Origin of the sequence: Azonexus caeni (assembly GCF_048146105.1) — a bacterium.
In the GTDB taxonomy this organism is placed as follows: Bacteria; Pseudomonadota; Gammaproteobacteria; order Burkholderiales; family Rhodocyclaceae; genus Azonexus; species Azonexus aromaticus_B.
This window is the reverse complement of the sequence record NZ_JBKJAD010000008.1, coordinates 56315-109441: the sequence shown is the minus strand read 5'-3', so window position 1 is coordinate 109441 and position 53127 is coordinate 56315. Positions and strand designations below refer to the sequence as shown.

Sequence of the window (53127 nt, the reverse complement as noted above, 5' to 3'; positions counted from 1 at the left end):
CGGCCGATTCGATCACGTCCGGATAGATGGTGCCCTGGGCCAGCCACTTGGCGGAGGTCAGCTTCTTCGACTCGGCCTGGAAGACCTCGACGAATTCCTTGCCGATGATCTTGCGCTTCTGCTCCGGGTCGGAGACGCCGGCCAGCTTGCCCATGAAGTCGTCGACCGCATCGACGCGAATGACCTTGACGCCAAGGTTGCGCGCGAACATGTCCATGACCATGTCGCCTTCGTTCAGGCGCAGCAGGCCGTGATCGACGAAGACGCAGGTCAGCTGGTCGCCGATGGCGCGGTGGATGAGCGCCGCGGCAACGCTCGAATCGACGCCGCCGGACAGGCCGAGGATGACGTCGTCGCTGCCAACCTGGGCGCGGATCGCCGCGACAGCTTCGGCGATGTAGTCGCCCATCACCCAGTCGGTACCGCAGCCGCAGATGCCATGCACGAAGCGTTCGAGGATGGCCCGCCCCTGCAGCGTATGGGTGACTTCCGGATGGAACTGGACGGCGTAGAAACCACGATCTTCGTCGGCCATCGCCGCGATCGGGCAGGACGGCGTCGAGGCCATGGTCTTGAAGCCGGGCGGCAGTTCCATCACGGAATCGCCGTGGCTCATCCACACCTTGAGCATGCCGTGGCCTTCGGCCGTGGTGAAATCGGCGATGTCCTTCAGCAGCGCCGTATGGCCGTGCGCCCGCACTTCCGAATAACCGAACTCGCGCGCCTTGCCGGCCGCTTCGGCGGTCATCACCTGGCCACCCAGTTGCTGGGCCATGGTCTGCATGCCGTAGCAAATACCGAGCACCGGGATGCCCAGTTCGAAAACGATCTTCGGCGCGCGCGGCGTATCGCCCTCGGTGACCGAACTCGGGCCGCCCGACAGGATGATGCCCTTGGCGCCGTAGTTGCGGATGAAGTCATCCGAGACGTCGTAGGGATGGATCTCGCAGAAGACCTTGGCTTCACGCACGCGACGGGCGATCAGCTGGGTGACCTGGGAACCGAAATCGAGGATGAGGATTTTCTGGTGGGACATGTTCACAACCTTGAATGAAAAAGGCGGCTGAATTAGCCGCCCTTCTGGACACTGGAACGATCAGTCGAGGTGATAGTTCGGCGCTTCCTTGGTGATCTGCACGTCGTGCACGTGCGACTCGCGGATGCCGGCCGAGGTGATCTCGACGAAACAGGCTTTCTCGTGCATGTCGGCGATGGTCGGCGTGCCCAGGTAGCCCATCGACGAGCGCAGGCCGCCCATCAACTGATGGATCACGGCCAGCACCGAGCCCTTGTACGGGACGCGGCCTTCGATGCCTTCCGGGACGAACTTGTCGACGTTGCCGGTGTTCTCCTGGAAGTAGCGATCCGAGGAGCCGGCCTGCATCGCGCCGAGCGAACCCATGCCGCGGTAGGACTTGTAGGAGCGGCCCTGGAACAGTTCGACCTCGCCCGGGGCTTCCTCGGTGCCGGCAAACAGGCCGCCGAGCATGACGGTGTCGGCACCGGCGGCAATCGCCTTGGCGATGTCGCCGGAGTAGCGGATGCCGCCGTCGGCGATCATCGGCACACCGGTGCCCTTGAGGGCTTCGGAAACGTTCTGGATGGCGGTGATCTGCGGCACGCCAACACCGGCGACGATACGCGTGGTGCAGATCGAGCCGGGGCCGATGCCGACCTTGACGCCGTCGGCGCCGGCATCGACCAGCGCCAGCGCAGCGTCGGCGGTGGCGATGTTGCCGCCGATGACCTGAATCTGCGGGAAATTCTGCTTCACCCAGCGCACGCGATCGAGCACGCCCTGCGAGTGACCGTGGGCGGTATCGACGACGACGACATCGACGCCGGCCTCGGCCAGCAGTTCAACGCGTTCTTCTGTCCCGGCACCGACGCCGACCGCAGCACCGGCGCGCAGACGGCCGCTGGCGTCCTTGTTGGCGAGCGGATGTTCGGTGGACTTGAGGATGTCCTTGACGGTAATCAGGCCGCGCAGCTCGAAGGCGTCATTGACCACCAGCACTCGCTCCAGGCGATGCGTGCGGATCAGTTCCTTGGCTTCCTCGACGCTGGCATCCTCGCCGACGGTGACCAGACGCTTGCGCGGCGTCATGATCGACTTCACCGGCTGGTCGAGATTGGTCTCGAAGCGCAGGTCGCGATTGGTGACGATACCGACCACCTTGCCCGACTTGTCGATCACCGGCAGGCCGGAAATGCGGTGCTGACGGGTGATCTCGATGACATCGCGGACCGTCATGTTCGGCGTGACAGTAAACGGGTCGCGCAGGATACCCGACTCGAAACGCTTGACCTTGGCCACTTCGGCGGCCTGGGCGCGGGACGAGAGATTCTTGTGGATGATGCCGATACCGCCTTCCTGGGCCATGGCGATGGCCAGGCGACCTTCCGTCACGGTATCCATGGCGGCGGAAAGCAGCGGCAGATTCAGGGTGATGTCGCGGGTCAGGCGGGTGGACAGACTGACGTCACGGGGAAGAACTTGAGAATGGGCGGGGACGAGCAGGACGTCGTCGAAAGTGAGGGCTTTTTGCAGAAGTCGCATGGCCTTTGATCCAAGGTCACAAAATCGTATTATACAGAAATCCGAGCCACGCCTTCACGAGCCAATCATGAACAAAGCCCTGTTTGCCGCACTATTGGTCGCTCCCGTCGTCATGCTCAGCGCTGCCCACGGGCAAACCTACCAATGGAAGGACAGCAGCGGCAAGACGGTGATTTCCGACTCACCGCCCCCCGGTTCGGCCAAAGCCAGCCGCTCGATCGGCGCCAAGCAGCCGGCGGTAGTCACCGGCAGCGCTGAAACCGAATCCGAAAAGGGCAAGACGGAAAAGGCGGCAGCGAGCGCCCCGCAAACCATCGCCGAAAAGGAACTGGAATTCCGCAAGCGCCAGCAGGAATCCCGGGAAAAGGCGGAAAAGGAAGAAAAGGAAGCCGCCGCCGCCCGTGAGAAACGCGACACCTGCGAACGTGCCCGCAACAATTATCGGTTGCTGCAATCCGACACACCACTTTCCCAACCGAATGGTCAAGGGAGGCTGCAGACCATGGATGCCGCAAAACGCAGCCAGGAACTCGAACGCACCCGCCGTATCATGCAGGAAGCCTGCAAGTAGGAGACGGCAAGTTCAGCGCAATCAGGCGTCGGTTTCCCCGGCGCCTTTTTTCATGGCCTTGCCTTCAGCGGCGCGCTGCTTGCGCACCTCCTTCGGATCGGCAATCAACGGCCGATAGATTTCCACGCGATCGAAGTCGCGAAGCGCAGCGTCGAGCTTCGAAAGCTTGTTCCAGATGCCGAACTTGTTTTTCTGGAGATCGATTTCCGGATACTTCGCCAACAACCCGGAAGCCTCGACAGCCTGCTGCAACGTCGCCCCCGGCGCCAGACGCAGACGGATCACTTCCTGGCGCGTCGGCAGCGGATAACAGACTTCGACATTGATCATTTCATCAGCCATGACTGGCTCCATAAACCTGTGCGGCACGGCGCACGAAGGCATCGACAAAAGTGTTGGCAATATGGCTGAAGACTGGGCCGATCACCTTCTCGAACAGCTTGCTGGAAAACTCGTAGTGGAGGTGAAATTCGATCTTGCAGGCATGCTCGGCGAGCGGCCGGAAATGCCAGGCCCCTTCGAGCCGACGAAAAGGTCCGTCAACCAGACGAATCTTCATCAAGGTCGGGATTTCCTTGTCGTTTTCGGTGGTGAAACTCGACTTCACGGCATGGTAGTTGATGTGCAGGGTGGCAACCGTTTTCCGCTCGTCGCGGTGCTTCAGTTCGGTGCGACCACACCACGGCAGGAAAGCGGGATAGTCCTCGCAACGATCGACCAGTTCGAACATCTGCAAGGCGGAGTATTCGATCAAGACGGTTTTTTGGACCTGGGCCATGCTGCAGCGGTATTCCTGTAATCCTGTAGAATCGCGGATTTTAATGGAACGCGCGGCGGCATGAGCATCACGGTCAATAAAAAAGCCTTTCACGACTACTTCATCGAAGAGAAGTACGAGGCCGGCATCGTGCTCGAAGGCTGGGAAGTCAAAGCGATCCGCGCCGCCCGGATGAACATCAAGGAATCCTACGTGATCATCCGCCACGGCGAGTTGTTCCTGATCGGCATGCACATCACGCCGCTATCCACCGCCTCCACGCACAATCGGCACGACCCGGTGCGCACCCGCAAGCTCCTCCTGCACGCCCGCGAAATCGGCAAACTGATCGGCAAGGTCGAGCGCGCCGGCTACGCCTTGGTCCCTCTTGACCTGCACTTCGTCCGCGGCCGCATCAAGCTCGAAATCGGCCTCGCCAAGGGCAAAAAGCAACACGACAAACGTGCCGACCAACAGGAGAAGGAAGGCAAACGCGAGGCCCAACGGGCGATGAAGGAAAAACTGCGCTGAGCGCAATGAGCATGGATACCCTGCTCTACTGGGTCGGCATGGCGGCAGTTGCCGTCTATGCGCTGACCGGCGTGCTCGACTCGGCGCGCAAGCGGATGGACCTGATCGGCGCCCTGCTGGTCGCCGTTGCCACCGCACTGGGCGGCGGCACCGTGCGCGACCTCCTGCTCGACCGCCAAGTATTCTGGGTGGTTGACCAGACCTATCTGATGGCCGCCTTGAGTACCGGCATCCTTGCCTTCATCCTCGTCCGCCACCGCCGCCTGCCAGCCAGCCTGTTCCTGATCCCGGATGCCATCGGTCTCGCGCTGTTTACCATCGTTGGTACCCAGGTCGCGTTGCAGTGGCATACCCCATGGTTGACCGCCAGCCTGATGGGCGTCATTACCGGCGTTGTCGGCGGGGTGTTGCGCGACATCCTGTGCAACGATGTCCCCAGCGTATTCCTCAAAGGCGAGCTGTATGCGACAGCGGCGTGGCTCGGGGCCTTGTCGCTGATCGCCCTGCAAGCCCTGGGCATGGCGCCGGTTGAAGCGACCTGGGTGGCGATGGGTGTCGTCCTTCTGCTGCGCCTGCTGGCACTGCGTTTCAAATTGACACTGCCGGCTCTGGGCTAGAATCGACAGGTCGCGCAAAGCCGGCAACACAAAAGCATTGCTTTCGCCTATGCTGTTCATGAAATGAAAAGCGTCCGTATCGTACTCGCCGATGATCAATTGCTGGTTCGCGCCGGCATCCGGGCCTTGCTGGAAAGCCTGCCCGGCTACGCCGTCGTTGCCGAATGCGCCAGCGGCGCCGAGGTGCCGGCGGCGATTGCAGCGAAACAGCCGGATGTCCTGCTGCTCGACATTGCCATGCCAGGCCCCTCGGGGATCGAGGTCGCAAAGATGCTGCGCAGCCACGACGGCGAGTTGCGCATCCTCGTCCTGTCGAGCATCGAGCGCCGGGAGATTGTCGAGCGGGCGCTGAACGCTGGCGTCAACGGCTACCTGCTCAAGGATTTCCTGCTCGACGAACTGCAACTGGCGTTGACTACGGTACTCGCCGGCCGCCCTTTCCTGTCGCCCAAGATTCGCGATCTGATCAAACTCCCTGGCGGCAATGAAAACGATCGCGGCGAACGATTGACCACGCGGCAGATCGAAATCCTGCGCCTGGTGGCGGGTGGCAGCACGACCAAGGAAATCGCCCGGCAACTCGAAATCAGCCCGAAGACCGTGGAATTTCATCGCGCCCGCCTGATGCAGCGCATCGGCGTACACGACGTGACCGGGCTAACGCGCTTCGCCGTCCAGAACGGCTTGATCTACTGAACGTTCAGGGCGCCGCCGCAGCGCCTCCTTCGCCGAGATAGCTCAGCAATTCGGCGCGAACTCCGGACAGCGAATCGCGCAAGCGGGTGCTGCGGGCCAGCCAATCGACCTGTACGCCATCGCGGCGATGACAATAAAGCATGTATTCCAGTTCGCGCGCCAGCGCCACCGTCTGGTGGGCGGAAAACAGGACGCAACTGCTGCGGATGTCATGCGCGGCATCCTGCATCGCCAGAATGTCATGATCGGCGGCAGCCCGTTCCAGACGGGCGACCAGTTGAGGATAATTTTCCAGAAAAATGCGGATAAGCCGTTCCGCTGCAGCTCGATTGCGTCCCAGATTGACCAGCAAGTAATCCAGGTTGCACGCCTGCCCGTCTTTGTTCTCGTCGATTGCATCCGACATGGACGAACACCTTCTTGTTCTTCGTGTTGTTCGTCATAGCTTAGAAACAAAGGTCGGATCGGGGAACCGGGTATTACCCTAGGGGAACAGGCGCCTGGCGAACAGCAGGTCTTCCCAGGCCTTGGCCTTGTCGTGCTGACTGCGCAACAGGTAGGCCGGATGATAGGTCACGGCGACCGGAATGCCGGCGTATTCGAAACGCTTGCCGCGCATGCCCGCCAATGCACCGTCGTTGCCAAGTATGGTGTGGGCGGCCGCCTTGCCAAGGAGAACGATGACTTTCGGCTTGAGCAGTGCGATCTGCCGTTCCAGCCAGGGGCGACAGGCGGCCATCTCGGCTGCCTCCGGAGTACGGTTGTTGGGCGGCCGGCACTTGACGGCGTTGGCGATATACACCTTGTTGCCGCGCGTCATGCCCAGCGCATCCAGCATGGCGTCGAGCAGTCTGCCGGCCTGCCCGACGAAAGGCTCGCCGCGCGCATCTTCCTCGGCCCCCGGCCCTTCGCCGATGAACAGCCAGTCCGGGCTGTGATCGCCGACTCCTGGCACCACCTGGCGACGCTGCTTGCAAAGCTCGCAGGCCCGGCAGTCGCGAATCCCCGCCAGCAGCTCCGGCCAGTCAAACTCGGCCACCGTACTTGCCGGTTCTGTTTCTGTCCGCGCCAGGTTTTCCGTTACCGGAGCCGCCGACTGCGGCGGTGTTTCGATCACCGTCGGCGCGACCGCGCCAGGCGACTCTGAAGTGTTGTCGGGAATCGGCTCGCGCAAAACCCACAGCGGCGAAATCCCCATTTCGACCAGCATCTGTTCACGGCTCAGCGGCATGCCGGCAACTCCTTCTGGAAAACCAGCGCATCCTCGCGCCCCTGGCGCGCCGGATAGTAGTCCTTGCGCCGACCGATCTCGTGGAAACCGAAATGCCGATACAGCGCCACGGCGCGTGCATTACCTGGACGAACCTCGAGAAACATCCAGTGCGCCCCGTTCTGCGCGGCGTTCGTCATCGCCTGGCGCAGCAGTCGTGCACCGAAACCGCGGCCCTGATGTTGCGATGCGATCCCGATATTGAGCAGATGCGCTTCGTCGAGCACCTGCATGACTACCGAAAAACCGATCACCTCGCCGCCAATGCTGGCGATCCAGGCGCTGTAACCGGCATGCAGCGAGTCAGCGAAGTTGCCCCGCGTCCAGGGAAAGTCCTGCAACGAGGCTTCGACCGCGGTGACTGCCTCGAGGTCGGCAACGGCCATCGGGAAAAATTCCACGGCAAGTGCCGCGACGCCGTTCACGCCCGACCGCCTTCGCGCAGGCGCTCGGCGACGGTTTTTGCCACCTTGTCGCGGACATAGAGTGGCGCCGCCAGTGCCGGATCGATGACCTCCCCTGCCAGCAGGCGTGGCACCGCCAGCCTGGCAACCCAGGCGGCTTGCGGCAGTACGTCCGCCTGCAGCGCAAAGCCGGCGGACAGCAAGCGTTCGGCCACCGCCGGATAGGCTGCCAGGGCATTGCCGCAAGCCAGCCAGCCGGCGCCGCTCTCCTGCCAAACCAGTTCGGCAGGCGGAATGACGCGAATCTCGTCAATCAGGACAGGCGAAGTATCAGCATTCCGGTAGGCAGCCGCATAAACCTCACCCATGCGTGCATCGAGCAAGCTGAGCACCTGGCTGCCGCCACTGGCTGCCGCCATGCATTCCAGGCTGGTCACCGGCAGCAGCGGAAGATCGGCCGCCAGCGCCAGTCCCTGGGCGGCGCCGCAGGCGACGCGCAAGCCGGTGAAAGCCCCCGGGCCGACGCCGAAGGCGATGCCGTCGAGCGCGTTGACCGTCGTTCCGGCCCGGGCGAGTAATTCGCGCACCAGCGGCAACAGGGTTTCGGAGTGCGAGCGCCCGTCCGGGCAAGCGCTTTCGAGCACGACGCCATCGCGCCATAGCGCGCAGCCACCGTGCTCGGTCGAAGTTTCAAGGGCCAGGATCTGCATGGGCCGACATTCTACCGGAGGCGGCCGAAGTTCAGTCGCGGCGATGTCTCCGCTCGTGACGCCAGTCCCGGTCCTGCCTTTCGTGCTGCTGGCGCATCTCGTCGCGCAAGCGCTGCCGCTCTTCCCGCGGCCACTCCTGCCAGCGCTGCCCGGGATCGTCGCGCTGCTGCCGACGATCATAAGCATCCTGGCGCCAGTTCTCGCGCATCTGCCGACGCAACTCCCGGCGATCGTCAGAGGGAAAATCATAACGATGGTCGCCGGCAGCCACTGGCCCTGCCGGCAACAGCAGCAACATGGCGAGAAGCGGAACGATCAGGCGGACTTTCATCTTGCGCAGCATTTTATAGCGTTTTCCAGACGCAACCATTGTCCGACTTGGGCCGCCCAAAGGATCGATCGAGTTGTAATCGAATGTTTCCTGCGCCCGGCCGGGATATCCTTTGTTACCATTTCCCGCATTGCCAGCCGGCGCACCCATTATCCTTGCCGCATGAACGAAAACAACCAGCACATTCTCGTCGTCGATGACGACGCCCGCCTGCGTGACCTGCTGACCCGTTACCTCGGCGAACAGGGTTTCGTCGTCAAGGCGGTCGGCGACGCCCAGCAGATGGAAAAGACGCGCAGCCGCGAGCATTACCACCTGATCGTCCTCGACCTCATGCTGCCCGGCGAGGACGGCCTGTCGATCTGCCGCCGCCTGCGCGGCCAGGGCGACCGGACGCCGATCATCATGCTCACTGCCAAGGGCGACGAGGTCGATCGTATCGTCGGCCTCGAAATGGGCGCCGACGACTACCTGCCCAAGCCTTTCAATCCGCGCGAACTGCTCGCCCGCATCCACGCCGTGATGCGCCGCCAGGGTAACGTGCCGCCGGGCGCGCCGGAAGAAGCGCTGGAAGCCGTCCGCTTCGGCAACATCGAAGTCGATTTCTCGGCCCGCACGCTGAAGCGCGGCGATGAAGTCCTGCCGCTGACCACCGGCGAGTTCGCCGTCCTCAAGGTGTTGCTGCAGCATCCGCGGCAGCCGCTGTCGCGCGACAAGCTGATGACCCTGGCCCGCGGCCGCGAACAGGGGCCGTTCGACCGCGCCATCGACGTCCAGGTGTCGCGCCTGCGCAAGCTGATCGAGAACGATCCTTCGCAACCGCGTTACCTGCAGACGGTCTGGGGCTTCGGCTACGTCTTCATGCCGGACGGCGCCGCCCGGGAAAGCTGATGCCGCGCTCGTTGCTGGCGCGCACCTTCTTCTTGCTCGCCTTGCTGGTGCTATCGAGCACCGCCGGCTGGCTGGCGCTGTTCAGTCACATCGACGTCGAACCGCGGGCCCGCGAATCGGCGGCGATGGCGACCTCGGCGGTCAACCTGATCCGCGCCTCGATCTTCGCCGCCGCGCCGGACAAACGTCCGCGCCTGTTCGCCGAATTCGCCTCGACCGAAGGCATCCGCCTGCTCCCCGCCGAAGAGCAGGACCAACTGGTGCCGATGCCGGAATCGCGCTTCCACGAGTTGATGCGGGACACGATCGTCTCCCGCCTCGGTCCGACGACGCGGATCGCCGCCGAGGTCAATGGCGAACCCGGTTTCTGGGTCAGCTTCCGCCTCGACCCGAAGGACGACGACGAGTTCTGGCTGGTCCTGCCGCGTGAGCGGGTAACGCGCGATTTCGCGACACGCTGGCTGAGTTGGGCGGCGCTGGCGGTAAGTCTGGCACTAGTCGTCGCCTGGCTGATCGCCTCGCGCCTGAGCCGGCCGCTGAAGGCGCTGGCGCGCTCGGCGCGGGCGGTCGGTCGCGGCCAGACACCGACGCCGGTAGCCGAAGACGGCGCCGAGGAAATGCGCGCGCTGGCCGTCGCCTTCAACACCATGGCCAGCGACCTCGCCCGCCACGAGAAAGATCGCTCGGAAGTGCTCGCCGGCATCTCGCACGACCTGCGCACGCCGCTTACCCGCCTGCGCCTGGAAGCGGAATTGAGCGTCAGCGACGAAACGGCGCGCCAGGGCATCGTCGCCGACATCGAGCAGATGGAGTCGGTGATCTCGCAGTTCATGGATTACGCCCGCGCCGAATCGGGCGAAGTACCCGAAGCCACCGACCTCGCCGCACTGCTGGCGGCGATCGGCGAACGCCAGGCAGCCATTGGTCGGCCGCTCGACGTCGACCTCGACGGCGTGAGCAGCGCCAAAATCCGCCCCAAAGCGGTCAGCCGGGCGGTGATCAACCTGATCGACAATGCCTGGAAATACGGCGGCGGCGCGGTCAGCCTGACGGCCAAAGCGATCAACGACGAAATCCGCATCGAAGTCGCCGACTGCGGACCGGGCATCCCGGAAAGCCAACTGGAGCGTCTAAAGCGCCCCTTCACCCGGCTCGAAGTGGCACGTACCGATGTCACCGGCACCGGCCTCGGCCTCGCCATCGTCGAGCGCATCGCCCGCTTGCACGGCGGACGGCTGGAACTGCTGGCCAATCCGGGCGGCGGCCTGCTCGCCCGGCTAGTCCTGAAGTCAGCCTAAGGCCAGACGACGCGATAAAGCGATCCGCTCGCCGACGGTTGCGAACGGACCAGAACGAAGCCCTGGCACGACCAGCCGCGCGGCTCCAGTACCTCACTCGGCGGTGCCTGGGTGGCCTTGCGCAGCAATGTGACGTGCGGGAAAAATCCCGTTTTTCCCCGATCGACCGCAAAGCCCGCCGCCATCACCTGCTCGCGCAGGGTCGCCGCCAGTTCGCCCAGCCCGGCCGGCGGCGCGCTGCAACCGGCCCAGACGATGCGGTTGTGCGGCCAGTAGCCGAGGCGATCGAGCGTCAACTCGAATGGCGGAAGTACCAGCCCTTGTGCTGCGGCGGCGAGTTCCGGCAAGCGTGATGCGTCAATGTCGCCGACGAAGGCCAGCGTCAGATGCACGGTGTCGGCGCGTGTCGGTTTGCCGCCGCAGGTTTGCGCCAATTGCCCTGCGAAATCCGCGAGATCGTCGGCCAGCGCGGCCGGTGGCCAGAGGGCGAAGAAAACGCGGGCGGTGGCTTCAGTCGCCACAGACGACGAGAACGACCGCCTGCGCCTCGATCGCTTCCTCGCGGCCGAGGTAGCCGAGCTTCTCGTTGGTCTTGCCCTTGAGGTTGACGCAATCGACGCCGATGCCGAGGTCGGCGGCGATGTTGGCGACCATCGCCGGTGCGTGCGGCGCCAGCTTCGGCTTCTGGGCGATCAATGTCGCGTCGACGTTCACCGGCCGCCAACCCTTCTCGGCGAGCAGCGCGACGGTGGCGCGCAGCAGGACACGGCTGTCGGCACCGGCATAGCGCGGGTCGGTATCGGGAAAATGGCGGCCGATGTCGCCGAGCGCGACGGCACCAAGCAGCGCGTCGGTGATCGCATGGAGCAGCGCGTCGGCGTCGGAATGGCCGAGCAGCCCGGTCGGATGCTCGATCTCGACGCCGCCGAGGATCAGCTTGCGGCCTTCGACCAGCTTGTGCACGTCGTAGCCCTGCCCGACCCGGATGTTCATTTGCGTCCTCTCAGGATCATCGCGGCCAGCGCCAGGTCGGCCGGAAAAGTGACTTTCAGGTTGGTCGAATCGCCGCGCACCAGTTTCGGTTTCAGACCGAGCGCCTCGATGGCGCCGGCTTCGTCGGTGACGGCATTATGTTTGCTCAGCGCCTCGACCAGTCGACCGTAGCGGAACATCTGCGGGGTCTGCGCCTGCCACAGGCCGTCGCGCGGCTCGGTAGCAGCGACGCGCTGGTTGGCGTCAGCGCGTTTCAGCGTATCGGCAACCGGCACCGCGAGGAGACCGCCGACCGGATCGTCGGCCAGTTCGTCGCACAGCGCGTCGAGCATCGGCCGGCTGAGGCAGGGGCGCGCCGCGTCATGGACCAGGATCCAGTCGTCGTCGGCTGCCGCCATCGCCGCCGCCTGCAGTCCGTTGCCGACGCTTTCGGCGCGCGTGGCGCCGCCGCAACGCACGGTTTCCAGCTTGGGCCCGAGTTCCGACCAATCGTGGCGTGGCCACCACGGGTCGTCCGGCGCCAGCACCACCCAGACGCGTTCGATCGCGGGGTGCGCGGTCAACGCCGCCAAAGTGTGGAAAATCAGCGGCCGGCCGAGCAGGTCGAGGTACTGTTTCGGCTTCTCGGCGCCGAAGCGCGCGCCGCTGCCGGCAGCGGGAACGATTGCGTAATGTCTGGGCATGGCTTAATTTTAACGAAGAACAAGGAAAAGAGAGGCAAGCCATGAGTTTCGTCGTTCCCGAACTGGCCGCACCGGTCGAGGCATTCGCCACCGCCCTCGGCATCGGCCTGCTCATCGGCATGGAGCGCGAACGGCGGCCGGACTCCGCCGCTGGCTTGCGCACCTTCTCGCTGGTTGCCATGCTCGGCTGCCTGTTCGCCATGCTCGGCGAGAAAAGCGGCGGACCGTGGCTGCTGGCAGTCGGCCTCGTTGTCGTCGCGGCATCGATGGTCGCCTCCAACTTTTCGTCGCAACAGGAGGAGCAATACCGCGGCTTCACCTCGGAAGCGGCGATCATCGTCACCTACGGCCTGGGTGCCGCGGTCTGGTACGGTTACGCGACGCTGGCGGTGATGCTGGCGATCACGACGACGGTGCTGCTCTACTTCAAGGCCGAGCTGAAACAGTTCAGCGAACGGACGACGCCGAAAGATCTCAATTCCATCCTGCAGTTCGCGGTGCTGTCGCTGGTCATCCTGCCCATCCTGCCGAATTCGAGCTTCGGCCCCTACGCGGCGATCAACCCGCGCCAGGTATGGTGGATGGTGGTGCTGATCTCCGGCCTGGCGCTCGCCGGCTACCTCGCCCTGCGCATCATCGGCGCCCGCCACGGTGCCGCGGTGCTCGGCATCTTCGGCGGCCTCGCCTCGTCGACGGCGACAACCATGATGTTCTCCCGCCACGCCGCCGAGCACGGTCACCTGGTCCGCATGTCGGCGATCGTCATCCTGATCGCCAACGTCATGGTCATGATCCGCCTCGGCATCATCGCCAGCATCGTCGCGCCCGGGCTGATCGGGCCGGTTGCCACCGTTTTCGCCTGCGGCATCGTCCCCGGCGTGATCATGTCGCTGTACGGCTGGAAGATCCTCAACGAGGCCGGCGAGCTGCCGATGCCGGAAGTGAAGAACCCGACCGAACTGAAAACCGCCGTTTCCTTCGGCCTCCTCTACGCCGTCGTCCTGCTCGCCGCCGCCTGGTTGCAGGACATCGCCGGCAACAGCGGCCTCTATATCGTCGCCCTGGTTTCCGGCCTGACCGACGCCGACGCCAGCGTGTTGTCCACGCTGCGCATGTTCAACCTGGAACGCGTGCTCGGCGCCGACGCGGTGATCGCCGTGACGCTGGCGCTGGTCGCCAACCTGGTGTTCAAGATCGGCCTGGTGGTCAGCATCGGCGGCCGGGTGCTGGCCCGCCACGCCTTGCCCGGTCTGCTGGCAATCGGCGCCGGCATGGGCGTCGGCCTGTTGCTGGTGTGAAGGAGGGATGATGAACGCGATCCGCCCGCCGGCCGTCGCCGGAATGTTCTACCCGGCCTCGCCAGCGACCCTGCGCGCCGATGTCGACCGCCTGCTCGCCACCGCGCCGGCATCGACGATGGCGCAACCCAAGGCGCTGATCGTGCCGCACGCCGGCTATATCTATTCCGGGCCGACCGCCGCCCGCGCCTACGCGGCGCTGGCACCGTGGCGGGCGACGATCCGCCGCGTCGTGCTGCTCGGGCCGACGCACCGGGTTGCCGTGCGCGGCCTCGCGCTGCCGGCCAGCGAAGCCTTTGCCACGCCGCTCGGCAAGGTACGCGTCGACGCCGCCGCCCGCGCCGCAATCGCCGGTCTGCCGCAGGTCGTCGTCAGCGAGACGGCGCACGCCCGGGAACACTCGCTGGAGGTCCATCTGCCCTTCCTGCAGCGCGCCCTCGACGACTTCAGCCTGCTGCCGCTGGCCGTCGGCCAGGCGTCGCCGGAAGCCGTCGCCGAAGTGCTCGAACGGCTGTGGGGCGGGCCGGAGACGCTGCTCGTCATCAGCTCCGACCTGTCGCATTTCCTGCCCTACGCCACGGCGCAACAGGTCGACGGCGAGACCTGCCGCCACATCCTCGATCTGGCGGCGGACATCGACCCGCACCAGGCCTGTGGTGCCTTCCCGGTCAACGGTCTGCTGCTCGCCGCACAACGCCACGGCCTGCGACCGAGCCTGCTCGACCTGTGCAACTCCGGCGACACCGCCGGCGACCGCCAGCGTGTCGTCGGTTACGCCGCCTTCGCTTTCCACGAGGCCGATCATGGATGATCTTGGCAACGCCCTGCTCCGCCACGCCCGCGCCGCCATCGCCGAAGCGCTTGGCGAACCGGCACCAGCCGCGCCCGACCTGGCTGGGCTGTACGACCCCGGCGCCACCTTCGTCACCCTGACCCAGGGCGGCGAACTGCGCGGCTGCATCGGCAGCCTCGAAGCACACCGGCCATTGCTCGACGACGTGCGCGCCAACGCCCGCGCCGCCGCCCTGCGCGATCCGCGCTTCCCGCCGCTGGTGGCCAGCGAACTGCAACGCACCCGCGTCGAGGTCTCGCTGCTGACACCGGCCGAGCCGCTGCCGGTCGCCTCCGAAGCTGACGCCTGCCGCCAGTTGCGCCCCGGTGTCGATGGCGTGATCTTTACCGCCGGCGGCCGCCGCGCCACCTTCCTGCCGCAGGTCTGGGAGCAACTGCCCGAGCCGACCGAATTCCTCGCCCGCCTGCGCCAGAAGGCCGGGCTGCCGGCCAGCTACTGGGGGCCGGACGTCCGCCTGGCGCGCTACGCGGTGCGCAAATGGAAGGAAGACCCATGCTGAATCCCGAATCGGCGCATCCCGGCCGCTGGTGGCACGCCTTGCCGGACGGGCGACTGCAGTGCGACCTCTGCCCGCGCGACTGCCAGTTGCACGAAGGGCAGCGCGGCGCCTGCTTCGTCCGCCGCATGGTCGATGGACAGATGCAGCTGACCACGTACGGGCGCTCGTCGGGCTTTTCCATCGACCCCATCGAGAAGAAGCCGCTCAACCATTTCTACCCGGGCAGCAGCATCCTCTCCTTCGGCACCGCCGGCTGCAATCTCGCCTGCAAGTTCTGCCAGAACTGGGACATCTCGCGCTCCAAGGACATGGACCGCCTGATGGACGCCGCGTCACCCGCCTCGATTGCCGCAGCGGCGCGCCACCACGGCGCCGACGCGGTGGCCTACACCTACAACGACCCGGTGATCTTCGCCGAATACGCCATCGACACCGCGCAGGCCTGCCGCGCCGCCGGCGTGCGCAACGTCGCCGTCACCGCCGGCTATATCCACCCGGTGCCGGCGCGCGAGTTCTTCGCAGTCATGGACGCCGCCAACGTCGACCTCAAGGCCTTCACCGACGACTTCTACCGCAGCCTGTGCGGCGGCCGGCTGCAGCCGGTGCTCGACACGCTGGCGCTGATCCGCCATGAAACGGATTGCTGGCTGGAAATCACCACCCTGCTGATCCCCGGCAAGAACGACAGCGACAGCGAAATCGACGCACTGGCGAAGTGGGTGCATGGCGAACTCGGCGCCGAGGTGCCGCTGCACTTCACCGCCTTCCATCCCGACTGGAAGCTCGACCAGTTGCCGCCGACGCCGGCCGCGACACTCGCCCGGGCCCGCCGCATCGCCCGCGACGCCGGCCTGCACCACGTCTATACCGGCAACGTGCACGATACCGACGGCGGCACCACCTGCTGCGCGCACTGCCAGGCGCCGCTGATCGTCCGCGACTGGTACGAGATCCGCCGCTATGCGCTCGACGCCGAGGGCCGCTGCCCGCACTGCGGCACCCCTCTGGCTGGCCGCTTCGGGCCAACACTCGGCCGCCAGGGCCAGGCCTTCGGCGCCCGCCGCGTCACGGTGAGGATCGCCGCATGAGACGCGACCTCCTGCTCGACACGCCAACCGGCCGCCTGCATGGCCAGCTAGCGCTGCCGGACAATCCGAAAGGCCTGGTGCTGCTGCCCCGTCCGCATCGGGTCACGGTTGACGATGCCGTCGCCACGACCTTCCAGCAGAACGGCTACGCCGTGCTGGCGATGGAGTTGCTCAACGGCCGTGAGGTGCAGTTTGCCGACGCGACGCAGGACGTCGCCCGCCTGACCCGTCGCCTGCTCGACATCCTCGACCTGATCCGCGACGACGGCGACATGGAGCACCTGCCCTGCGCCATCCACGCCCGGGACGAACTGGTGCCGGCGGCGGTTCGCGTCGCCGCCCAGCGCGATCGCCAGGTGCTGGCGCTCTGCCTCTGCGACGGCCTGATCGACCGGGCCGGCGTGCAGGCGCTGGAATTGCTGACGGCGCCGCTGCTGATGCTGTTCTCGGCGACGGAAGAGAATTCGTCGCAAGCCTGGCAGCGGGCGCTCAAGTATCTGTCCTGCCCGCTCGAAGCGCAGCGCCTGACGGCCGAGGACAATCCCGCCGTAGCGGCGGTGAAATGGTTCGCGCAGCGCTTGCCGCGACCGGCTACTTCTTGAGCTGTTTCTTGTATTCGGCGAACTTGGTCGCCCATTCGACAAAGGAAATTTCTTCCAGGCTGATCTGGCGCCGTTCCCCGTTGCGCCGTTCAACCCCGTATTTCGGAGTGCCATGCGGATTGCTGCGGCGTTCGCGGCCGGCACGTTTTTCGTCAAAGATGGTCATGGGATTGAAACAAAAATGCGGATGGTCTGAACGCGATAGCGCGATCATATAATGCAGCCCTCGACTTGCGCATCCCCCTCATTGAAATCCCCATGCTCCGCAAATTCCGCATCCTGCTCCTGCTTCTCGTCCTGGCCACCGTCGCTCTTGCCGCCTGGCGTGCGGAAAGCCGGCTGACCTCCTGGGAGCGCACCGTCCATGTCGCGCTCTATCCGCTCGCCGCCGACGAATCGCCGAAAACCGCGGACTACCTGAAAAGCCTGGACAGCGACAGTTTCGCAGAAATCGCTCAGTGGATCGATCAGGAGATGCAGCGCCACGGCAAACGCGTGCTGCAGCCGGTGGTCATCCGTGTTGCCCCGGCGCAGCAGGCTTTGCCGCCGCTTCCGGCGGCCGGCGGGAGCGCCCTCGACAACCTGCTGTGGAGCCTCAAGCTGCGCTGGTGGGCGGCAAAGCACGACGACATTGCCGGGCCATCGCCGCAGATTCGCCTCTTCGTCCTCTATCACGACCCGGACAGCAACACGCAACTCGATCACTCGGTCGGCCTCAGCAAGGGACAGCTCGGCCTGATCCACGCCTACGCCAGCCGCCGCCAGCAGCGCCAGAACGCCGTCGTCATCGCCCACGAGATGCTGCACACCTTCGGCGCCACCGACAAGTACGACTTGCGCAGCCTGCAACCTATCTTCCCCGACGGCTACGCCGAACCGGAGCGACAGCCCCGCCTGCCGCAGCGCCTGGCCGAAATCATGGGCGGCCGCATCCCGCTGGCGAAGGATCAGGCCGAGATGCCGGCCAGCCTGCGCCAGGCAGTGATCGGCCCGCTCACCGCGCGCGAGATCGGCCTGACGCCGTAGGGGGCGGGCGGTACAGCGGCTATAATCCCAGCCCCGTCGTTTGACCCTGCCGCCGTGTCCGCTGCCCCATCCCTGATTCAACTTCCCGCCCTGCCCAGACCCGGGCAGCGCGTCGATCTCGAAGCGCTCGCCGGTTCGGCCGATGCACTGACGCTAGCTGAACTGGCCGCCGCCAATCCCGGACGGACGCTGGCCGTGGTCACCGCCAGTGCCGCCGACGCGCAGCGCCTGCTCGAAGAAATCCCCTGGTTCGCACCGCAACTCAAGGTCCGCCTGCTGCCGGACTGGGAAACCCTGCCCTACGACCATTTCTCGCCGCACCAGGACCTCGTCTCCGAGCGCCTGGCAACACTGTGGGCGGCATTGCAGGGCGAGGTGCAGATCCTGCTGGTGCCGGCGGCGACCGCGGTCAACCGGCTGGCGCCGCCGGAATTCATGGCTGCCTACACCTTTGAATTCAGGAAGGGCCAAACGCTCGACGTCGAGAAATTCCGCGCCCAGGTCACCCTGGCCGGTTACGCCAACGTCACTCAGGTCGTCTCGCCCGGCGAATACTCGATCCGCGGCGGCCTGATCGACCTCTTCCCGATGGGCTCGCAACTGCCCTACCGGCTCGACCTGTTCGACGACGAGGTCGAGAGCATCAAGACCTTCGATGTCGACACCCAGCGCACCGTCTACCCGGTGCCGGAAGTCCGCCTGCTGCCGGCGCGCGAGTTCCCGTTGGACGACAAAGGGCGCACCCATTTCCGCCAGGCCTTCCGCGAGCGTTTCGAGGGCGACCCGGCCAAGTCGGGCATCTACAAGGACATCTCGACCGGCATCGCCAGCGCCGGCATCGAGTACTACCTGCCGCTGTTCTTCGACGAGACGGCGACGCTGTTCGACTACCTGCCCAAGGACGCGATCTTCGTCACCCACGGCGACGCGCCGGCCGCCATCGCCGCCTTCTGGAACGACACCCGCTCGCGCTACAACCTGCTGCAGGGCGACAAGGCGCGGCCGCTGCTGGCACCGGAAGAACTGTTCCTCACCGACGAAGCCTTCTTCACCGCCGCCAAGGCATACGGCCGGCTGGCGCTCGACGCGAAGAACACCGCCACCGGCAAGCTGCCCAACGTCGCCGTCGACCGCCGCAGCGACGATCCGCTCGGCGCATTGAAGAACCATCTCGCCAGCTATCCCGGGCGCGTGCTGCTGCTCGCCGAGACCGCCGGCCGCCGCGAGACGCTGGCCGCGATGTTCGCCGAACACGGTCTCAGGCCCGCTGCCTGCGCCGACTTTGCCGCCTTCGCCAGCGGCAGCGAACGCCTGGCGCTGACCGTCAGCCCGCTGCAGCAAGGCTTTGCCCTCGACCGCGTCGCCTTCATCAGCGAAACCGAGCTGTTCGCCGGCAGCCCGCGCCGCACCCGGCGCGAAGCGGCGCGCAAGGCGAGCTTCGACAACTGGCTGAAGGACCTGACCGAGCTCAAGGTCGGCGACCCGGTGGTGCACGAAAGCCACGGCATCGGCCGCTATCGCGGCCTGGTACGGATGGATCTCGGCCTCGGCGAGCAGGAATTCCTCGAACTGCACTACGCCAACGACGCCAAGCTCTTCGTGCCGGTGGCGCAACTGCACGTGATTTCGCGCTATTCCGGCGCCGAGCCGGACGCCGCACCGCTGCACACGCTCGGTTCCGGCCAGTGGGAAAAAGCCAAGCGCAAGGCCGCCGAACAGGCGCGCGATACCGCCGCCGAACTGCTCGCGCTCTACGCCGCGCGCGCCGCCCGTCAGGGCCACGCCTTCGATTTTTCGGAAAACGACTACGAGGCTTTCGCCGACGGCTTCGGCTTCGAGGAAACCGCCGACCAGGCGCAGGCCATCGCCGCGGTCATTGCCGACATGAAGTCGGGCAAGCCGATGGACCGGCTGGTCTGCGGCGACGTCGGCTTCGGCAAGACCGAGGTCGCCTTGCGCGCCGCCTTCTGCGCGGTGGCCGGCGGCAAGCAGGTGGCCGTGCTCTGCCCGACCACGCTGCTCTGCGAACAGCACTACCAGACCTTCGTCGACCGCTTCGCCGACTGGCCGGTGAAAGTCGCTGAAATTTCCCGCTTCAAGACTGCCAAGGAAACGACGCAGGCGCTGCAGGAACTGGCCGAAGGCGAGATCGACATCATCATCGGCACGCACAAGCTGATCAGCAAGGACGTCAAGTTCAACCGTCTCGGCCTGGTCATCATCGACGAGGAACACCGCTTCGGCGTGCGCCAGAAGGAAACACTGAAAGCGATGCGCGCCGAGGTCGACGTCCTGACCCTGACCGCGACGCCGATCCCGCGCACGCTGGCGCTGTCGATGGAAGGCTTGCGCGACTTCTCGGTGATCGCCACCGCACCGCAAAAACGCCTGGCGATCAAGACCTTCGTCAGCAAATTTTCCGACGGCATCATCCGCGAAGCGGTGCTGCGCGAACTGAAGCGCGGCGGCCAGGTGTACTTCCTGCACAACGAGGTCGACACCATCGAGAACATGCGTGAGAAGCTCGAAAAACTGGTGCCGGAAGCGCGCATCGTCATCGGCCACGGCCAGATGAACGAGCGCGAGCTGGAAAAGGTGATGCGCGACTTCACCGGCCAGCGCGCCAACCTGCTGCTGTGCACGACGATCATCGAGACCGGCATCGACAACCCGCACGCCAACACCATCCTGATCAACCGTTCCGAGAAATTCGGCCTCGCCCAGTTGCACCAGTTGCGCGGCCGGGTCGGCCGTTCGCACCACCAGGCCTACGCCTACCTGCTGGTGCAGGACGAAAAGGCGATGACCAAGCAGGCCAAGCAGCGCCTGGAAGCGATCCAGATGATGGAAGAACTCGGTTCCGGTTTCTTCCTGGCCATGCACGACCTGGAAATCCGCGGCGCCGGCGAGGTGCTCGGCGACAACCAGTCGGGCGAAATGCAGGAAGTCGGTTTCACGATGTTCAGCGAGATGCTCAACCGTGCCGTCGCCCACCTGAAACAAGGCAAGGTGCTGGAAACCGCCGACCTGACGCAACCGATCGGTGTCAGCGGCGAAATCAACCTGCGCACCCCGGCGCTGCTGCCCGACGCCTACTGCCCCGACGTGCACGAGCGGCTGACGCTGTACAAGCGCCTGGCCAACTGCGAGGCCGACGACGACATCGACGCGCTGCAGGAAGAACTGGTCGACCGCTTCGGCGAACTGCCGCTGCAGGCGCAGGCACTGGTCGCCACGCACCGGCTGCGCCTCTTGGTCAAGCCGCTGCTGGTGCAGAAGCTCGACGCCGGCAACGACCAGGTAACGATCCAGTTCGCCCCGGAATTCTCGAAGAATCCGCCTATCGAACCGATCAGGATCATCAATTTGATCCAGAAGAACCGCAGCTATAAGCTGGCCGGACAGGATAAGATTTCACTTTTGCGCCACTGCCCGGCCTTGCAGGACAAGGTTGCGGCGGTCAAGGACATGATACGCGAGCTGACCAAATGACCCAGATCCTCGAAAACATCAACGTTTCCGCCTTCGACGCGATGCCGACGCCGGCGGAAATCCACCAGAAACTGCCGCTTTCCGCCCAGGCCGAAGCCACCGTCAGTGCAGGCCGCGACCTGCTGCGCAACATCCTCGACCGCAAGGACCACCGCCTGTTCGTTGTCGTCGGCCCTTGCTCGATCCACGACCCGGTCGCCGGGATGGACTACGCCCGCCGCCTGAAGGCGCTGGCCGACGAAGTCGGCGACACGCTGCAGATCATCATGCGCGTCTATTTCGAAAAGCCGCGCACCACCGTCGGCTGGAAGGGTTACATCAACGATCCGTTCATGGACGATTCCTTCCAGGTCAACGTCGGCATGGAGAAGGCCCGCGACTTCCTGCTCCAGGTCAATGAACTCGGTCTGCCCGCCGGCACCGAGGCGCTCGACCCCTACGGCCCGCAGTACTACGGCGACCTGATCACGTGGACCGCGATCGGTGCCCGCACCACCGAATCGCAGACGCACCGGGAGATGTCGTCCGGCCTGTCCACGCCGGTCGGCTTCAAGAACGCGACCAGCGGCGACCTCACCGTGGCCACCAACGCCATCCTCTCCGCCTCGCGCCCGCATTCCTTCCTCGGTCTGAACAACGAAGGCCGCGTCGCCATCGTCCGCACCACCGGCAACCCGCACGGCCACGTCGTCCTGCGCGGCGGCGACAGCGGCCCGAACTACGACACCGTCTCGGTCGCCGTCGCCGAACAGGCGATGGTCAAGGCCAAGCTGCCGACCAACATCGTCGTCGACTGCTCGCACGCCAACAGCTCCAAGAAGCCGGAACTGCAACCGCTGGTGATGGCCGACGTGGTCAACCAGATCCGTGCCGGCAACAAGTCCATCCTTGGCGTGATGATCGAATCCAACATCGAGGCCGGCAACCAGCCGATTCCGGCCGATCTCTCGCAACTCAAGTACGGCTGCTCGGTCACCGACGGCTGCGTCGGCTGGGACACCACCGAGAAGATGCTGCGCGACGCGGCGGTCCTGCTGCGCGACGTGCTGCCGGAGCGCATCGCCGACTGATCCAACCGACAACGGCGGGCATCTGCCCGCCGACAGTCTGCCCCCGGCGAAGGAGCAATCACTCGCCGTCGATGAATTCCAGCAACTCGCGCACGAAGCGTTCGCGCTGCCACTGATGCGGCGAATGGTCGCTGCCTTCGTAGATGTTGAGGATGGCGTTGGGAATCGTGTCGGCGACATAGCGCGCCGTTTCGCCGCCGTAGAAGTTGCTCTGCCCGCCATAGACGAGCAGTGTCGGCAATGAAATCCGCGCCAGCACGTCGCGGTAGTCGGCGGCGGTCAGGCTTTGCCAGCAGTGAATCAGCGGCTCCGGATTCTGGCCGCGCAAGGCCTGGCGCAGGCGCTCCCAGCCGCTGGCGTTTTCCTCGTATTTCTGTCGGGCGCGCTGGTTGAGGCCGAGCGCGGTCAGTTTCAGGACGCCTTCGGCAAAATCCTCGCGTAGCCAGTCGATCAGCTGCCGGTTGCGGTCGGCGCCAAAATTGCCATAGATGCCATGGCCCCAGTCGTCGTCGGTGAGCAGCCTGGGCGATTGGTCGATCAGGCACAGCTTGCCCAGGCCGTGCGTACCGTGGTCGCGCAGGTATTGCCACAGCGTCAGCGCGCCCATCGAATGGCCGACCGCCGTCGCATTCACGATCTTGTAGCGGTCGATCAGGTTCTTCAGGTCGCGGGCCATTCGCTCGACCGTCGCCGAACCGGGATGGGCCAGCGCATGCCCGCCGTGACCGCGGGCGTCCCAGCGATAAACCCGGTGCCGGGCAGCGAGCGAAGCGAGGAACGGCGTCCATTCCTGGTGGCTCGACGTCCAGCCGTGCAGCAGGATCAGCGGCGAGCCTGCGCCGGAGACATGAAGGTGAATGGTTTCGCCGTCGTCAGCGGGGAAATGCGTCATCGGTGTGGGCGCGGAAATTCGAAGGCCCGCCAGTATAATCGGGGCCCCCAAATACTAAAAAAGCCAACGAGGAGAACCCATGTTTGACTGGCGCGATTACAAGAACGGCATTTACGCTTTCGATGCGGGCTATGTGCGGCCGATCCTGGCGGCGATTCACCTGCTGGTCGACGACGGGCGGGTCGCCCTGATCGATACCGGGAGCAACGATTCGCTGCCCAACGTCCTGGCAGCGCTCGAAAAACTCGGCCTGGGCCGCGACGCCGTCGATTACATCATCCTGACCCACATCCACCTCGACCATGCCGGCGGCGCCGGAACGCTCATGCGCGAACTGCCGAACGCCAGACTGGTGGTGCATCCGCGCGGTTCCCGCCATATGGCCGAGCCGTCCAAACTGGTCGCCGGCGTCACCGCCGTCTATGGGCAGGATTATGTCGATCAGGTCTATGGTGAAATCCTGCCGATCGCGGCCGAACGGATCATCGACGCCCACGAAGGGCTGACCTTGCAACTCGGCGGCCGGGAACTGCTCTGCATCGACACGCCGGGCCACGCCAAGCATCACATCTGCGTCGTCGACCGCAAGAGCGGCGGCATTTTCACCGGCGACATGTTCGGCCTGTCGTACCGCGAATTCGACGTCGACGGCCGTCAGTTCATCCTGCCGACCACCTCGCCGACGCAGTTCGACCCCGTCGAGATGCATGCCTCGATCGACCGCCTGATGAGCTTTGCCCCAACGGCGATGTACCTGACCCACTATGCTCAGGTGCACGATGTGGTAACGCAGGCCGTGGCCTTGCGCCAGCGCCTCGACAGCCACGTGGCGATTGCCGAAGCTCACGCCAATGCTGGCGCCGAGCGACACGCGAAGATCAAGCAGGGCATCACCGACGCGCTGCTGACCGACCTGCGGACGCACGGCTGCACCTTGCCCGAAGCCGAAATCCTCGACGTCCTGGCGACCGACCTCGAACTGAACGCGCAGGGGCTGGCTTACTGGCTGGATCATCGGCAGTAACGTCGAAGCAACAACTAGGCAAAGGGGTTGAACACCTCAACGCCAAAGACATTGAAATCCACGACATTTCTTGTCGCCACCGTCAGCCCGTGTACTTTCGCCGTCGCGGCGATCATTCCGTCTTCGTAAAGCGTATCGGACTTTCCGTGCATCAATTTAGCCCAGGCCCTGAATACCGTCGCATCCATCGGCAGGACGTTGTAGGCCCCCGCCACCAGTTCCAGCCAGGCCTCGATTTCCTTGGCCTTGTCCGGGTCTTGTTCCCGCGTTATCTCGATGCCGGCCTGGATCTCGCCCAAAGTCACGGCGGACAGGTGGAGCTGGGCGTCGTCCAGCGATTCCAGCCAGGCAAGCACGCCGCCATGCGGGCGCGGCCTGCGCAGTTCGGAAACCACGTTCGTGTCCAGCAGGTAGATGGTCGTCACGGCATTTGCTCGACAGTGCGGCGCTTTGCCAGCCCGCGCGCCGGGACGATCAGGTCAACGCGAGCCTGCTCGGAGAGCAGCAATTGTTTCAGGGAGGGACGTGCCGCCGTCTGCAGACGCCGCCATTCCTGGACGGGCACCAGCACTGCCGTTTCGGCGCCTCTTCGCGTTACCATCTGGGGGCCTTCCTGCAGGCAGGCATCCAGAAACTCGCTGAAGCGCGCTTTCGCATCCTGAACTGGCCATGTATGCATAGTAACCTCGCTAAAACTAGTCATCTGCCTAGTCTGCAGGCATCGACAACGACTGTCAAACCGATTTCAAAGCACCATTACCCAAGCAAGCCTTAATCCCCATGCCCACCCTCCTCATCTTCCCCGGCATCGGCAATTCCGGCCCGGAGCACTGGCAGTCGCGCTGGGAGCGCGCCAACCCGGATTTCGTGCGCATCGCGCAGCGCGAGTGGGACAATCCGGTCTGTGCGGAATGGACTGCCGTGCTGGAAAGCACCGTGCAGCGGCTCGGGCCGTCGGTGGTCATCGTCGCTCATAGCCTGGCCTGTCTGGCTGTGGCGCACTGGGCGGCGCGGCCGCATTCGCCGGTCCGGGCGGCGTTGCTGGTGGCGGTGCCCGATCCCGACGGCGCGGCTTTTCCGGTCGAGGCAAGCGGCTTCTCGCCGCTGCCCATGCAGCCGTTTTCCTTTCCCAGCATCGTCGTGTCCAGCAGCGACGATCCCTACGGTTCGTCCGAGCACGCGGCGGCTTGCGCTGCGGCGTGGGGCAGTCGCCTGGTCGAAATCGGCGCCGCCGGTCACATCAACGCCAGCAGCAATCTCGGCGACTGGCCGGAGGGCCTCGCCTTGTTGCAGCAGCTTTGCGTCTGAACGATGATGTCGGGCGAAACGTCTCACCAGAAAACAACAGAATCAATGATTTCCCAAGTCCCCTCCATGAACCTGATCATCCAGGGCGGCGCGCTGCCCACTTTCCTGCTCGACCGCATTCTGAGCGCCACCGGCGCAACGGCTGTCGAGCCCTTGCCACCGCGCGTGGTGCGCCTGCGCGAGGCGCGACGGACGGCCGAGTTCGACTCGCTGATTCCGCTGATCGAAGCGGAAAAACTCGACTGGGCCTTCGTCGAGGCCGGACGCAAGTTGTCCGATTTCGGGCTGATCTGCTTCGACATGGATTCGACCTTGATCACCATCGAGTGCATCGACGAGCTGGCCGATTTCGCCGGCAAGAAGCGCGAGGTGTCGGAAGTGACCGAGGCGGCGATGCGCGGCGAGATCGATTACCGCGAGAGCCTGCGCCGCCGCCTGGCGCTGATGGGCGGGCTCGATGCCCGCGTGCTGGCGCGCGTTTTCGGCGAGCGCCTGCTGCTTTCCGACGGCGCCCGCGAACTGCTCGAAGGCATGCAGAACGCCGGCCTGCGCACCGCCATCCTGTCCGGCGGCTTCACCTACTTCACCGAGCGGCTGCGCATCGAACTGGGTTTCGACTTCGCCACCTCGAACGAGCTGGAGATTGCCGGCGGCAAGCTGACCGGCCGGGTCGTCGGCGACATCGTCGATGCCGCTGCCAAGGCCTACCATCTCGGTCGCCTGCGCGACGAACTGGGGCTGCGCAAGGATCAGGTGATCGCCGTCGGCGACGGCGCCAACGATCTGCTGATGATGGCCGAATCCGGCCTCTCGGTGGCTTTCCATGCCAAGCCGGCAACCCGCGCCAAGGCCGACGTGGCGATCAATTTCGGCGGGCTGGACGCGCTGCTCAACCTGTTCGAGCGCTGACCTCGCGCTTGCGCTGCAACAGCGGCGGCGCCAGATTGTCGGCGAGCAGCAGGCCGACCGCCAGCACGGCGCCGGTGAGCAGCATTTCGGTGAGCAGGGAAATGCCGGTCGCGCTGTCCTGCGCCATCAGCGCATGCAGGCCGCGAAACCCCATGCTGCCGGGTACCAGGGTGATCAGTCCGGGGCTCTGGACGAGCATCGACGGCCGGCCGCTCAGCGCGTGGTAGAGGTGGCCGCCGACGCCGAGCGCGAAAGCGCCGCAAAAGGCGCCGACGACATTGCCCATCGCCGCACCGGCCAGCGAATACGCCGCCCAGGCGAGCAGACAACCGCCGGCCGAGACAAGCACCGCCGACCATGGCGCCTGCAGCACCGCCAGCAGCGAAACGCCGAGCACGGCAACGACCGGCCAGATGGCCCAACCCGGTAACGGCGTGACAACGCCTTGCGCCGCCACCGGGTAGAGCGTCTGGGCGATCTGCGTGCCGATCGCCAGCCCGGCGCCCATCAGGAAAAGCTGCAGGAAGGCGCCGGTCAGGCGGCCGCTGCCGGCCAGGTAGTTCTGCGTCGCCAGCTCCGACATGGCGACGGTGAGCATGAAGCCGGGCAACATGAAAACGACGCCGGCGACCGCCGAGACGAAAGGATTCTGCTGCGGGAAAAACCAGGCCAGCGCCTGCGCCAGCAACGCCGCCAGCGTGCACAAGATGACCGGCACGGCCGGGCCGAGCCGGGGAAAACGCGCACAGGCGAGGATGCCGGCGACAAAGGCGGCACCGACCGCGCCGCCGCACAGCATTTCCATCCAGCCGCCGCGCAGCAGCAGCGCGACGCTGGCCGAAAGCAGGCTGCCGAGAATGACGAAAGGCAAGCCGGACCACGGCACAGGCAGCGCCATGGTCGCCGCCAGGCGTTGTTCGTAGTCGGCAAGCCGGGCGCTGCCGTCGATTTCGGCGCACAGCGCTTCCAGCTCGATGAGGCGCGCCATGTTGTAGTCGTAGGGCGGCAGGCGCAGCAGCTCGACCCGCCGCTGGCCGTCTTTATCGACCAGCGTCAGGGCCAGGAAGGTGAGCACGGCGAAGCCTTCGACCTGGACGCCCAACCGGACACCGACCGCTTTCAGGCGTCGTTCCAGTTCCTGCGCCGGCGCACCGCTGACATGCAGCGCCCGGCCAAGATCGCGCAGGAAGAGGCCGAGCCGGGCGAGATCGCTGTCAGTCGTCGCCATCGGCGGTTTTCCGGCGCGCCAGTTGGCGGGCGAAGGCCTCGTCGCTCTTGGTCACGCGGCGCACCGGTTGGGGGCCGGTGGCATCGACCAGGCGGACGAAGTCGTCGAGCGGCAGGGCGTCCGAAACGTCGCTGTCCTTGCCGTCGATGCGCTCGCGCAGACGGAACAGGCCGTTGCCGGTCATCACCAGCAGGTAATGCCGACCTTCGCTGCGCTGGTTGAGGCGGGCGACGGCGGCGGTGGCGCGGGTCGAGCGCATGGTCAGCGATACTTCCGGTAGACGGCCCGGGCGTCGAGATGCGCGCGGTCAAGCGTGCAGATTGCGGGGTTGTCGTCGTGGCCGCTGAAGAAATCGTCGGCCTGGGCGCGCATCACCATCTTGATCGCTGCCTGGTCGGCAACGTCGTATTTTTCGGTGATCAAGGTGGTCACCTCGTCGAGGTGTTCTTCGTAGGTCATGATGGCTCCCGGATGGCTTGCGGGGTGTAGTAGCGGGCGCGCACGGCGAGGCAGTCGCTGTCGCCCATCGCGAAGTCGCGGCAGATGTCGGGCCGGCCGGCGTAGATGGTGCAGCGCATGCTGTCGCGGTCGAGCGCCGCGCACCAGCCGTCGTCCAGACGGCGCATCACCTGCCCGCCCCAGTGATCGTCGGCGGTCAGGCGAGGCGGGATGTCGCGGTCGCAGATCAGCATGACCTCAAGCTGACAACAGCAGGCGTCGCAGTGCTGACAGGTGATTTCGGGAGATTCCCGGCTAGGCGAAGGACTCATGGGCGGCATTGTCCCACGACAGCGCCGCCTCGGCGCGACGAGAAGAGGACGGATGCACCAAGCCGGTGCCGAGAAAAGATAATTCCCTTTTCCTGTGCTGAATTCCCCCGCAAAACTCAGCCGGACAAGTCTTTATGACAGGCATGTCGCTTGCTTGTTCAGGCTTGTCTCAGGAATCACCAGGAGCTTGGCGTGGCAAAGTACAAGGGAATCGAGGTCGAAGACGCGGTACGGCCGCTGTTGCCGCACATGCCGCTGATCGAGGAATACCGGGAAATGCTGCAGTCGCTGCAGGCCATCTGGGACAACCTCAACCTGCTCGGCCAGTTGTCCGGGACGACGGCGGAAATCGGCCAGACCCGCGAGGCCTTCGCCAGCCTGACCGGCGAACTGCTCAACAACCTCGCCGAGCAGACGCTGGCCAAGCGCGAACAGGAGATGAAGGCGCGCTCGCAGGTGGTGATCGACATCCTGATCCGCAACCTGTTCGAACGCACCGCCGACATCGGCTTTCTCGCCACCGACGGGGCGATCCGCCAATTCGCCGCCAGCCCGGACGATCCCTGGGCGCTGCAGCAGCGCTTCCGCGAATACGTGCGCAAGTACTCGGTCTACGACGACATCGTCCTGCTCGACCGGAACGGCCGCATTCTCGTCCGTCTCGCCGAGGACGACCGGATCGCCGCCATCCGCGACGCCTGGGTGCGCGAAGCGGCGGGCACCACGGCGGCCTACGTCGAAAGCTACGCCCATTCGGAACTTTTCCCGGAACGCGAACGTTCGCTGATCTACGCCTACCGGATCCGCTCGGAGTTCGGCGAAACGCTCGGCGTGCTCGCCCTCTGCTTCCGTTTCGGCGACGAAATGCAGCGCATCTTCCACGGCCTGACGGTACACGACGACCCGGCCGTGATGACGCTGCTCGACGCCGACGGCTGCGTCATCGCCAGCAGCGACCGCTGGCAGGTGCCGGTCGGCGCCGAACTGCGCGTCGCTTCCGGGCAAATGCAGCGCGTCCGTTTTGCCGGCCGCGCCTACCTCGCCTTCGCCAGCGATACCAAGGGCTACCAGGGCTACATGGGCCCCGGCTGGCGCGGGCTGGTGATGATGCCGGTCGACCAGGCCTTCGACATCCAGGACGACGACGGTCTGGACATCGGCGACCCGGCACTGCTCGCTTCGGTGATGTCGGGTGGCCGCGCCTTTTCCGAACCGCTGCGGGCGATTCCGCGCAAGGCCGAGGCCATCCAGCGCGATTTGAGCCGCGCCGTCTGGAACGGCACGGTGCGCCACGGCGTTGCCACGTCGGCGGTGGTCAACAGCGCCTTCTCGAAGATCCTGCTGCGCGAGATCAGCCGCATCGGCATGAACATGCGCGAGGTTTTCTCGCGCTCGATCGGCAAGCTGCAATCGACCGTCCTTTCCTCGCTGCTCGCCGACAGCCAGTTCTTCGCCGGACTGGCCATCGACATCATGGACCGCAACCTCTACGAGCGGGCCAACGACTGCCGCTGGTGGGCGCTCGACGACCGCATCCGCGCCCTGCTCGCCAATCCGTCAGCCAAGGCACGGCGCGAGGGACTGGAACAGGTGATCCGCTACATCAACAGCCTGTACACGGTCTACGACAACCTGCTGGTCTTCGATACCAACGGCGTTGTCGTCGCCGTCTCCAACCCGGCCTACAGTGCCCTCGTCGGCAAAACGCTGGAGGCCGCCTGGGTTGGCGAATGCCTGGCCCTGCACGACAGCCAGTCCTATGCCGTATCGCCCTTCGCGGCCAGCGCGCTGTACGGCGGCAAACCGACCTACACCTATCTCGCCGCCGTGCGGGCGCCCGGCGACGAACGCGTGGTCGGCGGCATTGCCATCGTCTTCGACGGCGCGCCACAGTTCGCCAACATGCTGCGCGACGCCCTGCCGCGCGAGGCCTCCGGGGAAGCGGTGGCGGGCAGCGTGGCGCTGTTCGTCGACGAAGCCGGCCAGGTGATTGCCAGCAGCGACGACAGCTACCGCGTCGGCCAGACGGTCAGCCTGCCGGCCGAACTGATCAAACCCGAGGCCGCCGGCTGTGCCCGGCTGATCGCTCTCGACGGCCAGGTAACCGCCGTCGGCGCCTGGCCGTCGGCCGGCTACCGGGAGTTCAAGGGCGCCGACGACGCCTACCGCAACGCGGTCACCGCCCTCGTCTTCATCCCGCTCGGCGCCTACGACCCGCAGGCGCGCAGCATGGCCGTGGAAGGCGAAGTGGCGATGCGCCGCACCAGCCAGCCGACCGATGGCGAGATTCGCGAGATCGCCACCTTCCACCTCGCCGGCCACTGGCTGGGACTGCCGGTAACGGCGGTGATCGAGGCGGTTGACCTGGTCGGCGTCGCTTGTCTGGCCAATGCGCCAAAGCAGGTCTATGGTGCCCTGATCTACCGCAACGAAACGCTGCCGATCTACAACCTGCATGCCGCACTCGGCCTGCCCGACGACGAGCAGCCGGGCGTCCGCCGTCAGGTGGTGGTGGTGCGCGGCGAATCGGGCGGCAATTTCGGCATTCTGGTCGACCGCCTGGGCGAAATCCTCGAAGTGCCGACCTGCGACATCAACGACCTCGCCAACATCTACGTCGGCGTGGCCTCGGTGCTGGCTTCGGTGGTGACGACGCACGGCGGCGGCGCGCAGCCGATGCTGGTCCTGCTCTCCGAGGAAACGATGCGCGAACAGTTGCGCGGCTGCCCGTTGCCGGCGCCGCAGTCGGCCTGATCAGGCGACTTCGTCGATCCAGGCCTGCTGTATGGCTTCGAGGATCTTCTCGCCGCAACGGTTGGGATCGTCGTCGAAGCCGGGCAGCGCCAGCACCCAGTTGCGCAAGTCGACGAAATTGACCTTGAGCGGGTCGGTGTCCGGCTGGCTGTCGGCGAGTTCGATGGCGATGTCGTTGATGTCGGTCCACTTCATTTGCGGTGCCCCTCCTTCGCCATGTTGATGCTGTACTTCGGAATCTCGACCACCAGCGGCGTCTCGCCGACAACCGCCTGACAGCCCAGGCGAGAACAGGGTTCGAGCCCCCAGGCCTTGTCCAGCAGGTCTTCCTCGATTTCGCTGGCTTCCTCCAGCGAGGCGAAACCCTCGCGGACGATGACGTGACAGGTGGTGCAGGCGCAGGACATCTCGCAGGCGTGATCGAGTTCGATGTCGTTGGCCAGCAGGTTCTCGCAGATCGACTTGCCGGACTCGGCCTCGATGACGGCGCCGTCCGGGCACAACTCGACGTGCGGCAGCACGATGATTTGCGTCATTCTTCCTCTCCCGTGCTGATTTCCTCGACCTTGCGGCCGGACAGCACTTTCTTGATGCTTTGATCCATGCGACGGTGGGCGAATTCCTGGGTCTCGAAGCCGAGGTCGTCCATCGCGATGTTGATGATCCGCCGATTGTCGCCGGCCGCCGCTTCCTGCAGCTTGGCGATGGCGTTGCGAATCTTGGTCGCTTCCGCTTCGTTCAGCAGATGCGCGTCCTCGGCCAGCGCCGCCGCGGTCGCCTCGATCATCCGCTTTGCCTCGACCTGCGCCTCGCGCAGGGCGCGGGCCATCGCGTCGTCCTTGGCGTGGGCCAGCGAATCCTGCAGCATGCCGGCGATCTCGTCGTCGGACAGGCCGTAGGACGGCTTCACCGTGATGCTCGATTCGACGCCGGTCGTCTGCTCGCGGGCGGTGACCGACAACAGGCCGTCGGCATCGACCAGGAAGGTGACGCGGATGCGTGCCGCGCCGGCCACCATCGGCGGAATGCCGCGCAGTTCGAAACGGGCCAGCGAGCGGCAGTCGGCGATCATCTCGCGCTCGCCCTGGACGACGTGGATCGCCATCGCCGTCTGGCCGTCCTTGAAGGTGGTGAACTCCTGGGCGCGCGCGGTCGGAATCGTCGAGTTGCGCGGGATCACCTTCTCGGTCAGCCCGCCCATGGTTTCCAGGCCGAGCGACAGCGGGATGACATCGAGCAGCAGCCAGTCGTCCTTGCCGGTCTTGTTGCCGGCCAGCAGGTTGGCCTGCGTCGCGGCGCCGAGGGCGACGACCTTGTCCGGGTCGAGGTTGGTCAGCGGGTCCTGACGGAAGAAATCGCCGACCGCCTTCTGGATCTGCGGCATGCGCGTCGCGCCGCCGACCATGACCACGCCCTTGACGTCTTCCACGCGCAAGCCGGCGTCGCGCAGGGCCTTCTTGACCGGCTGCAGGGTTTTCGAGACCAGGGTGCGGGTGATTTCGGCGAAGCTGGCGACGTCGAGGCGCAGGTCGATGTTCTCGCCGGTGGACAGGCGCAGCGAGATCGGCGCTTCCGGGTTCTTGGTCAGGAATTCCTTGGCTTCGCGGCAGCTCATCATGAGGCGCCGCGCGTCCTCGGCGGAGAGCGGCTGCAACCTGGCCTGCTCGATCGCCCAGCAGTAGATGCGGTGGTCGAAATCGTCGCCGCCAAGCGCCGAATCGCCGCCGGTGGCCATCACCTCGAAGACGCCCTTGGTCAGCTTGAGGATGGAAATATCGAAGGTACCGCCACCCAGGTCATAGACCGCGTAAATCCCCTCCGCCGCGTTGTCGAGGCCGTAGGCGATGGCGGCGGCGGTCGGTTCGTTCAGCAGGCGCAGGACATTGAGACCGGCCAGCCGCGCCGCGTCCTTGGTCGCCTGGCGCTGGGCGTCGTCGAAATAGGCCGGGACGGTGATCACGGCCCCGACCAGTTCGCCACCGAGCGCCGTTTCGCCGCGCTCCTTCAGGACCTTGAGGATTTCCGCCGAGACCTCGACCGGGCTCTTGACGCCGGCCTGGGTCCGAACGCGGACCATGCCGGGGCCTTCGACGAAATCGTAGGGCATCGCCTCGACGTGGGCGATGTCCTTGAGGCCCCGCCCCATGAAGCGCTTGACCGAAACGATGGTGTTCTTCGGATCGAGCGCCTGGTTGCGCCGTGCTTCGTGGCCGACCTCGGTCGAACCGTCGGCGTGGTAATGAACGACCGACGGCAGCAGCGGCCGCCCCTGATCGTCATTGAGGCAGACGGCGATGCCGGAACGCACCGTGGCAACCAGCGAATTGGTGGTGCCGAGGTCGATGCCGACAGCGAGCTTGTGTTCGTGCGGGGCAGCGGATTCACCGGGTTCGGCGATCTGGAACAGGGCCATTGGTCTTTTCTTTCAGTCTTCCAGCGACGCCAGCGCGTCGTCGATTTCAAACAGCAATTTTTCCAGGAACATCAGGCGCCGCACCCGGTCGGTGACCGCGGTGTAATCCTGCGCGTCGTCGAGCAGACCCGCCACTTCCTCGTAGCGGCCGCCGATGTCGTCCGTCAGGCGCAGGAACAGCCGCTCCAGTTCATGGTGATCGCCGCCGGCGCGCGCCTCCATCACCGCCTCGCGCCATTCCATCTGTTCCATCAGGAAATCGGCCGGCATTGCCGTATTGCTTTCCGCCTGCAGGTCGTGACCGGCCAGTTCGAGCAGGTACTTCGCCCGCTCCAGCGGCTTTTTCAGCGTCATGTAGGCTTCATTGGCACGCGTCGCCCACTGCATCGACAAACGCCGCTCGGCTTCCGGGGCGCTGGCGAAACGGTCCGGATGAACCCGCGCCTGGACGTCGCGGTAGCGCGAATCGAGTTCCGACAGGTTGAGCCGGAAGATCCTCGGCAAGTCGAACAGGGAGAAGAAATCAGCGGTCAGGTCCAAAGACAAACCTCGGAAAGGCAACACATCAGGATGCGACAAACGGCAAAGCGAAGGCGGAGCAAGGCGAGCCCCGCGCAGACAGTACGTCAGTACGGCAAGCGGGGCTCAACGCCGCCCCGCCGAGCCATCCCCAACCGAATCAGACGTTGAAGGACTCACCACAACCACACTGATCCTTGACGTTGGGGTTATTGAACTTGAACCCCTCGTTCAGGCCTTCGCGGGCGTAGTCCAGTTCCATCCCGTCGAGGTAAGGCAGGCTGCGCGCATCGACGATGACCTTGACGCCGTTGCTGTCGAACACCTGGTCGTCCTCGTTGATCTCGTCGACGAATTCCAGCTTGTAGGCCATGCCGGAACAGCCGCTGGTCCGCACACCGAGGCGCAGGCCGATGCCCTTGCCGCGTTTTTCCAGGAAGCCGGCGACGTGCTTCGCCGCCTTGTCGCTCAAGGTGATCGCCATTTTCTATTCTCCGTGCTTCTTCTTGTAGTCGGCCACGGCCGCCTTGATGGCGTCCTCGGCCAGGATCGAGCAGTGGATTTTAACCGGCGGCAGCGCCAGTTCCTCGGCAATGTCGGTATTTTTGATGTCCAGCGCCTGATCGACGGTCTTGCCCTTGACCCACTCGGTAACCAGCGACGAGGACGCAATCGCCGAGCCGCAACCGTAGGTCTTGAACTTGGCGTCTTCGATGACGCCCGACTTGTTGACCTTGATCTGCAGCTTCATCACGTCGCCGCAGGCCGGCGCGCCGACCATGCCGGTGCCGACGTCGGAATCGTCCTTGTCGAGCGAGCCGACATTTCGAGGATTCTCATAATGATCAATGACTTTTACGCTATAGCTCATGTTGTTTCTCCGTTAATTCGTTAGTGGGCGGCCCACTGGACGGTACTCAGATCGATACCTTCCTTGTACATGTCCCACAGCGGGGAAAGGTCACGCAATTTCTGAATTTTCTCGTGCAAGAGCTTGACCGCAAAGTCGATTTCTTCTTCGGTGGTGAAGCGGCCGATGGAGAAACGGATCGAGCTGTGCGCCAGTTCGTCGTCGCGCCCCAGCGCGCGCAGCACGTAGGACGGCTCCAGGCTGGCCGAGGTGCAGGCCGAACCGGACGACACCGCGAGGTCCTTGATGGCCATGATCATCGACTCGCCTTCGACGTAGGCGAAGCTGATGTTGAGGTTGTGGGCGACGCGCTGTTCCAGGTCGCCATTGACGAAAGTCGCCTCAATATCTTGAAGTCCTTTCAGAAGTTTGTCGCGCAAGTATTTGATACGCTTGTTTTCTTCGACCATTTCCTCGCGCGCGATACGGAAAGCCTCGCCCATGCCGACGATCTGGTGCGTGGCCAGCGTGCCGGAGCGGAAACCGCGTTCGTGACCGCCGCCGTGCATCTGCGCTTCCAGGCGGATGCGCGGCTTGCGCCGCACGTACAAGGCGCCGATGCCCTTCGGGCCATAGGTCTTGTGCGCCGAGAAGCTCATCAGATCGACCTTGAGCTGGCTCAGGTCGATATCGACCTTGCCGGTCGCCTGCGCCGCGTCGACGTGGAAGATGACGCCCTTGGCGCGGCAGATTTCGCCGAGTTCGGCGATCGGCTGAACGACGCCGACTTCGTTATTGACGAACATCACCGAGGCGAGCACGGTGTCCGGGCGGATCGCCGCCTTGAATACTTCAAGGTCGATCAGGCCGTTTTCCTGGACGTCGAGGTAGGTCGCCTCGAAGCCCTGGCGCTCCATCTCGCGCACGGTGTCGAGGACCGCCTTGTGTTCGGTCTTCAGCGTGATGATGTGCTTGCCCTTGGTGCCGGCGTAGAAGTTGGCGGCACCCTTGATCGCCAGATTGTTCGATTCGGTGGCACCGGAAGTCCAGACGATTTCCTTGGGATCGGCACCGACCAGCGCGGCGACCTGCTCGCGCGCCTCCTCGACGGCGGCCTCGGCCACCCAGCCGAAGCTGTGCGAACGCGATGCGGGATTGCCGAAATGCTCGCACAGGTAGGGAATCATCTTTTCGGCAACGCGCGGATCGACCGGGGTGGTGGCCGAGTAATCGAGGTAGATAGGCAGTTTCATCGTCTTTCTCACTGGGTCGGTTCAGGCGGTGACCGCCGTCAGTCCCTGCAGGCGTCCGACCGTGACCCGCAAGGCATTGATGAATTGTTCGACATCGGCATCGCCGTTGTCGTTACCGAGGCTGACGCGCACCGCGCCGCGGGCGATTTCCGGCGCCACGCCCATCGCCCGCAGGACGTGCGAGGGTTCCGGGTTGGCACTGGAGCAGGCGGCGCCGCTGGCGACGGCAAAGCCTTCCCGGTCGAGCTTGCCGACCAGGGTCTCACCGTCGATGCCGGCGATCGCGAAGTAGCTGGTGTTCGGCAGACGTCGCGCGTCAACCGCGAAAATGCTCGCCCCAAGTTCGGTCAGCCCGCGCTCGAGACTATCCTTCAGGGCGGCCAGACGCGCGGCTGTTTGAGCAACGCGCTGCGCCGCAAGTTCCGCGGCGACGCCGAAGCCGACGATCGTCGGCACGTTCTCGGTCCCCGAACGCAGGCCGCGCTCGTGACCGCCACCGGCAATCTGCGGCTGCAGTTCGATGCGCTTGTCGACGAGCAAGGCCGCCGCCCCCTTGGGGCCGTTGATCTTGTGCGCCGAAACGGTCAGCGCGTGCAGGCCGGCCGCGTTGAGCGTGCGGAAATCAATCGGCAACTTGCCGAAGACCTGCACCGCGTCGCTGTGCGTCCAGGCGCCGGCGGCGCGCGCCGCGGCGGCCAGGGCAGCGACATCCTGGACGACGCCGGTCTCATTGTTGGCGAGCATCACCGAGACCAGCTTCGGCTTCAACTGCAGCACGGCGGCGAAGTCCGCGTCGTCGATCCGCCCTGCTCCATCGACGGCAATCTCGCGCAGCGTCCAGCCCTGGCGGACGAGTTGCGCCGCCGGCTTGAGCACGCAAGGATGCTCGATGGCACTGACCGCGACGACGCCGGGCCGCAGGCTGGCGGCGGCGCCCTTGACGAAGAGGTTGTTGGCCTCGCTGCCGCCGCTGGTGAACAGCACTTCGGTCGGATGCGCGCCGAGCGCCGCGGCGACGCGCTGGCGCGCCTCGTCGATCGCCTGACGGGCACGCCGGCCGTATTCATGGCGGCTCGACGCATTGCCGCACAGCCCGTCGAGCCACGGCAGCATGGCCGCCCGCACCGCCGGATCGAGCGGTGTGGTCGCGTTGTGGTCGAGGTAGACGGGCGCGAACATCGGGGAATCAGGCGGCGACCGCCGTCTTGTCGCGGATCGTCCGGCGCGGGTGCGGGCCGAGCGGACGCTGGTCGGCGATCACCGATTCGCCGCGGGCGGCGGCCTTGGCTTTTTCCCGCTCGACGAGGTCGGCCAGGGTCACCGAGGCCAGGTATTCAAACATCTTGGCGTTCAGCGTCGTCCACAGGTCGTGGGTCATGCAGCGGTGGTCGTCCAGACAGTTCTCGTTGCCGCCGCACTGCGTCGCGTCGAGGTTCTCGTCGACGGCACGGATGATGTCGGCGACGCTGACCAGCGCCAGCGGCCGGGCGATGCAGTAGCCGCCGCCGGGGCCGCGCACGGAATCGACGAGCTTGTAGCGACGCAGCTTGCCGAATAGCTGCTCCAGATAGGACAGCGAGATGCTCTGCCGCTCGGCGACGCCGGCCAGGGCGACCGGCCCTTCACCGCCGCGCAGGGCGAGATCCATCATCGCTGTCACGGCAAAACGCCCTTTGGTGGTCAAACGCATTGCGGTCTCCCGACTAATAACCAAGTATTGCGGTCAACTATACATAAACCAGACAAAATCAGTCAACTATTTTGCTCAGGTATTTCGGATCGAAATCGTCGCTCTGCTGCACTTCCTGGTCGCACTTGACGCCCTGCGCATCAAGCTCCTTGAGCAGCGATGCGAGACGGCGGTCGGTTTCGGCGGCATGGTCGAGCAGGCCGTGGATCGCCTTGGCCAGCGGATCGTCCTGGTCGCGGGCGACAGCGTAGGCCGAGAAGCCGAGCTTTTCCGCCTGCGCCTCACGCTCCTTGCTCTGCGCATCGATGATGCGCGCCGGGTTGCCGACCGCGGTGGCGCCAGCCGGCACCGCCTTGGTGACGACTGCGTTGGAACCGACCTTGGCACCGGCAGCGATGACGATGGGACCGAGCACCTTGGCGCCGGCGCCGACGACGACGCCGTTCTCCAGCGTCGGATGGCGCTTGCCCCTGGCCCACGAGGTGCCACCCAGGGTGACGCCATGGTAGAGCGTGACGTCGTCGCCGATCTCGGCGGTCTCGCCGATGACGACACCCATCCCGTGATCGATGAAGAAACGGCGGCCGATGCTGGCGCCGGGATGGATTTCGATGCCGGTGAAGAAGCGCGCCAGGTGCGCGGTGAAGCGCGCCAGCCAGCGCAGGCGGTGGCCCCACAGCCAATGCGCGAGGCGATGCAGGATCAGCGCGTGGATGCCCGGATAACAGGTGAGCACTTCCCAGAACGAGCGGGCCGCCGGATCGCGGTCAAAGACCGCGCGGATATCCTCACGCAAGTGCCGGAACATGGGGTGCTATCTCCCTATCGAAAGGGGGTGAATTCTAGAATACTCGACTGAATTTGTCAGCTATTTGCAGAAAGCTCGGCCAGAACGCGCCCCACCCCGGCCAGACAGGCCTCGCGCGCCGCCGGCTCGGCCGGGCTGCCGCTCAGGTAGGCGGCGACCAGCAGCGGCGGCCGGCCGGGCGGCCAGACGATGCCGACATCGTTGGCGTCGCTGCGATTGCTGCCGGTCTTGTCGCCGATCCGCCAGTCCGCCGGCAGCCCCGCCTTGAGCCGGCGCCCGCCGGTGGCGCAGGCAAGCAGCCAGTCCTGCAGTTGCCGGCGCGACGCCGGCGACAGCACGTCGCCGAGCAGCAAGCGGTGCAGCGTTGCCGCCATCGCCCGGGGCGTCGTCGTATCGAAGGCGGGATCGGCGCCGGGCTGATTCAGTTCGGGTTCACGCCGGTCGAGCCGGGTGACATCGTCGCCGCTGCGGCGCAGGAAGGCGGTCAGCGCCGCCGGTCCGGCGAAGCTGTCGAGGATCAGGTTGGCGGCGGCGTTGTCGCTGGTGGCGATGGTCGCCGCGCACAGTTCGCCCAGGGTCATGCCCTGGCCGTCGGCGAATTTCTCGGTCACCGGCGACCACGGCAGCAGGACCGAGCGGTCGAAGACGATGCGCCGGTCGAGACGCTCGAGGCCGGCATCGACCCGCTGCAGCACGCAGGCGCCGGCGAGCGCCTTGAACGAGCTGAGCAGCATGAAGCGCTCGTCGGCGCGATAGCCGACGCTGGCACCGTTTGCCGTATCGATGATGTGCACGCCGAGGCGGCCGCCGACCGTGGCTTCCAGTGCGCGCAGGCGATCAGCGACGGAGCCGCTGGCCAGCGCCACGCGCGGGGCGGCGGCAATCAGGCCGATGGCGGAAAGGGAGCGGAGAAAACGGCGGCGCGACATGCGCGCATTGTGCCAGCCGCTCAGGCGCCCGGCCAGGCGACCGGCTCGCCGTCGGCGCTCAGGCTGATCTGGCCATCGCTGGAGAAATGCAGCGAGATCTGCGCCGACGGTCGGTTGTCGGAGAACAACCAGGAATACTTGGCAACAACCGCGGCGGCTTCGGCCGACGAGGCGGCGGCGGTGTATTCCTCATGGAAAGGCAGGACCTTCTGCATCTCGACAAAGTGCGAGGTCAACGCAACCGCGCTCTGCATGCTGCGCGCCAGTACCGGCTCCTTGTCCAGCGCTGCCTTGAATTGCTCGGCATAGGGATAATCCGCCGGCAACTGGAGCTCACCGTTGCGATCATAGCTGATGCTCGCTGGCGCTTGCGGAATGCCGTTGGCGCTGAGGAAACCCGGCATTTCCTGGGCCACGTAGTCGTTCAGCGCCTGAATGTTGGCCGGCGACGGCAGCATCAACGGCGGCAGTTCGGTGAAACCGCCGGGGGGCGGCTGGAAGTAGGCCTCGATATCGATGTCGACCGTGCCTTGATCGGTATCGAAAGTCGCCGTGCGCGCCGCTGTGGCCGCACTGCTTTCGGCAGCCAGACGCTCGCGGGCGGCCTGCGAAATACTCACCGTGCCGGCAGCATTTGCCGCTGTCGTTACGGCAGTTGCCGCCAGCGACTGCTTGCGGAACGAGGAAGACACCGGGGAAACGACGGCAGACCACGGATTGGCGGCTTGTATGAGCATGGCGCGAGACTCTTGGGCGACGAAGTTGCATCTCGCTCTGCAAGCCTCATGCCATTTCCGCCTGAGCGGCGGCGACAGAGAGACGACGCACCAGTTCGGGAATGATCGCGGCCTCCGCCATGCCGTAGCCGAGGACCAGGCCGTTATCACCCGGCCCATCGGCGCTGTAGCGACTGAGCGCGCGCGCCGCAACCCCCTGCCCGGCAGCCGCGGCAACGATCGCCGTATCCGGCGCCCGCCCCGGCAGATGCAGCACCAGATGCAGGCCAGCATCACCACCGGCGATGCGGGCACCGGGAAAATACTGGACCAGCGCCTCGCGCAAGACCCGCTGGCGCTCCCGGTAGATCGGCGCCATCGTCCGCAGATGGCGAGTCAGCCGACCGCTGTCGAGAAAACGCGCCAACGCCCGCTGCTCGACCGCCTGGCCGCCGCGATGCAGTTCGCCGAGCGCCTGCCCGAAACTGTCGACGGCCCAGCGCGGCAGCACCAGGTAGGCGATGCGCAGGCCGGGATAGAGCAGCTTGCTGAAGGTACCGAGGTAGACCACCGGCGCTTCCGGGCGCAAGCCCTGGATCGCCGGCAGCGGCCGAGCGTGGCAGAACTCGCTGTCGTAGTCGTCCTCGATCAGCCAGTGCTGTCCGGGCACCAGGCGGGCCAGGAAAGCCAGCCGCCGTTCGAGCGCCAGCACGCTGCCGCCCGGGTACTGGTGCGACGGCGTCAGGTGCAGCAGGCGCGGCGGCCGTTCCCGCCACAGCGCATCCGGCGCCGCCATGCCCTGGCCGTCCACCGCCACCGACTGCACCGTCAGCCCGGCGGCGAGCAGCGTGTTGCGGGCGACCGGGTAGCCTGGCTCCTCGACCCAGGCAATATCGCCGGGGTCGGCCAGCAGGCGGGCGCAAGCGTCGAGCGCCGCCTGGGCGCCGGGCAGGATGAAGACCTGCGCCGCCGTGCAAACAACGCCGCGGCGGGCGCCGAGAAAACTGGCGACGGCCTGCCGCAGCGCCGGCTCGCCGCCGACCTCGGCGTAAGCGAGATGACGGGCGCCGACCGCGCGCCAGGCGTCCTGCAGCAGGCGCGACCAGAGCGGCCAGGGAAAGGCGTTGAGATCGGGGACGCCAGGCGCGAACGGCAAGGTCGGCTCGCCACGGCTGCTCGCCGACAGCGTAGCGGCGCGGCGCGACAGGACGCCGGATGCCGGCACCGGCGGCGGCAGCCTTGACGGCGCCGGCAAGCTGGCCACCCGGGTGCCGCCGCGATCGGCGACGAGAAAACCTTCGGCAAGCAGTTGCTGGTAAGCGTGCAACACGCAGTTGCGCGCCATGCCCGCGTCAACCGCCAGACGACGGCTGGCCGGCAGACGCAGGCCGGCGCCGAGGCGACCGTTAACGATCGCCTGCTTGAGCAGGCGGTACAGCCGCTGCTGGCGTGCCTCACCGGCGGCAGGCCGACGCAGTTCTTCGAGGAAGAGATCGAGCGCCATCTGGCTCCATCATTGAGTGGTTTCTTGGCTCCATCGATGGTGCCATAGCCGGGCTATGCTGACCGGACTTTTTCAGGAGAACATGATGAAACCGGACGCCCCCAGCCCGCGAACGCAAATCCGCCGCAAGCCGCAACGCGGCCACTACGACTTCGCCACCATCGCCGCCATCGTCGATGCGGCGCAAATCTGCCAGATCGCCTTCAACGAGGGAGGCAGCGTGCACTGCCTGCCGACTGCCTGCTGGCGCGTCGGCAATCACCTGTACATCCACGGTGCCAGCAACTCGCGGCTAACCCGGACCCTGAGCGGCAGCGACTGCTCGGTCTGCATCGCCCATCTCGACGGCCTGGTGCTGGCCCGCTCGGCCTTTCACCATTCGATGAATTTCCGCTCGGTGGTCATCTACGGTCGCTTCATCGCGGTCGATGACCCGGAAGAGAAGAAAACCGTCCTCGCCGCCTTTGTCGAGCACATCAGCCCGGGGCGCTCGGCGCTGGTACGCCCGGCCAGTACGGCCGAAGTCGCGGGAACCGCGGTGCTGCGCCTGAGTCTCGACGAAGCGGCAGCGAAGATTCGCAACTGGGGCGTTGACGACGACGCCGAGGACCTGGACATTCCCGTCTGGGCCGGCGTGGTTCCGCTACAGGTGGTCGCCGGAACGGCCATCCCGGAGGCAGGTTGTGCCGAAATGGCGAAACCGGCGCATCGATTTCCACAGACTGCCGAGTACGAATCAGCGCCGTAAACGAATTTCGCCGGCCAAGGGCCGGCGAATCAGACTTGAACTTCTCTTTGCGCGGCTCAGTGGGCGCCCTGATGCGGCGGCGCGCCATGAGAAGCGCTGTTTTCCTTGGCGATCTGCTTCGATGCGTAGCGTCCGATGTAGACGCCCATCACAAGGATGAAAAGAATCGTGAAAAGACTGAGCAAACCGATGTCAGAAGTTAAGAGCAGATTCCAGGCCATGAACGTTCTCCCTCGAATTTTTTGAAAGTGCTGAATCAGCCCTCATACGAACGCAATAATTGCGCCAGATCAAATCAGCCTCGAGGGAATTTCGCGAAACAACGCCGATGTCCGCCAGACGGTCGTTTTCGGCAATCCACGACACCCGCGCGTGCGTCATGACCGGGCTTGCTTTGCCAAAAATGGCACACAAGCCTGCCAACCATGTCACACCAGACAAACCCTAGCGCCTTGCCGCGTCGAGAAATGCATCCAGCAAGGGGGCGCAATCGAGCAGACCGCCGTCGCCATGGTGGTGGAATTCCGGGTGCCATTGCACGCCGCAGACAAAGCTACGACCTTTCCAGCGGATCGCCTCGATGATGCCGTCCGCCGCCTCGGCTTCGACCAGCACCTCGTTGCCGAGTCGGTGTATCGCCTGATGGTGGATCGACACCACCTGCCCGCCTTCGCCGCCGGCGAACCAACGGATGAAGTGGCCTTCGGGCGAGAAGCGCACCGGATGCGCGTGGCGGTCGTAATCCTCGTGTTCGTGGGCAATATCCGATGGAAACTGGGTCGGCAGATCCTGATACAGCGAACCGCCGAGCGCGACATTGATCAACTGCATGCCGCGGCAGATGCCGAGCACCGGTTTGCCCGCCTCCATGAACTCATGCAGCAGTTCCAGTTCGTAGGCATCGCGTACCGGATCGCCGGCCCACGCTGGCTGCAATGGCGCTTCGCCGTAAGCCAGCGGACTGACGTCGGCACCACCCTGCAGGATCAGGCCATCGAGGTACTCGGCGTAGTCACGCAGGCGGATGTTGCTGCGCATCAGGATGCCGTCCTGCAGGACCGACGGCACCATCAGCACCAGCACATCGCGCGACTGCACCCACTGGGCAATCGACTGCTCCAGCACCTGCAAGGTCCGCGTGTGGATGCCGCGGCCGTCCGGCTGCGGATGATGGATTCGCGCCGACAGGCCAATATGGATGGGACGGCGCCGAAAGATCATGTTTCATCTCCCCGGAAAGTACGCACCGCAGCGTCGACCATGCCGCGCAACCCGCCCGATTCGCTCTGCCAGCGGCGCAAATCGCTGGCATGGTTGCCCTTGCCGGCGACCCGGCGCAGCACTTCGAGCGCCCCGCTGCTGCCGAGCGCGGCGGCGTGCGGCGCCAGTTGCTCCAGGGTGGCCAGCACGTCGTCGCGCAAGGCCAGCGTCTGATGCCGACGCGGATGGACCAAGGTCGCTTCGAGCCCGAAACGGCAGGCCTGGAAGCGGTTGTAGTTGTACACCAGATAATCGTCTTCGCTGACCGGCTCGCCCCGCTCGCGCAGCATCCGGCACAGGGCCTGCAGGTAGGCGGCCAGGGCGGCCGCCCGCTCGACGCTGAGCGGCGTGTCGCAGACGCGCAGTTCGATGGTCCCGTACTCGGGTTTGGGCCGGATGTCCCAGTAGAAGTCCTTCATGCTCTTGACCACGCCGGTGCTTTCCATCTTGGCGAAGTAACCCTCGGCAAAATCCTCCCAACGCAACAGGAAAGGCGCCCGCCCGGACAAGGGGAAGGCAAACACCGAGTTCAGCCGCGCCGAATCGAACAAGGTATCGACCCCCTGCAGGAAGGGCGAGGACGCCGACAGGGCGATGAAATGCGGCAGGTAGCGGTTGAGCGCGTGCAGGAGGTAAAGCCCCTCGTCGGCGCTGGCGCAACCGATGTGCACATGCTGGCCGAAGACCGTGAACTGTTTGGCCAGGTAGCCGTACAACACGGACAGTTCCTGGAAGCGCGGCTTGTCGAAGATGCGTTGTTCCGACCAGCGCTGGAAGGGGTGCGTGCCGCCGCCGCAGATGCCGACGTTGAGGCGGTCGCCAGCCTCAACCAGGGCATTCCGCATCTGGCCGAGCTGACCGAGCAAGGCGCCGTAATCGGTGTGCACGTCGGTCGAAATCTCGATCATGCTCTCGGTGATTTCCGGCTTCACATCACCCGGGAAAGGCTTCTTGCCGAGCAGGAAGAGCATGTCGGCGGCTGCCGGGGTCAGGTCGAAATCGGTGAGATCGACCAGTTGCAGTTCCAGCTCGACGCCCATGGTCAATGCGTTGCCCGCCTTGAATGCCTCAAGCGCCATTTCTTCCCTCCTCGCGCCCGGCTTCGCCGGCCAGGATCAGCGCCCGCTGCGTCGCCACCGGACCGAGCAATTCGAGCACCAGCACCAGCAGGCCCAGACCGGCGACCTGGCTGAAAACCTCGATGCCGAGATGACGCGTCTGTTCGAGCAGCAGGATGGCGAACACCGACATCGGCGTCAGCGCCAGCCCGGTCAGCGCCCCCTTGCGCCAGCCAATCCCGGACAGTCCCGCAAAGCTCACGCAGGCGCCGATCTTGCACAGCGTGCGCACAACCAGGACCGCCAGCGCCAGCCCGGCACCCTGCGCCACCTGCGGCCAGGACAAGGTGGCCGACGCAAAGACGAACAGAAGGATACTCAGCAGACTGCCCAGAGTGCCGAAACCGCGGTCGGCGCCGGAGAAGACGATGCGCCGGTAACGCACCACCAGCCCGAAAACCAGCGCCGCCAGCAGGGCCGAGAACTGCAGCGCATGCGTCAGACTGACCAGCAGCAAGGTGGCGATGGCGAAGATCAGTGTCGCGTCGCCAGCACCGCGCTGCTGCCAGCGCAACAGGATCGGCACGGCGACGCCGAACATCGCCCCGATGCCGGCCGACACGCCGATCACCACCAGGCTGTGCCACAAGGCCGGGAACAGGCCGCCGGCACTGGTCAGCACCCAGTAAGCGGCAATCGCCTTGAAAACCAGCACGGCAAAGACGCAATTGAAGGCCGACAGATGCAGCATGCGCTCGGTGACCTGGCCGGAACAGCGCAGTTCGTTGGCCACCCGCAGCGCCGCCACCGGCGACGAGGACATCGCCAGCGCCGCCAGCAACAGGGCCGGCAGCGGCGCCAGGCCGAAGACGCGGGCGACCAGCAGCACAGCGACAAAGGTAGCGAAGGCCTCGACCAGGCTGGTCACGGCCAGCCAGCGGTTATGGCGCAACCAGTTCAGGTTGATGTGCTGGCCGAGTTCGAACAGCACCAGCGCAATGGCGAAATCCGCCACCAGCGCCACCGGCGTTCCGGCGGGCGCCGGCAACAGGCCGAGCTGACCGCTGGCCAACACGAAGCCGGCCAGCGCGTAACCGCAGACGCGCGGCAAGGACAGCCAGCGGCTGACTGCTTCGCCAGCCAGCCAGGCCAGCGCCAGGGCCAGCGGCCAGGCCATGCCGGCCAGGGAATTTCCAACAGCCTCAAGCATCATGCGCACTCCCGTGGTGAGTCGCTTGTGTCTTGCGCGTGCTTCAGATTACTGCAGGTTTGACCCCCATGTCAGTATCTGGCCGAACGAATCGCCGAGAGTTCCCGCTATCGTGCTATCAGTGGGCGCGACAATCCACCGGCGCCGCCTGCCCGCGCTCCCAGCAGGCGCTGGCCGCCTGCGGCGCCGGGTGCGGCGTGCCTTCGCGGTCGATCCTGGCGACGACGATGCGCGAACTGACGACGCCGGCCTTGTCGAGTTCCAGGCGCAGCAACCAGCCGGTGTTGTTGAGCGGGTCGGTAAAGCCGTCGAAGACGAAGTTGCCGAGGCTGTAGATCACCGGCTTGCCGCGGTAGATCTCGATTTCCTGGGTGACGTGCGGATGGCCGCCGACGACGGCGTCGGCACCGGCGTCGATCATCCGCCGCGCCAGCGCTTTCTGCCGCTCGCTGGCCCGCGTTTCGTGCTCCCAGCCCCAGTGCATCACCGGGATCACCAGGTCGGCCCGGTCGCGCTCGCGCGCCTGACGGATGTCGAGCAGCACCTGCTCATCCTCGCTCCAGGCGATGCCCGGCTGGTTGTGGCCGGCCTCGAAGCTGCGCGGGAAGAATTCGTTGTAACCAAGGAAGGCGATGCGCAGCCCCTTGCGCTCGACGATCAGCGGCCGGTGGGCGTCGGCCAGCGTGCGCCCGCCGCCGAAGTAGCCGAGACCGGCCCGCTCGAGGTGGCCGAGCATCTCGCCGAAGGCCGCCGGGCCGAAATCGCCGGAATGATTGTTGGCCAGGCCGACGGCGTCGAAATGGCGCTTCACCAGCTGCAGCACGCGCGGCGGTGCGCGAAAGGTATAGGGCTTGTCGGCTTCCGCCTTGCCACCGCGGGCAACGACGCATTCGAGGTTGGCAATGCGCAGGTCGGCGCTGTCGAGAATGGCGGCGAACGGCGCCAGCGGGTCGCGCCCCTGGCGGATCACCTTGCCCGGCGTGTCGTCGAGCATCACGTCGCCGACGAAGGCGACCGAGACGGTGCCGGCATCGGCCCATGCCGGAAGCGGCAGCAGGCAGGCGGCGAGCAGGAGCAGCGATCTCATGGGCGGACACTCGTCAGGGCGCAGTCGTACTGCAGTTCGCGCCCGAGGATGGGCGAATAGAGGCGCTGTTCGCCGGTCAGCGAACGGCCGTCGGCCGTCGGCGCGCGGTAGGTCGCCTGCTGCAACAGGATGGGCTGGCCGCGGCGCTGGTAATAGACGTAAATCTTGACGTACTCGGCGACGCCGTCGGCAGCGACGACAACGGCCTTGAAGTGGAAGTTGTCGTTGATGTTGGTCGCCGGCACCCGGTAGATGTCGGCGGCCGGTCCGTAGTCGAGGACGTGGACGGTGTTCGACTGTTCCAGCCGGCAGTGCAGCCACGGCCCGTCGGCGGCGCCGGATAGTGCCGGCGCCCCAAGCAGCGCGGCCAGCAGACAAAGCTCAAGACGCATCGCGTTTCCCCTCCCCTGTGGCCGGCATCATAACCGGGAAAAGCGCGGCGCCGGCTCAGTGGAAATCCCGGCTGCGGGTTTCCAGCCGCCCCAGCCAAGCCGACAGGTCGACCAGGCGCTGGGCAACCAGATGCACGACGCCGTCGGCGCATTGCAGTTGCCCGTAGACGCCGAGCAAGGGGGCGGCGAGCAGTTCGCGCCGCTGTTTCTCGACCAGCGCCGGCTTGACGACGACGTTGGTCCAGCCGGTCTCGTCCTCCAGCGTGACGAAGACGATGCCGGTCGCCGTGCCCGGCCGCTGGCGACCGGTGACGATGCCGGCGACGCGGACCAGCGCGCGGTCGCCGCGTTGCGCCAGTTCGCCGGCGCTGAGGAAGCGCCGCGCCGCCAGATGTTCGCGCAGCAGGGTCAGCGGGTGCGGGCGCAGGCTGTGGCCGAGCTGGCGGTAATCGGCGACCAGGTTGTCGGCCAGCGTCGGCGCCGCCAGCTCGACCGCTGCTTCCGGCGCCGGCAGGCCGGCGAAGAGGTCGCCCTGCACTGCCCGCCGGCCGCTGTCGGCAACCTGCCAGGCGGCCTGCCGGCGATGGCCGGCGAGGCCGCGCAGTGCATCGGCAGCAGCGAGCTGATCCAGATCGCGCTTGCCCAAGGCACAGCGCGCCGCGAGGTCGGCGACATCGGCAAACGGCGCCCGCCGCAGCGCGTCGGCAATCCGCACGGCCGCTTCCCGGCTCAGCCCCTTGATCTCGCGCAGGCCGAGGCGCACCGCGCCGCCCTCGTCGATCCGGCTGTCCCAGTCGCTCGCCGTGACATCGGCGGGCAGCACGCTGACGCCGTGGCGGCGGGCGTCCTGGATCAGCATCGACGGCGAGTAGAAACCCATCGGCTGACTGTTGAGCAAGCCGCACAGGAAGGCCGCCGGATGATGGCGCTTGACCCAGGCCGAGGCATAGACCAGCAGCGCGAAGCTGGCGGCGTGCGATTCGGGGAAGCCGTATTCGCCGAAGCCCTGAATCTGGGCGACGATGCGCTCGATGAAGGCGGCCGGCACGCCGTTGCGCGCCATGCCGGCGCGCAGCTTGTCCTGATAGCGGGCGAGATTGCCTTTACGCCGCCAGGCCGCCATCGCCCGCCGCAATTCGTCGGCCTCGCCGGGCGTGAAGCCGGCGGCGACGATGGCCAGTTGCATCACCTGTTCCTGGAAGATCGGCACGCCGCAGGTGCGCGCCAGCACCGCGTCGATCGCCGGCGTGATCTCCTCGATACGCTCCTTACCCTGGCGCCGCTTCAGGTAGGGATGGACCATGTCGCCCTGGATCGGCCCGGGGCGCACCAGCGAGACCTCGATCACCAGGTCGTAGTAGTTGCGCGGCTTGAGGCGCGGCAGCATGCTCATCTGCGCCCGCGATTCGACCTGGAAAACGCCCATGCTGTCGGCGCGGCACAGCATGTCGTAGGTCGCCTTGTCGCCTTCGGGGATTTCGTTCAATGCCAGCGGCCCGATCATCGCCAGCATCCGGCGCAGCGCCGACAGCATGCCGAGCGCCAGCACATCGACCTTCATCAGGCCGACCGCGTCGAGGTCGTCCTTGTCCCACTGTATTACCGTGCGCTCGGCCATCGCCGTGTTCTCGACCGGCACCAGCCGGGCCAGCGGCCCGCGCGACATGACGAAGCCGCCGACGTGCTGGGTCAGGTGGCGGGGAAAACCGCGCAGCTGCTCGGCCAGCCACAGCCACTTGGCGACGCGCGGCGACGCCGGGTCCAGCCCTTGCTCGGCGAAGCGTTCCGGCATCTGCTCGCGCTTGTCCCACCAGGCGAGCGAGGCGGTCAGCGCGTCGATGCGGGCAATGTCGAAACCGAGCGCGCGGCCGGCGTCGCGCAGCGCGCCCTTGGTCCGGTAAGTGATGACTGCGGCGGCCAGCGCAGTGCGCTCGCGGCCGTATTTTCCGTAGATGTAGGCGATGACCTCGGCGCGCCGCTCGTGCTCGAAATCGACGTCGATGTCGGGCGGCTCGCCGCGCTCCTTGGAGACGAAGCGTTCGAACAGCATCGCCGAGCGCGCCGGGTCGACCTCGGTGATACCGAGCGCGAAGCACACCGTCGAATTCGCTGCCGAGCCGCGCCCCTGGCACAGGATGCCGGCGCCGCGGGCGAAGCAGACGATGTCGTAGACGGTCAGGAAATAGGCTTCGTAGCTCAACTCGGCAATCAGCCGCAGTTCGTGCTCGATGCGCTCGCGCACCGCGCCCGGCACGCCCGTCGGATAGCGCCGGCGCAGCCCGGCCTCGGTCTCGTGGCGCAACCACGAGGTCGGCGTGTGGCCGGCGGGGACGATTTCCTCCGGGTATTCGTAGCGCAGCTCGTCGAGCGAGAACGTGCACAAGGCCGCGATGCGCAGCGTCTCGGCCAGCAGTTCGGGCGAATAGAGCCGCGCCAGCCGCAGGCGCGAGCGCAAGTGGCGCTCGCCGTTCGGGAACAGCGCGTGGCCGGCGTCGAACACCGAGGTCTTCAGGCGCAGCGCGGTCAGCACGTCCTGCACCGGCCGGCGCGCCCGCACGTGCATGTGCACGTCGCCTGCGGCCACCAGCGGCAGGCCGCAGGCGACGCCGAGCGCCTGCAGGTCGGCCAGCCTGGCCGCATCGTCCGGGCCGGCGTGCAGTTCGACGGCGATCCAGCAACGTCCGGGAAAACGTTCGGCCAGCCAGCGCCCGTCGGCAACCGAGGGCGTCGCCTCGGGCACCCACAGCACCAGGCAATCGGGCAAGGCGCCATTCGGCGAGATGGCGTTCAGGTCGTGGCGCTGCAAGGTATAGGCACCCTTCTCCGTCCGCCGCCGGGCAAGCGTGATCAGCGCCGAGAGGTTGCCGTAACCGTCGCGGTTCTGCGCCAGAAAGACCAGTTTCAGGCCGTCGACCGTACTCATCTCGCTACCGATGACGAGGCGCGTCGCCCCGCCCTGCGCCCGGAACGCCTGATGCACGCGCACGACGCCGGCCAGCGAGCACTCGTCGGTCAGCGCCAGCGCCGCGTAGCCCTGCGCCACCGCCTGCGCCGCCAGCTCCTCCGGATGCGAAGCACCACGCAGGAAGCTGAAGTTGGACAGGCAGTGCAGCTCGGCGTAGTCGGGGAGCGCGGACGGGACGGTCAATGCGGGCCTCTGGCAAACAACTGTATTTTCATACAGTCATTTTAGCCCGGCCCGCGTTTCAGTCCCAGCGCTGCTGATAGGAAAAGGTCGGCAGCTTCCAGGCGAAGCGCAGCGCCAGCATGCGGAAGGCGAAACCGGCGCCGAAGCAGACCAGGGTGATCAGGTCGCTGTCCCAGCCGAGCCCGCGCAAGACCAGGAAGAGCACGCAGACGAACAGCGAGACGCTGGCGTACAGCTCGCGGCAGAAGACCACCGGCACCTGGTTGCACAGCACGTCGCGCAGCACGCCGCCGGAGATCCCGGTCAGCATGCCGGCCATGATCACGACCACCACCGGGTAATCGAGCTGCAGCGCGACGTTGCAGCCGATCAGCGAGAAGGCAACCAGGCCGAGCGCGTCGAGCATCAGGAAAACCCTCTTCATGTGGTGCATGAAGCGGGCGATCAGCGTCGTCGCCAGCCCCGCCAGGATGACCAGGTAGACATACTCGGGATGCTGGGTCCAGCCGATCGGGTAATGACCGAGCACGACATCGCGGATCGTGCCGCCGCCGAGCGCGGTGACGAAGGCGATGACGGCGACGCCGAAGAAATCCATGTCGCGGCGGCCGGCGGCCAGCGCGCCGGACATCGCCTCGGCGGCGATGGCGACCAGGTAGACGACCAGCAAGAGGTCGAACTGCTTGCTGGCGAGCGGTTGAAAAACGTGGGCGAGACTGTCGAACATCGGGAGGCTTTCGTCAAAAAAGCGGAAACCCCAGCGGGTGTTTCCGCGACGCCTCTCCCCCTGTCCTTTTACCTGAGAGTTTCGGCCCGCAAGAGCCTGCCCCTTCGGTGAGTCAGCGGGCGCAGCGCGCTCGCGACTTCTCTCCAGCCGGCGAATCATGTCTGCAGTTCGGCATGCCTGAGCGATTATGGGAGTTTGCGCCTTCGGCGGAGCTTGGCGAACCAGCGCTCTCTCTCCTGCAGAGGGGCAGGATTATCGGCAGCGCTGGGGATGCCTGTCAATCTCGAGCAGCCGGCCGAGCGCTGACACAGTGACGCCGCCTGAATCAGGCGGTTTGACCGAATCGAACGATTTAACTACATTAAGACTGTCATAGCAGCACCGTGAGGACTGAGCATGCAAACCTATACCGCCAATGAAGCCAAGACCCGTTTTGGCGAATTTCTCGACCGTGTGCAGCGCGAGCCGGTGCGGGTGATGCGCCATGACCGGGTGGTGGGCGTCATGGTGAGCGCCGAGGATTACGAGGCGATGCGTACCTTCTATGCGGATCGTCTGCTGAAAACCATGGATGAAACTGCCGCAGGCGCAGAGCGCGCCGGGCTGACCCCGGAAAAGCTGGCCGACCTGCTCGCCGACGAGAGCTGAACGGAGCATGCGTCCGGCTTCTGCGGGTTTCGCGGTGGTCATCGATACCAATGTCTGGATCAGCGGTTTGCTCTCCGCCAGCGGCGCGCCCGCGCAGTTGACGCGTCAGGCGGTGCGAAGCGGCCGACCGGTGTTTTCGGCCGAGACCTTTGCCGAACTCAGGGAGCGCTTATGGCGGCCAAAATTTGACCGCTACATCACGCTCGAACAGCGCAAACGCTTCCTGCTTGATCTTGAATCCATTGCTTGCTGGGTTGATGTGCCGCCGACGATTGCCGGCCAGCCACTGTGCCGCGACCCGGTGGATGACAAGTTTCTCCATCTGGCGCTCGCGGCCGGCGCCAACTGGCTGATCACCGGCGATCAGGATTTGCTGGTCCTGGCTGACAGCGCCGCCGCCCAGAGGGTAGGCATCCTCTCGCCGGCCGAAGCCTTGCGTCTCCCACCGTTTTCCGTCTGAAACGAGCACGAACGAAACCGAAGCGCTTCCTGCTCGCCCATGCTCTGTGGCTGACCGGCAAGACGCATGTCGGCAAACAAGGGAAGCGATCCCGCTGACCCCGGCGCAAAGTTGTAGTAGCCTTGCGCCCCCTTTTTGGTCGACCCAGGACATGATCATGGCGCGTGGATTGCAGCACGCCACATTCAACCGCTCAGCGCTCGTCCGCGTTCTCTCCGGCGCCCTGCCAGAAGTCCCCGCACTGAATTACGATTTCGGCGAGCGGCTCGGGCAATGGCTGGACGTTTCCGAAGCGTTAACGCTGTATTCGGTCCTTGCTCCCCGGGCCGGCGGCGGGGTGGCCGGGGGTTCGGCAAATGACGATCTCTCCGAGCAACTGGCCCGCGTGCGCCGCCATCTGAGCGATTCGATCAAGGCCGACGGCGTTTTCAACGCGCCGCCGGCGCGCATTCCGTTTCCGCTGCCGCTGCCCAATGCGACGCCGGAAAGTGCCGCCGACTTTTCGCCCTACCACCGCTATTACCTCGCCCACCAGCGCGACATGAACGCCGCCATCACCGCCCTGCGCGCCAGTGCCCGCAA

The 53127-nt window shown here is 65.8% G+C and carries 63 protein-coding genes and 1 riboswitch (2 of these 64 only partly in view); of the genes, 22 read left to right on the top strand and 41 right to left on the bottom strand.

Annotated elements, in window-relative coordinates:
• Both guaA and guaB read right to left on the bottom strand, forming a co-directional pair.
• Positions 1 to 1036: the 5' portion of a glutamine-hydrolyzing GMP synthase gene (guaA, locus tag ACLIIZ_RS10500; protein WP_416692054.1), read on the bottom strand. The gene continues 599 nt to the left of window position 1, outside the view; 1036 of the gene's 1635 nt are visible here — the first part of the coding sequence; it begins with the start codon at positions 1034 to 1036; the stop codon falls past the left edge of the window.
• Between the two features lie 60 nt (positions 1037 to 1096).
• Positions 1097 to 2560, bottom strand: coding sequence for an IMP dehydrogenase (gene guaB / locus ACLIIZ_RS10495; protein ID WP_416692053.1), 1464 nt, complete (start codon positions 2558 to 2560; stop codon positions 1097 to 1099).
• Positions 2561 to 2627: 67 nt separating this feature from the next.
• Here guaB and ACLIIZ_RS10490 point away from each other — a divergent pair, with 67 nt between their 5' ends.
• Positions 2628 to 3131: a DUF4124 domain-containing protein gene (locus tag ACLIIZ_RS10490; protein ID WP_416692052.1), complete on the top strand. Its 504-nt coding sequence runs from the start codon at positions 2628 to 2630 to the stop codon at positions 3129 to 3131.
• Positions 3132 to 3152: 21 nt separating this feature from the next.
• Here ACLIIZ_RS10490 and ACLIIZ_RS10485 read toward each other — a convergent pair whose 3' ends face one another.
• Positions 3153 to 3473 carry an RnfH family protein gene (locus tag ACLIIZ_RS10485; RefSeq protein ID WP_416692051.1) on the bottom strand — a complete coding sequence of 107 codons (321 nt, stop codon included), beginning with the start codon at positions 3471 to 3473 and terminating at the stop codon, positions 3153 to 3155.
• Entirely contained in the window at positions 3466 to 3909 is a 444-nt protein-coding gene (locus tag ACLIIZ_RS10480; protein ID WP_416692050.1) for a type II toxin-antitoxin system RatA family toxin, read from the bottom strand. The genes ACLIIZ_RS10485 and ACLIIZ_RS10480 overlap by 8 nt, the downstream gene beginning before the upstream one ends.
• Positions 3910 to 3969: 60 nt before the next feature.
• On the opposite strand from ACLIIZ_RS10480, the gene smpB reads away from it, so the two are divergent.
• The 3 genes from smpB to ACLIIZ_RS10465 all read left to right on the top strand — a co-directional run bounded on the left by smpB (position 3970) and on the right by ACLIIZ_RS10465 (position 5732).
• A complete protein-coding gene (gene smpB / locus ACLIIZ_RS10475) occupies positions 3970 to 4419 on the top strand; it encodes an SsrA-binding protein SmpB (protein ID WP_416692049.1) in 450 nt (149 codons plus the stop codon).
• Positions 4420 to 4424: 5 nt separating this feature from the next.
• Positions 4425 to 5036: a trimeric intracellular cation channel family protein gene (locus ACLIIZ_RS10470; RefSeq protein WP_416692048.1), complete on the top strand. Its 612-nt coding sequence runs from the start codon at positions 4425 to 4427 to the stop codon at positions 5034 to 5036.
• 63 nt (positions 5037 to 5099) lie between these two features.
• Entirely contained in the window at positions 5100 to 5732 is a 633-nt protein-coding gene (locus ACLIIZ_RS10465; protein WP_416692047.1) for a response regulator, read from the top strand.
• 4 nt (positions 5733 to 5736) lie between these two features.
• Here ACLIIZ_RS10465 and ACLIIZ_RS10460 read toward each other — a convergent pair whose 3' ends face one another.
• The 5 genes from ACLIIZ_RS10460 to ACLIIZ_RS10440 form a co-directional block, all read right to left on the bottom strand.
• Complete coding sequence (locus tag ACLIIZ_RS10460; RefSeq protein WP_416692046.1) at positions 5737 to 6138, bottom strand: Hpt domain-containing protein; 402 nt, start codon at positions 6136 to 6138, stop codon at positions 5737 to 5739.
• 78 nt (positions 6139 to 6216) lie between these two features.
• Positions 6217 to 6963: a uracil-DNA glycosylase gene (locus ACLIIZ_RS10455; RefSeq protein ID WP_416692045.1), complete on the bottom strand. Its 747-nt coding sequence runs from the start codon at positions 6961 to 6963 to the stop codon at positions 6217 to 6219.
• Positions 6954 to 7427, bottom strand: a complete 474-nt coding sequence (rimI, locus tag ACLIIZ_RS10450) for a ribosomal protein S18-alanine N-acetyltransferase (RefSeq protein ID WP_416692044.1) — start codon at positions 7425 to 7427, stop codon at positions 6954 to 6956. Before rimI ends, ACLIIZ_RS10455 begins: the two co-directional genes overlap by 10 nt.
• Positions 7424 to 8116, bottom strand: a complete 693-nt coding sequence (gene tsaB / locus ACLIIZ_RS10445) for a tRNA (adenosine(37)-N6)-threonylcarbamoyltransferase complex dimerization subunit type 1 TsaB (protein ID WP_416692043.1) — start codon at positions 8114 to 8116, stop codon at positions 7424 to 7426. Before tsaB ends, rimI begins: the two co-directional genes overlap by 4 nt.
• 31 nt (positions 8117 to 8147) lie before the next feature.
• Complete coding sequence (locus tag ACLIIZ_RS10440) at positions 8148 to 8459, bottom strand: hypothetical protein (RefSeq protein WP_416692042.1); 312 nt, start codon at positions 8457 to 8459, stop codon at positions 8148 to 8150.
• A 150-nt stretch (positions 8460 to 8609) separates the two neighbouring features.
• Here ACLIIZ_RS10440 and ompR point away from each other — a divergent pair, with 150 nt between their 5' ends.
• The gene (gene ompR / locus ACLIIZ_RS10435) at positions 8610 to 9338 is read left to right on the top strand and encodes an osmolarity response regulator transcription factor OmpR (protein WP_416692041.1); all 729 of its coding nucleotides are present in this window, start codon (positions 8610 to 8612) and stop codon (positions 9336 to 9338) included.
• Positions 9338 to 10636: an ATP-binding protein gene (locus tag ACLIIZ_RS10430; RefSeq protein WP_416692040.1), complete on the top strand. Its 1299-nt coding sequence runs from the start codon at positions 9338 to 9340 to the stop codon at positions 10634 to 10636. Before ompR ends, ACLIIZ_RS10430 begins: the two co-directional genes overlap by 1 nt.
• Here ACLIIZ_RS10430 and thpR read toward each other — a convergent pair.
• The 3 genes from thpR to ispD are packed head-to-tail and all read right to left on the bottom strand — an operon-like array spanning position 10633 to position 12312.
• Positions 10633 to 11157 (bottom strand): RNA 2',3'-cyclic phosphodiesterase, encoded by a 525-nt coding sequence (gene thpR, locus ACLIIZ_RS10425; RefSeq protein WP_416692039.1) that lies wholly within the window; start codon positions 11155 to 11157, stop codon positions 10633 to 10635. The two genes, ACLIIZ_RS10430 and thpR, sit on opposite strands and share 4 nt — an antisense overlap.
• On the bottom strand, positions 11147 to 11629 hold the full coding sequence (gene ispF, locus ACLIIZ_RS10420; protein WP_416692038.1) for a 2-C-methyl-D-erythritol 2,4-cyclodiphosphate synthase: 483 nt from the start codon (positions 11627 to 11629) through the stop codon (positions 11147 to 11149). The genes thpR and ispF overlap by 11 nt, the downstream gene beginning before the upstream one ends.
• Positions 11626 to 12312, bottom strand: a complete 687-nt coding sequence (ispD, locus tag ACLIIZ_RS10415; RefSeq protein ID WP_416692037.1) for a 2-C-methyl-D-erythritol 4-phosphate cytidylyltransferase — start codon at positions 12310 to 12312, stop codon at positions 11626 to 11628. The genes ispF and ispD overlap by 4 nt, the downstream gene beginning before the upstream one ends.
• A 41-nt stretch (positions 12313 to 12353) precedes the next feature.
• On the opposite strand from ispD, the gene ACLIIZ_RS10410 reads away from it, so the two are divergent.
• From ACLIIZ_RS10410 to ACLIIZ_RS10390, 5 genes are read left to right on the top strand one after another with little or no spacing between them, the layout of a single operon-like run.
• The gene (locus ACLIIZ_RS10410; protein ID WP_416692036.1) at positions 12354 to 13610 is read left to right on the top strand and encodes an MgtC/SapB family protein; all 1257 of its coding nucleotides are present in this window, start codon (positions 12354 to 12356) and stop codon (positions 13608 to 13610) included.
• Positions 13611 to 13620: 10 nt separating this feature from the next.
• Complete coding sequence (gene amrB / locus ACLIIZ_RS10405) at positions 13621 to 14421, top strand: AmmeMemoRadiSam system protein B (protein WP_416692035.1); 801 nt, start codon at positions 13621 to 13623, stop codon at positions 14419 to 14421.
• Positions 14414 to 14962: an AmmeMemoRadiSam system protein A gene (gene amrA / locus ACLIIZ_RS10400; protein ID WP_416692034.1), complete on the top strand. Its 549-nt coding sequence runs from the start codon at positions 14414 to 14416 to the stop codon at positions 14960 to 14962. Before amrB ends, amrA begins: the two co-directional genes overlap by 8 nt.
• On the top strand, positions 14956 to 16050 hold the full coding sequence (gene amrS / locus ACLIIZ_RS10395; RefSeq protein WP_416692033.1) for an AmmeMemoRadiSam system radical SAM enzyme: 1095 nt from the start codon (positions 14956 to 14958) through the stop codon (positions 16048 to 16050). The genes amrA and amrS overlap by 7 nt, the downstream gene beginning before the upstream one ends.
• Positions 16047 to 16652 (top strand): dienelactone hydrolase family protein, encoded by a 606-nt coding sequence (locus ACLIIZ_RS10390; protein WP_416692032.1) that lies wholly within the window; start codon positions 16047 to 16049, stop codon positions 16650 to 16652. The genes amrS and ACLIIZ_RS10390 overlap by 4 nt, the downstream gene beginning before the upstream one ends.
• On the opposite strand, the gene ACLIIZ_RS10385 is transcribed toward ACLIIZ_RS10390, so the two are convergent.
• The gene (locus ACLIIZ_RS10385; RefSeq protein ID WP_416692031.1) at positions 16642 to 16866 is read right to left on the bottom strand and encodes a hypothetical protein; all 225 of its coding nucleotides are present in this window, start codon (positions 16864 to 16866) and stop codon (positions 16642 to 16644) included. The two genes, ACLIIZ_RS10390 and ACLIIZ_RS10385, sit on opposite strands and share 11 nt — an antisense overlap.
• Positions 16867 to 16910: 44 nt before the next feature.
• On the opposite strand from ACLIIZ_RS10385, the gene ACLIIZ_RS10380 reads away from it, so the two are divergent.
• The 3 genes from ACLIIZ_RS10380 to ACLIIZ_RS10370 are packed head-to-tail and all read left to right on the top strand — an operon-like array spanning position 16911 to position 22240.
• Entirely contained in the window at positions 16911 to 17678 is a 768-nt protein-coding gene (locus tag ACLIIZ_RS10380) for a hypothetical protein (protein ID WP_416692030.1), read from the top strand.
• A 54-nt stretch (positions 17679 to 17732) separates the two neighbouring features.
• Positions 17733 to 21170 carry a transcription-repair coupling factor gene (gene mfd / locus ACLIIZ_RS10375; protein WP_416692029.1) on the top strand — a complete coding sequence of 1146 codons (3438 nt, stop codon included), beginning with the start codon at positions 17733 to 17735 and terminating at the stop codon, positions 21168 to 21170.
• Positions 21167 to 22240: a 3-deoxy-7-phosphoheptulonate synthase gene (locus ACLIIZ_RS10370; RefSeq protein WP_416692028.1), complete on the top strand. Its 1074-nt coding sequence runs from the start codon at positions 21167 to 21169 to the stop codon at positions 22238 to 22240. Before mfd ends, ACLIIZ_RS10370 begins: the two co-directional genes overlap by 4 nt.
• A 58-nt stretch (positions 22241 to 22298) precedes the next feature.
• Here the strand turns inward: ACLIIZ_RS10370 and ACLIIZ_RS10365 are convergent, their stop codons facing one another.
• Entirely contained in the window at positions 22299 to 23132 is an 834-nt protein-coding gene (locus tag ACLIIZ_RS10365) for an alpha/beta fold hydrolase (protein ID WP_416692027.1), read from the bottom strand.
• A gap of 79 nt (positions 23133 to 23211) precedes the next feature.
• Here ACLIIZ_RS10365 and ACLIIZ_RS10360 point away from each other — a divergent pair, with 79 nt between their 5' ends.
• Entirely contained in the window at positions 23212 to 24156 is a 945-nt protein-coding gene (locus ACLIIZ_RS10360; RefSeq protein WP_416692026.1) for an MBL fold metallo-hydrolase, read from the top strand.
• A 14-nt stretch (positions 24157 to 24170) separates the two neighbouring features.
• Here ACLIIZ_RS10360 and ACLIIZ_RS10355 read toward each other — a convergent pair whose 3' ends face one another.
• Positions 24171 to 24581, bottom strand: coding sequence for a type II toxin-antitoxin system VapC family toxin (locus ACLIIZ_RS10355; RefSeq protein WP_416692025.1), 411 nt, complete (start codon positions 24579 to 24581; stop codon positions 24171 to 24173).
• Positions 24578 to 24835 carry a type II toxin-antitoxin system Phd/YefM family antitoxin gene (locus ACLIIZ_RS10350; protein ID WP_416692057.1) on the bottom strand — a complete coding sequence of 86 codons (258 nt, stop codon included), beginning with the start codon at positions 24833 to 24835 and terminating at the stop codon, positions 24578 to 24580. The genes ACLIIZ_RS10355 and ACLIIZ_RS10350 overlap by 4 nt, the downstream gene beginning before the upstream one ends.
• A 101-nt stretch (positions 24836 to 24936) precedes the next feature.
• Here ACLIIZ_RS10350 and ACLIIZ_RS10345 point away from each other — a divergent pair, with 101 nt between their 5' ends.
• Both ACLIIZ_RS10345 and serB read left to right on the top strand, forming a co-directional pair.
• Positions 24937 to 25464 carry an RBBP9/YdeN family alpha/beta hydrolase gene (locus ACLIIZ_RS10345; protein ID WP_416692024.1) on the top strand — a complete coding sequence of 176 codons (528 nt, stop codon included), beginning with the start codon at positions 24937 to 24939 and terminating at the stop codon, positions 25462 to 25464.
• 66 nt (positions 25465 to 25530) lie between these two features.
• Complete coding sequence (serB, locus tag ACLIIZ_RS10340; RefSeq protein WP_416692023.1) at positions 25531 to 26373, top strand: phosphoserine phosphatase SerB; 843 nt, start codon at positions 25531 to 25533, stop codon at positions 26371 to 26373.
• On the opposite strand, the gene ACLIIZ_RS10335 is transcribed toward serB, so the two are convergent.
• The 4 genes from ACLIIZ_RS10335 to ACLIIZ_RS10320 are packed head-to-tail and all read right to left on the bottom strand — an operon-like array spanning position 26354 to position 28371.
• Positions 26354 to 27601, bottom strand: a complete 1248-nt coding sequence (locus ACLIIZ_RS10335) for a threonine/serine exporter family protein (RefSeq protein WP_416692022.1) — start codon at positions 27599 to 27601, stop codon at positions 26354 to 26356. The two genes, serB and ACLIIZ_RS10335, sit on opposite strands and share 20 nt — an antisense overlap.
• A complete protein-coding gene (locus tag ACLIIZ_RS10330) occupies positions 27588 to 27860 on the bottom strand; it encodes a hypothetical protein (RefSeq protein ID WP_416692021.1) in 273 nt (90 codons plus the stop codon). Before ACLIIZ_RS10330 ends, ACLIIZ_RS10335 begins: the two co-directional genes overlap by 14 nt.
• Before the next feature lie 2 nt (positions 27861 to 27862).
• Positions 27863 to 28060, bottom strand: coding sequence for a hypothetical protein (locus ACLIIZ_RS10325; protein WP_416692020.1), 198 nt, complete (start codon positions 28058 to 28060; stop codon positions 27863 to 27865).
• Complete coding sequence (locus ACLIIZ_RS10320; protein WP_416692019.1) at positions 28057 to 28371, bottom strand: YkgJ family cysteine cluster protein; 315 nt, start codon at positions 28369 to 28371, stop codon at positions 28057 to 28059. The genes ACLIIZ_RS10325 and ACLIIZ_RS10320 overlap by 4 nt, the downstream gene beginning before the upstream one ends.
• Before the next feature lie 192 nt (positions 28372 to 28563).
• On the opposite strand from ACLIIZ_RS10320, the gene ACLIIZ_RS10315 reads away from it, so the two are divergent.
• Positions 28564 to 31125 (top strand): chemotaxis protein CheW, encoded by a 2562-nt coding sequence (locus ACLIIZ_RS10315; RefSeq protein WP_416692018.1) that lies wholly within the window; start codon positions 28564 to 28566, stop codon positions 31123 to 31125.
• Here the strand turns inward: ACLIIZ_RS10315 and iscX are convergent, their stop codons facing one another.
• The 13 genes from iscX to pdxR form a co-directional block, all read right to left on the bottom strand.
• Positions 31126 to 31320 carry a Fe-S cluster assembly protein IscX gene (gene iscX, locus ACLIIZ_RS10310; protein ID WP_416692017.1) on the bottom strand — a complete coding sequence of 65 codons (195 nt, stop codon included), beginning with the start codon at positions 31318 to 31320 and terminating at the stop codon, positions 31126 to 31128. It lies immediately after the preceding gene.
• Positions 31317 to 31661, bottom strand: a complete 345-nt coding sequence (gene fdx, locus ACLIIZ_RS10305) for an ISC system 2Fe-2S type ferredoxin (RefSeq protein WP_416692016.1) — start codon at positions 31659 to 31661, stop codon at positions 31317 to 31319. Before fdx ends, iscX begins: the two co-directional genes overlap by 4 nt.
• Positions 31658 to 33538: a Fe-S protein assembly chaperone HscA gene (gene hscA / locus ACLIIZ_RS10300; protein ID WP_416692015.1), complete on the bottom strand. Its 1881-nt coding sequence runs from the start codon at positions 33536 to 33538 to the stop codon at positions 31658 to 31660. The genes fdx and hscA overlap by 4 nt, the downstream gene beginning before the upstream one ends.
• A gap of 12 nt (positions 33539 to 33550) precedes the next feature.
• Entirely contained in the window at positions 33551 to 34084 is a 534-nt protein-coding gene (gene hscB / locus ACLIIZ_RS10295) for a Fe-S protein assembly co-chaperone HscB (RefSeq protein WP_416692014.1), read from the bottom strand.
• Between the two features lie 133 nt (positions 34085 to 34217).
• Positions 34218 to 34541 (bottom strand): iron-sulfur cluster assembly protein IscA, encoded by a 324-nt coding sequence (gene iscA, locus ACLIIZ_RS10290; protein WP_416692013.1) that lies wholly within the window; start codon positions 34539 to 34541, stop codon positions 34218 to 34220.
• 3 nt (positions 34542 to 34544) lie between these two features.
• The gene (gene iscU, locus ACLIIZ_RS10285) at positions 34545 to 34928 is read right to left on the bottom strand and encodes a Fe-S cluster assembly scaffold IscU (protein ID WP_374328440.1); all 384 of its coding nucleotides are present in this window, start codon (positions 34926 to 34928) and stop codon (positions 34545 to 34547) included.
• 20 nt (positions 34929 to 34948) lie between these two features.
• The gene (locus ACLIIZ_RS10280) at positions 34949 to 36160 is read right to left on the bottom strand and encodes an IscS subfamily cysteine desulfurase (protein ID WP_416692012.1); all 1212 of its coding nucleotides are present in this window, start codon (positions 36158 to 36160) and stop codon (positions 34949 to 34951) included.
• A 21-nt stretch (positions 36161 to 36181) separates the two neighbouring features.
• Positions 36182 to 37339, bottom strand: a complete 1158-nt coding sequence (locus tag ACLIIZ_RS10275; RefSeq protein ID WP_416692011.1) for a cysteine desulfurase family protein — start codon at positions 37337 to 37339, stop codon at positions 36182 to 36184.
• A 7-nt stretch (positions 37340 to 37346) separates the two neighbouring features.
• Positions 37347 to 37850 carry an Rrf2 family transcriptional regulator gene (locus ACLIIZ_RS10270; protein WP_416692010.1) on the bottom strand — a complete coding sequence of 168 codons (504 nt, stop codon included), beginning with the start codon at positions 37848 to 37850 and terminating at the stop codon, positions 37347 to 37349.
• Positions 37851 to 37908: 58 nt separating this feature from the next.
• Positions 37909 to 38658 (bottom strand): serine O-acetyltransferase, encoded by a 750-nt coding sequence (gene cysE, locus ACLIIZ_RS10265; RefSeq protein ID WP_416692009.1) that lies wholly within the window; start codon positions 38656 to 38658, stop codon positions 37909 to 37911.
• Between the two features lie 56 nt (positions 38659 to 38714).
• Positions 38715 to 39587 carry a class A beta-lactamase gene (gene bla / locus ACLIIZ_RS10260; protein ID WP_416692008.1) on the bottom strand — a complete coding sequence of 291 codons (873 nt, stop codon included), beginning with the start codon at positions 39585 to 39587 and terminating at the stop codon, positions 38715 to 38717.
• A gap of 20 nt (positions 39588 to 39607) precedes the next feature.
• Entirely contained in the window at positions 39608 to 40324 is a 717-nt protein-coding gene (locus tag ACLIIZ_RS10255) for a hypothetical protein (RefSeq protein ID WP_416692007.1), read from the bottom strand.
• Positions 40325 to 40370: 46 nt separating this feature from the next.
• Positions 40371 to 41807: a MocR-like pyridoxine biosynthesis transcription factor PdxR gene (gene pdxR, locus ACLIIZ_RS10250; protein WP_416692006.1), complete on the bottom strand. Its 1437-nt coding sequence runs from the start codon at positions 41805 to 41807 to the stop codon at positions 40371 to 40373.
• Positions 41808 to 41892: 85 nt separating this feature from the next.
• Between pdxR and ACLIIZ_RS10245 the strand changes: the two genes are divergently transcribed.
• The gene (locus ACLIIZ_RS10245) at positions 41893 to 42555 is read left to right on the top strand and encodes a pyridoxamine 5'-phosphate oxidase family protein (protein ID WP_416692005.1); all 663 of its coding nucleotides are present in this window, start codon (positions 41893 to 41895) and stop codon (positions 42553 to 42555) included.
• A gap of 56 nt (positions 42556 to 42611) precedes the next feature.
• On the opposite strand, the gene ACLIIZ_RS10240 is transcribed toward ACLIIZ_RS10245, so the two are convergent.
• The 8 genes from ACLIIZ_RS10240 to ACLIIZ_RS10205 all read right to left on the bottom strand — a co-directional run bounded on the left by ACLIIZ_RS10240 (position 42612) and on the right by ACLIIZ_RS10205 (position 51437).
• The gene (locus ACLIIZ_RS10240; RefSeq protein WP_416692004.1) at positions 42612 to 42776 is read right to left on the bottom strand and encodes a DUF3149 domain-containing protein; all 165 of its coding nucleotides are present in this window, start codon (positions 42774 to 42776) and stop codon (positions 42612 to 42614) included.
• A gap of 223 nt (positions 42777 to 42999) precedes the next feature.
• Entirely contained in the window at positions 43000 to 43776 is a 777-nt protein-coding gene (locus ACLIIZ_RS10235; RefSeq protein ID WP_416692003.1) for a gamma-glutamyl-gamma-aminobutyrate hydrolase family protein, read from the bottom strand.
• A complete protein-coding gene (locus ACLIIZ_RS10230; protein WP_416692002.1) occupies positions 43773 to 44894 on the bottom strand; it encodes a YbdK family carboxylate-amine ligase in 1122 nt (373 codons plus the stop codon). Before ACLIIZ_RS10230 ends, ACLIIZ_RS10235 begins: the two co-directional genes overlap by 4 nt.
• Positions 44884 to 46086: a cation:proton antiporter gene (locus ACLIIZ_RS10225; protein WP_416692001.1), complete on the bottom strand. Its 1203-nt coding sequence runs from the start codon at positions 46084 to 46086 to the stop codon at positions 44884 to 44886. Before ACLIIZ_RS10225 ends, ACLIIZ_RS10230 begins: the two co-directional genes overlap by 11 nt.
• 115 nt (positions 46087 to 46201) lie before the next feature.
• Complete coding sequence (locus ACLIIZ_RS10220; RefSeq protein WP_416692000.1) at positions 46202 to 47170, bottom strand: CapA family protein; 969 nt, start codon at positions 47168 to 47170, stop codon at positions 46202 to 46204.
• Complete coding sequence (locus ACLIIZ_RS10215) at positions 47167 to 47562, bottom strand: hypothetical protein (protein ID WP_416691999.1); 396 nt, start codon at positions 47560 to 47562, stop codon at positions 47167 to 47169. The genes ACLIIZ_RS10220 and ACLIIZ_RS10215 overlap by 4 nt, the downstream gene beginning before the upstream one ends.
• Positions 47563 to 47617: 55 nt before the next feature.
• Entirely contained in the window at positions 47618 to 50710 is a 3093-nt protein-coding gene (locus ACLIIZ_RS10210) for an error-prone DNA polymerase (RefSeq protein WP_416691998.1), read from the bottom strand.
• A 58-nt stretch (positions 50711 to 50768) separates the two neighbouring features.
• Complete coding sequence (locus ACLIIZ_RS10205) at positions 50769 to 51437, bottom strand: trimeric intracellular cation channel family protein (RefSeq protein ID WP_416691997.1); 669 nt, start codon at positions 51435 to 51437, stop codon at positions 50769 to 50771.
• Positions 51438 to 51591: 154 nt separating this feature from the next.
• A riboswitch (glycine riboswitch) is annotated at positions 51592 to 51686 on the bottom strand.
• A 147-nt stretch (positions 51687 to 51833) separates the two neighbouring features.
• On the opposite strand from ACLIIZ_RS10205, the gene ACLIIZ_RS10200 reads away from it, so the two are divergent.
• From ACLIIZ_RS10200 to ACLIIZ_RS10190, 3 genes are all read left to right on the top strand, one after another.
• Positions 51834 to 52085, top strand: a complete 252-nt coding sequence (locus tag ACLIIZ_RS10200) for a type II toxin-antitoxin system Phd/YefM family antitoxin (protein ID WP_416691996.1) — start codon at positions 51834 to 51836, stop codon at positions 52083 to 52085.
• A gap of 34 nt (positions 52086 to 52119) precedes the next feature.
• On the top strand, positions 52120 to 52545 hold the full coding sequence (locus tag ACLIIZ_RS10195; RefSeq protein ID WP_416691995.1) for a putative toxin-antitoxin system toxin component, PIN family: 426 nt from the start codon (positions 52120 to 52122) through the stop codon (positions 52543 to 52545).
• Between the two features lie 157 nt (positions 52546 to 52702).
• Positions 52703 to 53127, top strand: partial view of a DUF3348 domain-containing protein gene (locus ACLIIZ_RS10190; RefSeq protein WP_416691994.1) — the 5' portion only. Its footprint extends 346 nt past the window's final position; the window shows 425 of its 771 coding nt (coding positions 1–425); its start codon is at positions 52703 to 52705; the stop codon falls past the right edge of the window.

Bases quoted from the DNA above. Each gene is read 5' to 3' on its own strand.
- cysE (WP_416692009.1), bottom strand. From the start codon at position 38,658: ATGTTCCGGCACTTGCGTGAGGATATCCGCGCGGTCTTTGACCGCGAT.
- ispF (WP_416692038.1), bottom strand. From the start codon at position 11,629: ATGAACATCCGGGTCGGGCAGGGCTACGACGTGCACAAGCTGGTCGAA.
- ispD (WP_416692037.1), bottom strand. From the start codon at position 12,312: ATGCCCAGACATTACGCAATCGTTCCCGCTGCCGGCAGCGGCGCGCGC.
- ACLIIZ_RS10385 (WP_416692031.1), bottom strand. From the start codon at position 16,866: ATGATCGCGCTATCGCGTTCAGACCATCCGCATTTTTGTTTCAATCCC.
- ACLIIZ_RS10235 (WP_416692003.1), bottom strand. From the start codon at position 43,776: ATGATCTTTCGGCGCCGTCCCATCCATATTGGCCTGTCGGCGCGAATC.
- ACLIIZ_RS10335 (WP_416692022.1), bottom strand. From the start codon at position 27,601: ATGGCGACGACTGACAGCGATCTCGCCCGGCTCGGCCTCTTCCTGCGC.
- ACLIIZ_RS10470 (WP_416692048.1), top strand. From the start codon at position 4,425: ATGAGCATGGATACCCTGCTCTACTGGGTCGGCATGGCGGCAGTTGCC.
- ACLIIZ_RS10490 (WP_416692052.1), top strand. From the start codon at position 2,628: ATGAACAAAGCCCTGTTTGCCGCACTATTGGTCGCTCCCGTCGTCATG.
- ACLIIZ_RS10220 (WP_416692000.1), bottom strand. From the start codon at position 47,170: ATGAGATCGCTGCTCCTGCTCGCCGCCTGCCTGCTGCCGCTTCCGGCA.
- ACLIIZ_RS10200 (WP_416691996.1), top strand. From the start codon at position 51,834: ATGCAAACCTATACCGCCAATGAAGCCAAGACCCGTTTTGGCGAATTT.
- ACLIIZ_RS10380 (WP_416692030.1), top strand. From the start codon at position 16,911: ATGCTCCGCAAATTCCGCATCCTGCTCCTGCTTCTCGTCCTGGCCACC.
- ACLIIZ_RS10485 (WP_416692051.1), bottom strand. From the start codon at position 3,473: ATGGCTGATGAAATGATCAATGTCGAAGTCTGTTATCCGCTGCCGACG.
- iscX (WP_416692017.1), bottom strand. From the start codon at position 31,320: ATGAAGTGGACCGACATCAACGACATCGCCATCGAACTCGCCGACAGC.
- smpB (WP_416692049.1), top strand. From the start codon at position 3,970: ATGAGCATCACGGTCAATAAAAAAGCCTTTCACGACTACTTCATCGAA.
- ACLIIZ_RS10320 (WP_416692019.1), bottom strand. From the start codon at position 28,371: ATGAGTCCTTCGCCTAGCCGGGAATCTCCCGAAATCACCTGTCAGCAC.
- ACLIIZ_RS10280 (WP_416692012.1), bottom strand. From the start codon at position 36,160: ATGAAACTGCCTATCTACCTCGATTACTCGGCCACCACCCCGGTCGAT.
- ACLIIZ_RS10240 (WP_416692004.1), bottom strand. From the start codon at position 42,776: ATGGCCTGGAATCTGCTCTTAACTTCTGACATCGGTTTGCTCAGTCTT.
- amrB (WP_416692035.1), top strand. From the start codon at position 13,621: ATGAACGCGATCCGCCCGCCGGCCGTCGCCGGAATGTTCTACCCGGCC.
- tsaB (WP_416692043.1), bottom strand. From the start codon at position 8,116: ATGCAGATCCTGGCCCTTGAAACTTCGACCGAGCACGGTGGCTGCGCG.
- bla (WP_416692008.1), bottom strand. From the start codon at position 39,587: ATGTCGCGCCGCCGTTTTCTCCGCTCCCTTTCCGCCATCGGCCTGATT.
- ACLIIZ_RS10440 (WP_416692042.1), bottom strand. From the start codon at position 8,459: ATGCTGCGCAAGATGAAAGTCCGCCTGATCGTTCCGCTTCTCGCCATG.
- ACLIIZ_RS10465 (WP_416692047.1), top strand. From the start codon at position 5,100: ATGAAAAGCGTCCGTATCGTACTCGCCGATGATCAATTGCTGGTTCGC.
- ACLIIZ_RS10225 (WP_416692001.1), bottom strand. From the start codon at position 46,086: ATGATGCTTGAGGCTGTTGGAAATTCCCTGGCCGGCATGGCCTGGCCG.
- ACLIIZ_RS10330 (WP_416692021.1), bottom strand. From the start codon at position 27,860: ATGCGCTCGACCCGCGCCACCGCCGCCGTCGCCCGCCTCAACCAGCGC.
- hscA (WP_416692015.1), bottom strand. From the start codon at position 33,538: ATGGCCCTGTTCCAGATCGCCGAACCCGGTGAATCCGCTGCCCCGCAC.
- ACLIIZ_RS10345 (WP_416692024.1), top strand. From the start codon at position 24,937: ATGCCCACCCTCCTCATCTTCCCCGGCATCGGCAATTCCGGCCCGGAG.
- ACLIIZ_RS10325 (WP_416692020.1), bottom strand. From the start codon at position 28,060: ATGACCTACGAAGAACACCTCGACGAGGTGACCACCTTGATCACCGAA.
- ompR (WP_416692041.1), top strand. From the start codon at position 8,610: ATGAACGAAAACAACCAGCACATTCTCGTCGTCGATGACGACGCCCGC.
- ACLIIZ_RS10275 (WP_416692011.1), bottom strand. From the start codon at position 37,339: ATGTTCGCGCCCGTCTACCTCGACCACAACGCGACCACACCGCTCGAT.
- ACLIIZ_RS10270 (WP_416692010.1), bottom strand. From the start codon at position 37,850: ATGCGTTTGACCACCAAAGGGCGTTTTGCCGTGACAGCGATGATGGAT.
- fdx (WP_416692016.1), bottom strand. From the start codon at position 31,661: ATGACGCAAATCATCGTGCTGCCGCACGTCGAGTTGTGCCCGGACGGC.
- ACLIIZ_RS10455 (WP_416692045.1), bottom strand. From the start codon at position 6,963: ATGCCGCTGAGCCGTGAACAGATGCTGGTCGAAATGGGGATTTCGCCG.
- pdxR (WP_416692006.1), bottom strand. From the start codon at position 41,807: ATGGCGCTCGATCTCTTCCTCGAAGAACTGCGTCGGCCTGCCGCCGGT.
- ACLIIZ_RS10365 (WP_416692027.1), bottom strand. From the start codon at position 23,132: ATGACGCATTTCCCCGCTGACGACGGCGAAACCATTCACCTTCATGTC.
- ACLIIZ_RS10480 (WP_416692050.1), bottom strand. From the start codon at position 3,909: ATGGCCCAGGTCCAAAAAACCGTCTTGATCGAATACTCCGCCTTGCAG.
- ACLIIZ_RS10460 (WP_416692046.1), bottom strand. From the start codon at position 6,138: ATGTCGGATGCAATCGACGAGAACAAAGACGGGCAGGCGTGCAACCTG.
- ACLIIZ_RS10390 (WP_416692032.1), top strand. From the start codon at position 16,047: ATGAGACGCGACCTCCTGCTCGACACGCCAACCGGCCGCCTGCATGGC.
- ACLIIZ_RS10360 (WP_416692026.1), top strand. From the start codon at position 23,212: ATGTTTGACTGGCGCGATTACAAGAACGGCATTTACGCTTTCGATGCG.
- serB (WP_416692023.1), top strand. From the start codon at position 25,531: ATGAACCTGATCATCCAGGGCGGCGCGCTGCCCACTTTCCTGCTCGAC.
- amrS (WP_416692033.1), top strand. From the start codon at position 14,956: ATGCTGAATCCCGAATCGGCGCATCCCGGCCGCTGGTGGCACGCCTTG.
- ACLIIZ_RS10410 (WP_416692036.1), top strand. From the start codon at position 12,354: ATGAGTTTCGTCGTTCCCGAACTGGCCGCACCGGTCGAGGCATTCGCC.
- ACLIIZ_RS10215 (WP_416691999.1), bottom strand. From the start codon at position 47,562: ATGCGTCTTGAGCTTTGTCTGCTGGCCGCGCTGCTTGGGGCGCCGGCA.
- ACLIIZ_RS10245 (WP_416692005.1), top strand. From the start codon at position 41,893: ATGAAACCGGACGCCCCCAGCCCGCGAACGCAAATCCGCCGCAAGCCG.
- ACLIIZ_RS10430 (WP_416692040.1), top strand. From the start codon at position 9,338: ATGCCGCGCTCGTTGCTGGCGCGCACCTTCTTCTTGCTCGCCTTGCTG.
- ACLIIZ_RS10255 (WP_416692007.1), bottom strand. From the start codon at position 40,324: ATGCTCATACAAGCCGCCAATCCGTGGTCTGCCGTCGTTTCCCCGGTG.
- amrA (WP_416692034.1), top strand. From the start codon at position 14,414: ATGGATGATCTTGGCAACGCCCTGCTCCGCCACGCCCGCGCCGCCATC.
- ACLIIZ_RS10230 (WP_416692002.1), bottom strand. From the start codon at position 44,894: ATGGCGCTTGAGGCATTCAAGGCGGGCAACGCATTGACCATGGGCGTC.
- iscU (WP_374328440.1), bottom strand. From the start codon at position 34,928: ATGAGCTATAGCGTAAAAGTCATTGATCATTATGAGAATCCTCGAAAT.
- guaB (WP_416692053.1), bottom strand. From the start codon at position 2,560: ATGCGACTTCTGCAAAAAGCCCTCACTTTCGACGACGTCCTGCTCGTC.
- ACLIIZ_RS10350 (WP_416692057.1), bottom strand. From the start codon at position 24,835: ATGCATACATGGCCAGTTCAGGATGCGAAAGCGCGCTTCAGCGAGTTT.
- ACLIIZ_RS10205 (WP_416691997.1), bottom strand. From the start codon at position 51,437: ATGTTCGACAGTCTCGCCCACGTTTTTCAACCGCTCGCCAGCAAGCAG.
- ACLIIZ_RS10370 (WP_416692028.1), top strand. From the start codon at position 21,167: ATGACCCAGATCCTCGAAAACATCAACGTTTCCGCCTTCGACGCGATG.
- iscA (WP_416692013.1), bottom strand. From the start codon at position 34,541: ATGGCGATCACCTTGAGCGACAAGGCGGCGAAGCACGTCGCCGGCTTC.